This is a genomic window from Bacteroides sp. 11BF, assembly GCF_019633765.1.
In the GTDB taxonomy this organism is placed as follows: domain Bacteria; phylum Bacteroidota; class Bacteroidia; order Bacteroidales; family Bacteroidaceae; genus Bacteroides; species Bacteroides hominis.
In genome coordinates this window covers 1-57,671 of the sequence record NZ_JAFKPJ010000007.1, presented here as the reverse complement: position 1 = coordinate 57,671, position 57,671 = coordinate 1, and the positions used below count along the sequence as shown (strand labels likewise).

Here is a 57,671-nt window from a genome sequence, read left to right as displayed (position 1 = left end):
AAGCATTGAACCGTCATCCGAGAATGTATAGAAACGGTATACTCCTTTTTCGGGAATCCGTATCAACGTATGGAAGTCATAGGCAAAGTGATCTGCAACGGCAGCCTCTTTGATCGAAATATTCTTCATAACTCCTTCTTTTACTTTAGGACAAGAAGCGATGCCGGCAACCCGCTTACACTTTCCTTCATAATAGGTATATGCCACCCCTTGTTTGGGCGAAGATACACTCTTTACTGCCGGCAGGTAGTCCGCGGTCCGTTCTTCCTCCGAATTCAAGCCGGAAGGATAATAATAGGTCGCTTCACGTCCCGAAGGTGTAGTGATCCATGTATCAAACCTGAATTTGCCTTCGTACAGTTCGATGATGCGGGCTCCCCTCGTCAGTTCACCATAAGCATCCGCACCGGTTACACGTCCGTACCCAAGTACAATGCCTTTGTCAATTCCAAGGTAATCATTATCATGATCGTGACCCGCAAATATACCCATCACATCCTTCATATCAATAAATGAAGCGAACATGCCGGAATTGATATTCGCAGAAGCGACTTTACCTTCCCTGTTATTACCGAAAGTCTTTCCATCACCTGCTATCTCGTTGTATTCAAGCAAAGGGATATGGAAAAAAGCCAATGCAGGCACAGGGCTTCCATTGTTTTCTTTGGTAAAACGGGCGCTTTGCTCGCGATACCATGCTATCTGGTCAAAGTGAATCCAGTCGTAAGGACCGTAAAGCTTGTTCGGCTGATAGTCATTAGAATCCATACAATACAGCAATGCTTCTACTTTCTCTCTGTTTTTCGAGCCATAAACCGGTATCACACAATTGCCACATCCCATGATGCCTTCCGGTCCTTTTGCTCCCGCATAATAAGGAGACTCCAGAAGAAGATCATAGATATCGTCCTTTGCCATGTGTTCCGCATCGTGGTTTCCCATAGTAACGACAAAAGGAACCTTAGCTTCATCGAAGATACGAATCACGGACTTCCAACCATCAATGGCAGGATCTTCAGTTACTACATCTCCACTCAATATGGCAATATCAGGATGTTCCGCTTTCAAGACGGCACAGATGGTCGCTTCTGTTTCAGTACACGCCAGAGATCGGGGTGTCCAATGCAAATCCGTAAATTGGGCAATTTTAAACTTCCCATCTTTAAAAGAGAATTGTTTCTGCGCAAAAACCGCAGCCGGGACGCAACCCGACAACACGAATAAAAGAATAACTATTTTTTTCATGATTCTTTGATATTAGTATATTTCTACTTCATCTCCATACGGAAAAAGGGCAAATGATACAGTAAGCAACCAATAAGCCATTTTCATAATGCTTGGGATAAAAGGCCGGGATACTCCCGGATTATCTTAAGGATAAGTTCACCGAACAATGTATTCGTCCAGGCAAACCAAGAGCGCGTGAAATCAGCGGCATTCTCCGAGTTGAAGGATTCGTGCATAAAACCTGTTCCGCCATCCGTATCACGCAATTGTTTCAGGCAATTGCGTATTTCCTCAGGGTCATCCGTCGTAAAAGCTTTCATAATGATACTCATCGGCCAAATGTAGTTCAACCCCACATGGGGGCCTCCCACACCTTCACCGGCTTTACCTTTAAAAAAATAAGGATTGTTTTCACTCCATATCATTTTACGGGTATTCCGGTAGACGGCATCCTTAAACGAACAGTAACCCAAATAAGGAGCCGCCAGTAAACAAGGAACATTGGCATCGTCCATACAAAGGGCATTACCGAAACCATCCACTTCGAAAGCATATATCCGCCCGCATACAGGATGATTAAATGTTCCATATCTACGGATAGCGGCATCCACTTCATCCGCCAATGCGGTACATTCTTCCGCAAAGGGAAGATTATCATAAACCTCACGTTCTATCTCCGCCAACTGCCGTAATGACACCACCGCAAACATATTGGAAGGAATAAGGAAGCCGTATTGAGTAGCATCGTCCGAAGGGCGGAAAGAGGAAACGATCAAACCCACCGGTTTTACCGGCGCACCCCATCCGTTATTAATTTGTGAATCAGTCGGGCGGTCACAATCACGCGTAAAACTGTATGGCCCCAAACCTTGTTTGCGTTGTTGCTCTTTAAAGGTCTGCACTACCAGCTTCATGGTCTCGTGCCAATCCGCATCAAATGCGGAAATATCTTTCGTCAACAACCAGTAGTGATAAGCCAGACGTATGGGGTAACATAAAGAATCTATTTCCCATTTGCGCTCATGCAGTTCTTTCACCATATGTTGTGTATGGTCAGTCTCCCAATAACTGCCCAACGGACCGTCATTGAATGCATTGGCATAAGGATCAATCCGGATACATTCCGCCTGCCTGTTAATAAGCCCCGCTATTAAAAGTTGCAGTTCCTTGTCATCTTTCATCAATGGCAAATAAGGCCATACCTGCGCAGAAGAATCACGGAGCCACATAGCGTCAATATCACCTGTTATGACAAATGTATCCGCCCTGCCGTCCTTCATTTTATACCTGACGGTGGTATCGAGCGTATTAGGGAAACAATTCTCAAACATCCAACGCAACTTCTCATCTTTTATTTTTGGCCTGGTCTGCTCAATAGTTGCCTCTACCGCCTTCGATACAAAATGTCTTTTGCCCACAGGAGGACGCAGAGAAATGTACTTCTGAACCGGCACTTCGGAGGAGGCCAACGACAAAGGTGGGCACATAGCCATAGCAGCCAAAGCGAGTCCCCCTGTTTTCAGAAAATGACGCCGCGACATATTTCTTTTCATAGACAATCTTTTTTAATAGGTATGCTTACCAGGAGTTACATTCACCTTCTTTTCCTTGCCACCATAAAGCACCACCAACTCAAAACCGATATTCGTATCAACAGCGATACGTGGTTCATCATTTGCAGAACGACGTGCCTCAGCTTTCAGGTTTATGATTCCTTCCGAACCGAAAGGATAACGCTCTATTCCGTTAGTTTCAGTCAAATTCATATCCCAGATAATCTGCTGATTGACATAATCTCCCCGAATGCCGATAATAAACTCTATCAGTTCGGCAATAGGAGGAAGCCCAGTCCAGCCCACAAATTCTTTTCTCGCCATAAATCCGGGCTCCGCTTTCTCCGGAGAATAGTATTCCCAAAATGTCCCTGTATTTTTATATACCTCCAGAACCTCGGCATAATGATTCAAAGCAATCTCCCGGGCCAATTTATGATATCCCTTCTTTACAAGTCCCTGCATCACCATATAGTTGGTACCCGGCCATATGCCACCTTGCCAATAACGCCCGTTCTCTTTATATTTAGGATGATCTGCCGACAAAGAGGGAATACGAAATTTCCGGTTAAACGTTGCCGGATTATCTAATTCTTTCACCATACGGTCAAGCTGTTTATCATCCAACACATCAGTGAGCAATGTCCAATAGGCACCTATTCCTTTTGTTTTGCAGAGTGTACCATCAGCATATTGGTCATACAGGAAACCTGTCTTTTCATCCCAAAGATTATCATGGATATACTTCCCTAACATCTTGGCCTCATCTTCGAATTCCTCTATTTCCTGCCAACGTTCGAGATAGAATCCCATCTCAAGTAACAAGTTGGCCGTAAACAGTTGTTGGAGATTGGTGTCCAGCCAAATCATATGTCCATGACTGTAAATAGGACTGTAACCTTCGGGCACACGGGGCATATTATCCATACCGGTTCCCCATCCGCTTGACCAATAAGTTCCGTTACGCCACGTACGGTTGAGTTTCAACCACTTGTAATACGCACAAAGTACCGGGAATATCTTATGCAGGCGTTCCGTATCACCGAACTGGTAATAATAAACCATTTCACACCAAGGCATCAAGTTAGGACCAGTGCTGACCGGATCGTAACGCTCGAAGCAATCGGCTCCGTCGGCCTTTATTTCACGACAGATAAAACCATCGGGATGCTGCTTGGCATAGAAATTGTCCAATGTACGCTGGAAAGGGAAGAAGCGCGTACCATATCGTGCAAACATTAGGATGAAAGAAGAATCCCACATAAAGATATTACCGTTGTAAGCCGTATCCAGATAACTTGATACGAAACCTGAACCCTGTTGAGGAGCACGGATATTGCCAACAGCTATTTCCCATGCTCTCCAATACATTTCAAGTTCCTTTTCGTGTCCGGCCCAAATAGGATTAGGAAGAATCTGCCGGGCTTCTTCGAAACTCTTCGGTTCAACGGTTTCGGGTTTGGCTATGCGGTACTCGTTCTCGGCTACCAAAGGTTCTTTTACATACGTGTTTTTATAAGGCAAATGATATTTTTCATCATTGCCACAGCCCTGAGCTTTCAGCAACGGAATTGCCGTAAAGAAAAGGAAGCATGTAAACAAAATGTGTTTCAGCATGGGAAATATTGTTTTAGTTTAAAGATCAAGTAATTTCTTTATCTTGTCAAAGATAGCAGTATTCTCATAAATTCCGGTAAATTCCTGTGCTCCGGGGCCAAAAGCATATACCGGCACCATCACACCACTATGCCCGCCTGTAGAGAATTTACATACGATTTTACCCTCCTTTAAATCACCATCTACTAATGTAAGGCCACCAGTTTCATGGTCTGCAGTAACAACAACCAGTGTTTCACCATCCTTGGCCGCCCACTCATAAATAGCGCCGATAGTGCGGTCAAAGTCATGTGTCTCCTGCATCAGTAGATCAAGATCATTAAAATGCCCGTAATCATCCAATTGAGAACCTTCAATCATCATAAAGAAACCATTTTTATTCTGATTCAGCAAATCAATTCCTTTCAATGAAGCACGTGCAAGGAGGTCACCACGTTCAGCAGGAAGCGGGGTGTCTACCGGATAAGGAACTGCGAATACTTTACCGCTCTTTATACCTGCCAATTCATCCCAACTACGGGGAGTCCGGAAACCTTTTTCACGTAACTCCTTGAACAGATCACGTCCATCCTCGCGATTTTCAAAGAGTTTGGCACCACCACCAAATACATAGTCCGCATTACAATTCACATAATCTGTCACAATCTCACTCTCAGCATCGCGGTCTTTATTATGGCAACAGAAATCAGCAGGAGTAGCATCCCAAAGACGGCAGGTTACTGCAATTCCCGTAGATTTGCCTTTGGCAGCAGCAAAATCAACCAATGATTTCAAAGGATGTCCCAAAGTATCTACACCTACATAGTAATAGTTTGTTTTCTGTCCGGTAGCAATAGCTGTCCCCCCCGCTCCTGAATCAGTAATCAGTTTATCTGCACAGTAAGTTTTCGACAAACCTACAGCCTGACAGTTGTCTAAGAAGAGTTTACCACGGTTGGCTGTCCATGCAGAATATACATGCATAAGACTCATGCCGTCTCCGATCATCAGAATAACATTTTTTATCTTCTTTCCTTGAGAAGGAGTTATCTTGGTTACTTCATACGGTTGTTCCAATACATACGTTTGCTCCTTGTCTCTACGATTTTGCGCCGACACATTGACAGGCAATAATGCAACTGCCCAAACCATGAATACGAAGTTTCTCAATATATTTTTCATTGTTATCATTACTTTAACTAAATTGTCTCTTTCTTAAGTTTATACACTATTCAACCGTTACCAGTACAGGCGTATGGTCTGACAAAAACGCGTTGTTTTCCGTTTCAGCCAAAATACCATATCTCAAAACTTTAAGACCGTTGCGTACGAATATATAGTCAATCAACGGACGTTTGTTATAGGGAATCTTTCCGAAATCATGAAAGCTCCAGGAAGGCCCATAAACAATGGGAGATGCCTGGCGAGCATCCGTCAGATGTTCCGGATTGGCAGAGTCTGTGACGTGTTTGATCACATCTGATTCCGGTTCTGAATTGAAATCTCCGGTCACAATTACCGGTAATCCATCACTTAACTCATTCACTCTATCCAGCATAAGGCTTATACCTTCACGACGTGCCATCCCCCCCACATGATCCAGATGGGTATTCAAGGCAAAATATTCTTTACCGGAAACCTTATCTTGCAGTTTGACCCATGAAGCGATACGCTCACAAGCACCGTCCCAACCTTTTGAACCGGCTACCTCGGGTGTTTCGCTCAACCAGAAATATCCAGAATCAAGCACGTTGAAACGATCCTTCTTATACCAAAGTGCACTGTATTCCCCTTTCTCTTTACCGTCTTCACGGCCTACTCCAACCACGCCGTATTCCGGCAAACGCAGCTTCAAGTCTTCCAACTGATTATGAAGCACTTCTTGTGTACCCAATATATCCACGTCGTAGAAATGGATAGCATTTGCCACACGATCCTTTCTGTATCTCCAATTGTCCAGACTGTCTTCCGGATTATCATAGCGAATATTGAAAGACATGACGTTGACAGGCTCCGGTGCAGATGCCTGTTGTTTCACTTGGCCGCATGATGCAGCGAAAAATGGCAAAACTAATAAAATTATTTTTTCCATGGCATTATGTCATTAATTATTTTACAAACAAGGCTGAAGCAGGAATCGGTGCTAATTCCTTTGCAGAAGGAAGTTTCCAGAACCAGCTTAAATGCTCCCCTTCATAATCCTCAAAATAATAAAGTATATACGGATGGAATCCCTTTTCCAACGCAATACATCCTGTAGCAGGAATAGCGGCATGTGAACCATCGTTGTTCACCACCAGTTCATTGCCTATATACAAAACGCTACCATCATCCGAACGAGTCTGGAAAGTATAAACTCCATCTTCGGGAACATTAATCAGACCAGAGAATATATAACCGAAATGATCTTCCTGTTTTGCTTCCTTTATAGAGGGTTCCGGCAATACACCTGCCTCTAACAATGGAGTTTTTTCAATATCAGCCACTTTTTGATAAGTTCCTTCAAAATATTTATAGGATGTACCGTTCCGTGAAGGATGTACCGGAAGCGACGCTTTCAATTCAGCTTTAGTAGCTGTAATAGACAAAGTTCTACTCGGGCGGAACCCCTCTTTAAATCCTTTTGCTTTAATCTGTGTAGTCATATCTACTTTAAATGGTTTATCGTAGAGCAAAGACTTTTCTGTAGGTTCGGTCCCATCCAGAGTGTATCTAAGCTCCGCGCCCTCAGTCGTTGTGGCAAGAGCTACTGTCACCTTATCCATAAACAAGTTCAGATCTCTATCTACATAAGGAATGGAAACCACTTTTTCTTTGGTATAAGAATAAGGAGAAGCCTCTTCCGAAATACCTCTGCTTTTGTCCGGCTTATCTGATAGAGTAAAGCGAAGCTCTCCTCCTTCCATCAATTGAGCGTAAGTAATAAAGTTAGTATCTATCTGTTTTCCATTCAACTCTACTTTATGGATATAGATATTCTTCTTCGGATCATTGGCAAGCAAAGTCAATCTCTTTCCATTTGCCAACTTAAGCACCGCTTTCTCGAACAGAGGGGTGGTCAATGCAAATTCATTGCTTCCCGGACAAACGGAATAAATGCCCAGACCGGACAAGATATACCATGCGGACATCTGTCCACAATCTTCATTGCCGCTGATACCTCCCGGAGTAGGTTGGTACATCTCATCAAGTAAGCGGCGTGTCATTTCCTGTGTCTTCCAGGGCTGCCCTACATAATCATACAAATAGGCGATATGGTGACTGGGTTCATTACCATGAGCATACTGTCCTATCAACCCTGTGATATCCGCAAGATCACCATGCACATTTGGGTCTGCGATAAATATGGAATCGAGTGCAGTGATGAATTTTTCCTTGCCCCCAAACAATTGCACCATTCCGTTCACATCATAGGGTACGGAAAAGCGATACTGCCAGGCAGTAGCTTCCGTATAGGAACGTCCTACCTCGAATGGATTGAAAGAAGTCTCCCAATTGCCATCCATCCGCTTTCCACGGAAGAATTTGGTAGAACCATCAAACACATTGATATAGTTCTGGGAACGTTCAATATATTTCCGATAAACATCTTCTTTTCCCATTTCTTGAGCCATACGCGCTATGCACCAATCATCATAAGCAAATTCCAGCAAGCAAGATATAGATTCTTTCTTTATGTTCGAAGGGATAAATCCATATTTTATATAGTAATCCGCTCCTTTTTTATTCTTTTCAGAGGAAACCTTCATTGCATCCAATGCCTTTTCCGCATCAAATCCTCTAATCCCCTTCAAATAAGCGTCAGCAATAACAGATACCGAATGGTATCCTATCATTGTTCCCGTCTCTGCGGCAGAAAGTGGCCAAATAGGAAGTTCTCCGGAAGCATCGTAAATATTCAGATAAGAGTTCACCATATTATTGACCAATGCAGTATCAATCAACGTCATCAAAGGATTCCATGCACGGAAAGTGTCCCAAAGAGAGAAAGTGGAGTATTGCATTTTCCCTTTTGGCAATTGTCCTATCTGCATATTATGCCGCCGATATTCACCGTTGACATCACTCACTACATTAGGAACAACCATAGCATGATAAATGGCAGTATAGAAATTTTTCAAATCGTCTGTACCGCCTCCCTCGACAGTAATGGATGAAAGCGCTTGTTCCCAGTCATTCCGGGCGGCAGCACACACAGCATCAAAATTGAAGTCTTTCACTTCCTCCGCCAGATTTTTACGCGCATTGTCCACGCTTACCAATGACAATCCTACTTTGGCGATTATAGGTTCTCCGTCTTTGTCAGCGAATGTCAGAACCGCTTGCAAGTCAGTACCCACCTGTTTGGTTTCGGCGGAAACTATCTTTTTATCCTGTACAAACTCAACAGTTTGAAAAGGTTCTGAGAACTGGGCTGCAAAATAAACATATTGATTATCTGTCCAACCTCTGGTTCTACGCATTCCCACAATCTCATTAGATGTTGTCCGTTCCAATTCCGCTTCATAGATATATTCATTGTCAAGTAAATGAGCCAAATCGACAATAATAGTAACGGGTTTTCCGGAAGGGAATGTATAACGGTGCATGCCGGCATGAGTCGTTGCGGTCAATTCCGCTTTTATCCCTTCATCTTTCAATATCACCGAATAATAACCCGCCGACGCCCTTTCATCTTTGTGTGAGAAATTAGCCGGTCGGCAAATGCTTTCGGCGGTCAGATCCGGTTTTAGAGTTGTAGGACGAAACAAAATGTCACCCAAATCAAGACATCCGGTTCCGCTCAGATGCGTATGCGAGAAGCCTTTTAAAATTGTATCATCATAGTGATATCCTGCACAGGCATCCCAATTTCCCGCACGGGTATCAGGACTCAATTGTACCGCACCGAAAGGAACAGTCGCCCCCGGATACGTATGACCGTGAAAACCTGTACCAATGAAAGGATCTACATAGTCAACAGGAGAATGTTTACCGGACGTACAAGAACTACAAACAATAAATGCAATAGTTGCACATGTAAAAGTATTTAGTTTCATTAAATTACATGTTTGAAGATTTTACTCTATCGAAATCCTTTGCAAAGAAAAGCAAAAGGAGAAAGTTCAGCAAGGATTCATATACTTAGATACCAACCCTTGCCTTGCAGACTATACCAATGGCAATGATCTATTTATTAATTAATCTTTCGATTAAAAAGATTAATTAATAACCGTCGTTTTGTATTAATTTGCCGTTTGATTTAGTAATTTGTTCAGACGGATATGGAAATACCATCATATAATCCTGGTAAGGAGTCTTATTCAGATAGTCAGCATATGGCTCTATTGTAAAAGTTGACTCCGGATTAGAACGGTTTGCATACTTACGGATACGGGGATGGGCATTCAATTCTTTTGCAGCTAATTTTTTGATTACGGCATTTGATGAACGATGCCAACGTTTCAAATCAAACAAGTGGTCAGTATATTCAAAAGCCAACTCACAACGACGTTCATGATATAAATCTGCCATAGTAGGCATATCTGTTAACTCTTTCAAATTAGAGCGTCTGCGGATACGATTCAAATCTTCTTTCGCTTTACCAGGTTGGTTTGTCATTAAATAGGCTTCGGCACGGAACAGCAGCATTTCCGCAAAACGAATCAATGGGAAATTTACACGAGCAGTGGGGTAGTTGCCATTTGTATTTACGTATCCTTTAGTATCGGCATCCTTATGCTTGAACGGGTCCATATATTTATTAATCTGGAAACCGACATCCAAGTTTGTATCAGTATAGAATTTACGTTTCTCACCAAAAAACTCGAACTCTTGATTATATTCCAAAATAGAACGCACCAGACGATCATTACCAACACCGTCTTTTGCCATTTCTTCATAAATATCGTAAGAAGGCTTAATTTGGCCCCAGCCATTATATATGCCCCAAGCTTTATCTTCCAGAATCACTCCGGGGAATTCAACGCCACCGCCTGTAGAACCACCATTGGAAGGAATAGACCAAATATATTCCTTATTCCAAAAATCCGCAAACTCCGAAGAGAACACTTCTGCAAAAGTATCGGCCAAATCACGCCCATAGTCTGTTTCCAGAGAATTAACCATAGCAATTACATTATTCCATTGAATTTCATCCCACGTAGCCCAATAGGCATATACTTTAGCTTTATAGGCTACAGCGGCAGCTTTGTGAGCACGTCCTTTATCATCATCCGAATATTCTTCGAATTTCGGCAAATAAGAAATGGCATTATCCATATCCTCTATAATGAACTTATAATTGTCTATTACAGAAGCTTGCTGTGGAGGTATGGAATTATCATAATCGCCCTCGAAATCTTCGTAGCGCACAAAAGGTACACCTTGGTCTTTCGTTCCATAACGGTAAGCAATCCAAAAATGAGCCATGCCACGCATAAAGAAAGCTTCACCCAAACTCCGATGTTCTACATCGCTTAGTCCACCTTTTTTTTCTTTGGCAAGCAACTGCTTGATAATCCAGTTGGAACGAGCCATATTCTGATAGAATAAATCAAATCCACCACTGATAGGACTTTCATCACCGTTATAGTTAAAGGTGGCCAATGAGTTGAAGCCACGTGATTTAGCCCATACTATATCACAAGCAGCACCTTGTTCCCAAAACAACTCACGTCCAAAGCCTTTTTCCTGATGAATAGGAGCATAGAGCCCGTCAATGGCATCAATAGCTTGTTCATCATTCAAGAAATAGGATGTAGTGGCAGGATTGCCTTCCGGCTGCACATTTAAAAAGTCAGAGCAAGAACAAAAGGTTAGTGCCGATAACGCCAATAATGGTATATATTTTTTCATAACTGTTTTTATTAATAAGTTAGTTTAACACCAAAAGAAAATACTCTGGATACAGGATACTTCATAGCATCCCATCCTCCGCATTCCGGATCCATACCAGAATAATCAGTAATCGTAAAGAGGTTTTCACCACTAAAATAAACAGACATACGACTGTTGCGTTCCTTTAGATGTGACCATTTTTGAAGAACATCGGTCAAATCATAAGATAAAGTCAAATTCTTAAGACGCAAGTAAGAAGCACTTTCCAGATACCAGTCAGAAGCCGTAGAGAAATTGGAGTTCGGGTCATTCATCGAAAGTCTGGGAATATTAGAAGATGTATTAGTAGGGCTCCACGCATTCAAAATATCTTTTACGCGGTTGAAATTACCATCCGCATCACTCAGAATTACAGATTTAGCAGCGTAAAATGCCTGAGCCCCCCCTACTCCCTGGAACATAGCACTAAAAGAGAATTTCTTGTAAGTAGCGCCAAATGAAAATGAATACGTTGTTTTTGGAGTAGCGCTTCCACAATATTGGCGGTCCTTATCGTCAATCTTACCATCGTTATTATAGTCAATAAACTTCAAATCACCAGCTACGGCATTCGGTTGGATACGTTTTCCATTCTTATCCACATAAGCGGCCGCTTCCGCATCACTTTGAAAGATACCGTTAGTCTTAATCAAATAGTAAGAGTTCAAAGGTTCTCCCTCGGCAGTCTGGCGAGTATAAGGAATGTTACGGAATTTAGAATCACTATCTGTCCATACGCCAGGACTACCATCAGCATTCTTTACGCCAATATCCGAAACCCAATTCTTCAGATATGAAAAATTACCCGACACGAAGTAAGAAAAATCCTTATTAACGCGATCATTCCAGTTAGCCTGTACTTCAATACCACGGTTGCGAACTTCACCTTGATTAATTAACAACGGATTCAATCCAATAGAACTTGGCCAATTCATTGTTTGCTTCTGAATCAAGTTAAAGGTACGTTTATCAAAGTAATCAAACGACAATGCCAAACGATTTTTGAACAGTTCAACATCTAAACCTAAATCCCACTGTTCAGAAGTCTCCCATGTCAAGTTCCTATTCATTGCAGTGGAATTATATACAAAATTATTCCAGGTTGCATTATTTATCACACCATATTGAGCTTGTTCTTGCCAGTATGATGTTCCCAATAAGAGTGACTTGTAATTATAGTCAATAGAACCCAAATTACCTACACGCCCCCAAGAAGCGCGCAACTTCAACATACCGATGAAATCACTCTTTTTAAAGAACTTTTCATTAGAAATCTTCCAAGCTAAGGTAGCTGCGGGGAAATCACCAAAGTTATTCTCTTTCGGTAAACGACCGGCATAGTCACGACGCCAAGATGCCGTCACAAAATAACGATCATCATAAGAGTAAGCGAGACGAGCTACTAATGAAACGTTGGCATCAGGCCCTGTCAAATAATCTGTAGCAGAAGTAGTTCCTGCATATGCCAGATACTGCAGATACGGGCTTTCATCAGCAAAATTCTTACCATTTACTTTCAGTCCGCGTACATTATAATGGTCGGCTGTAGTAGAGAATAAGGCACCAACTGTATGGTTTCCGAAACTATTATCATAAGTTAGAGTATTCTCCGTTTTCCAAGCATCTGTACGGTAGTTGGTTACATCCAGGCTATTTGAATTATTAGGTTTACCCGGTTCATCTTGAATGGGACGGAAGTTCTTATAATTATTGGTTTTCAGATTATAGGTAAAACGGCTGGTAAACTTCAAGCCCTGTATTATATTGGCTATCTGCAAACTGGTAGTGCTCCACACATCGCTGGTTCTATTAAAACGGTTTTCAGCTCTCAGTAAACGTACCGGATTGACCGCATCACCATGAGCACCGGCGAAATTGCTTCCATATTTAGCTATGTATTCAGGATCCTCCGTAGTAGTGCCTCCCCAAGTACCATCCAACGGATTATAGACAGTAGCACTTGCCGGCATATAAATTGCAGATAAAACAGGACCTGTATAAGCGTCGTTTGTATCTTTTGAACGATTCTCAGTATTCTTCCATACCAGATCCTCACTAATAGATACCCACTTATTCAAATCAAACTTGCCATTATAACGAATTGCATAATTCTTATTATAAGTATTAATCAATACACCTTCATCGTTATCAAATGAAAAAGATAAGCGACTGGAATAGTTGTCGGTACCTACATTTAAAGCAATATTATGACGCTGATAGAAAGCTGTACGAAAAATCTCATCCATCCAGTTTGTACGGGTAGTACCGATCCATGGATTCTTTTCTATATTCCAACCGTCAGGTAAAGTCACATTCGCGTTGGCATAAGAGCGTTTACGCATCTCCAACTCTTCCTCGGCATTTAACGGTTCCGGCAAATTTGTAGCCTGGCGAATGCCGTAAGTGCCTTCATAGCTAAGAGTAGGAATACCCGCTTTAGCTTTTTTGGTAGTAACCAGGATAACGCCGCCCGCACCTGATTGCGCACCATAAATAGCAGCAGACGCGGCATCTTTCAATACGACAATAGATTCAATATCACTCATTGAAGCAATAGGAGCACCCGGAACGCCGTCAACTACCCAAAGTACGTTGTCACCATTTTGAGAACCTTGTCCACGAATAACAATAGAAGGAGTGGATGTAGGATCACCGCCATTAGATTGTACCGTAACACCCGCTAACTGACCTTGCAACAGACTTTCCGTAGAGCTAACCGGACGCACCGTCAAGTCATCCGTGTTACTCAATACACCCACAGCCGCTGACAAGTCTTGTTTCCGGGCATTCGCGCCATATCCCAAAACAACCACCTCGTCCAGAAGTCCGGTATCTTCTTTCAAAGTTACCATCAAATCTTTTCCCGTTACCGGAATTTCCTGACTCGTAAAACCGACAAAACTGATAATCAAAATATCATTCTTGGCAGCCGACAATGCAAACTTACCATCTATGTCTGTAATAACTCCATTAGAAGTTCCTTTCACGATAACATTGGCACCGATCACAGGTTCCCCCATCTGATCTTTTACTATTCCCCCCACAGAGATCTGCTGTGCGTAAGCACCTGCCGATAGGGACAGCCCTACTAATAATATCAGAATCATTCGATAGATTCTAAGATTTACTTGTTTCATGCATTCAAAATTTAAAGTTTATAATATAGAAAATTATAATTCTGTCACAAAGGTCTAAAAGCAGAATTACATAGACATTACAAAAAGATTATTTTTCTTGGACTCTTATATATAAGTAAAATATAATAAATATATTACTTATACTATTTTTAATTATATACGACACATATTAGTAAATATTATTTCTCAAACAAGGCAGAAGCTCCTAATAAAATAGCATCCTTAAAAGTTTCATTACATATTCATTTAAAGGTTTTGATATATACAAATTATTAATAGTCACTATCTATCATATTACTATTCACGCATTCTAATCTTCACTTTACGTAAATACGCAGAGTAACTAATGAAAAAACTTATTATCTGATTCTAACTAATAATGTCAGGAGAATAGCATCAATAGATGTTACTGCCAATGAGATATTCCACTAACTTTTGCCCTCCCGGATCTTCTGTAAAATCAATGAATACAATGCCGCAATTTCGTTTGCGCTTCTCCACCAGATAATTTACAACCGGTTCATTGACTTTATTCGCAAAAACCAGAGGTATTCCCGAAGGCAGTCCAGTAGCACTCACAAAAGATATTCCCCACCGGCGTGAAAAGCTTCGTTCTTCACATATCCTATCGAAATTACGAATACAAGCCACAATCTTTTTATCCGCTTCTTTGCCCGAGTTGTATTGGTATTCATCCTGAAGAAAAACAGTCGCTTCTTTGCCATCTTTATTACGAAGGGTCAACAGGCAAGTACTATTATCATCCCAACCGATGCAGGCAGCTCCCGGGTAATTATCCATCACACGATCCCTATGCAAAAAAAGTATCTTTCCACGGCAATTTTTCAATGTCAGTTCTGGGTGGAAATCTGCAACAAAATAACGCTGATATGCAGATGTATTCAAAGACGCAGATAATAAAGAAGCATAATCCTTTATCTCCCCTCCCTCTTTTTTCAACGACACAATCAAAGTCTCAGAAGGATGAACTTGCAAAAAACCGATGAAAGCGGGCAATACATCTTCTTCCCAGTATATATCCTGAAAAGCATGACCATGGAATACCCCTAATTTACCATTCTTTTCTTTCAAACGGATGTCAAAAGCACGAATCCCTTTCTGCAACTGAGTGGGGATATCTGCAGTTTGCGTCTTCAGCATACGTCCTCCCTTAATAGAGCCACTATCGTGCGTACCAGGAATGGATATCTTACAGATAGGAAGTGTGTCCTGAAGTACCTTCATCCACTCAGCTTTTTCCACACCGGAAACAAGATTTGCAGATTCATGCCCTGTCTGCATTACAAATCCGTTTCCATAACTTATATCGGCACGGGCAGTTGTAGGATTATTACTTCCCGCAAAAGCAGGAAAGAACAATGCCGATATAATCAAGGCTAATACACAAAAGAGTTGCAAGTATTTCCGTCCCATAGCAAATAATTCTAAGAGTTTGATATGCGCAAAAATAAAGGATTCAGATTCCTTTTTTATCCTTAATTACGCATTTAGTTCTTCATTTTGCGCAAATATGCAACAATTCTTTCAAAATATTATTTACTGATACCAATCTACAAGATAGAGAACTGAGATTTAACAATTATCATTTTGTATTTCCAAATGCTGGTAAAATCAGTTTTTACAGCCCTAATATAAATATATATAGAAAAAAGCCCGAGAATCTCTATCAGACAAAATCATAAGGAAAGCAAATCAAACTAAAATACAAACAAAAGATTGAATATAGGATCTTTACGGAACACAACAATTGAAAAATATCAGAAACAACAATCATTTTCACATATACAAAAGAATCAGAAACAAACAGCATATAGAGGAAATCAGGCATTTTCAGCCACCTTTTTCATCCCTTAACAGCAACTATCGGAAACAAAATGACTTGATTCTGAAAGGAAGTTAACTTCATATCAGCACGGAATTAACTTTCTGCCAACAAAAAGCTAACTCTTTACAATTACGATATTAACTTTCTATAGACTAAGAAATTAATATCGTATTACTTGCCCATCATAAATTTGTTTTTATTCTGCATATATATGAGTTTATCGCCTTTTATCCTCCCAAAAAAGAACACGAAACGTGTCAGGAAAAAGAGGAATATCCAAACAAATAGAAAGTTTTTGATATATTTGCCCACACATTTTGAATTCGTATAGATTTTGTGTTATTAATATTCGCAGACTCAGCAAAACACAGGTCATTTTTATCTCTAATTCACAACTGAGCAAGCATACCGAATTACTGGCAATAAAGAAAAAGCCAATATCACCATATCCTTAATACCTCTGCGTCTTCTGCGATAAACGCTCAAACCACCAGATTATGAACAGTGTAAAGAGCGTTGCCAATGCCGTGCAAACCAGCGAACCTTCAAAACCAAATGCTCCTCCGTTGATCAGATTATTTGCGGGCAGGCGAAGTGAAAACAAGGTTTCACAGAAACGATTGCCACTGACTTCAAATCCAAGCATGGGTCCTTGAATCCAGTTCCAAAAGAAATGAAGCGAAATTGGAAACCAAAGGTTACGGGTATAAAGATAGGCAGCTCCCAGTAATAATCCTCCCAACACCAGATTAAGCATAGGCAAAAAAGCCACATTGGGATTCATCAGATGGAGCAACGCAAACAAAAAGGAAGAGATGAAAAGAGAAATAAATTTATTGAGTCGCGTACGCAATAAGCGCCCCAGAATATATCCGCGCATCATAGTTTCTTCGACAATGGCAACCATAGCGAAAAACAGCCCGCTCAAGAGCAGATCGCTCCAATGAAAATGAACACCGACAACCTCAATCTGACCGGTCAGCAAACAAACAGCAAAGCCAATGGCATAGATAAGCACTGCCATCAAAAAGCCGTACAAGATGTCTTTACCACGTCCTTTCAGACTGAATCCTAAATCGGAGAAGGGACGATGATCCAGAAATTGCATCATCAGGAAGGTAACAACAAACACGCTCAGCAACATAGCTCCCTCCCCAATAAAGAAAGTCCCCATTCTCCACTCTTTTAATACAGGGATAGAACTCAGAATAATCCCAAACAGAGGTATAAGAATATAGAAACCCACCAGAAATAATGCAATACTTGCAAATGCCGGAATTCCTCCCGAAGAGTGAATCGGACTGCTCTCTTTTTCTTGTTGTTCCATTTTGTTAATTTATTAGTTGAAGGACAAAAATAACTATATTTTCCTAAAACTCTCAACGAGATAAAGTATGATTCGCTATATTTGTCTAAACATTTATCATAAATATGAAAATAAAACATCTATTTATAGGAATAGTCCTTGCTGCCAATCTATTTGCAGCTACGGCACAAGAAGTTAAGAAAACATATTTCGTCAGCAAACCGGGAACTCTTATTTCGATGATGACGGAAGAAGAAGCAAACCAGGTGACTCACCTCACTCTGACAGGAAAGATCAACGCAGTGGATTTCAAGCATCTGCGCGATGAATTCAAAAATCTGCAAGTGCTCGATATAGCGAATGCAAGTATCAGTATGTATTCGGGAAAAGAAGGTACGTATCCGGATAAATTCTATATTTACATGCCAAACTTTGTTCCGGCCTATGCTTTCTGCAAGATGGAAAACGGCATTGCCAAAGGGAAATCGACCCTAAAGAAAGTGGTTCTTTCGGAAAAAATCAAGAACATTGAAGATACAGCTTTTATGGGATGCGAGAACCTGAACATCTGCCAGATCAAAAAGAAAACTCCTCCCAACCTGCTGCCGGGAGCCTTGGCTGACAGCATCACTGCAATCTTCGTACCGCTGGGAGCAAGTGATGAATACCGGCTGAAAAATCGTTGGGATAACTTTGCGTTCATTGAAGGCGAACCATTGGAAGCTAAAATAGAGGTAGGTGCTTTGAGCACGCTGGAAAGTGAAATACAAAAAGCAGGGCTACAACCGAAAGAGATCAACTTCCTGACCATCGAAGGTAAACTGGATGCAGCCGATTTTAAACTGATACGGGATTATATGCCGAATCTGGTTGCCGTAGACATCGAAAAGACCAATGCGACAGCTATCCCGGACTTCACTTTCTCACAAAAAAAATACCTGCTCCGCATTCGTTTACCTCATGGACTGAAAAGCATTGGACAGCGAGCTTTCAGCAATTGCGGACGTCTGTGTGGAACCGTGGAATTGCCGGAAAGCATTACAGCCATCGAATATGGTGCTTTCATGGGATGTGACAGGCTACGCTACGTAGTTGCCAAAGGAGATAAAATCACAACCATAGGAGACAATTTATTCGGGGAAGGGAAAAATAAGTTGATTTATAAACGATAAAAAACGGGAGCATATCAAAAAACTCACCACAGAGGACACTGAGGAACACAGAAGGAATTTTAACGACACGAATAATCTGTGGAAATCAGTGCAATCTGTGGTGAGAGGACCTTTGACACAACTTCACTCCTTCTTGTTCATCGCTTTTTTATCCAATAGGCTATACCCAAAAGAATAAGCAAGCCGGTGAGGATAAAGGCCCAGATGTTGGGTACGCGCGACTCGGCAGTCAAAAGATATTCGCCTGCCAAAAGACGATAGGCATCTACTTTCCAGACCCAATGACCATCCTCCCTAAAGGTTGTATTTGCCGAAAGCATTTGTCCGGGCATATTGAGTTCATATTGAATCACCACTCCAAATAACTCAACGGAACGTGTTTCCTCATCAAATTTTTTATCCACTTCCTGCTGTTTTTCTTTATAGAGAAGCGAAAAGCAATCAGTGTGAAAGTGAGTATCGAGTAATTGACAAACGAGTGCCGGAGAGAAGTCCGGATCATCATTCTGAGGCCGATATGCCTGATACAATGAATCCTTAGCCGCATTCAGACGTGAAAGATAGTCGCCCTGCTTCAGGTCAGCTATAAAAGGCCGCATCACTTCAATACTTAATTCATAGAGACTACGGTTGTACCATTGAACAAATTGTCCTTCCAAACGATCGAGTACTTCTTTCATCTCCAATCCGTTCATTCCCCGATACGCAGTGTCGTCGCCCTGAAACCAAAGTTTCTGTTCCGACTCGTTCAGATAGTTTTTCAGAGGTACAGGCCCTTTTTCTGTCAGTTCGGGATAAACACCGTTATAGGTATAATACGTATAGAACCAACGGAAATGTTTGGTCAGTGTTTCCCGCGGAGTCACCAAAGGACGAAACATCGGATTTTTAGGCCGGACCTGCTCCGAAAATAAGTCGACAGAAGCCTGCTCCCTGCTGGCACACACGTTTATCTTTTCCTTCTCTCCAAAATAATTATGCATCCGGACAGAATCAAAACGCGTCACCGTCCAACCGGAATCCAATGAGAACATAAAAGGATTTTGTGCCCAATTTCCGGCCATGAATGCAGAATCGCCAAAGGCATAAACTTCCCTACGAGCCGATCCATCAGGAAAAACCTGGGTTTTCACTTGATAATAGGTGGTGCAGGACACCATTGAAACGGCAAGCAACAATATCGGTAAAAGATTTTTTGTTTTCATACGCATCTATTTTTTAAAGATCACTCACTCTTCATTATCTGTTTATACTGAGTATAAAGCCGTTCTCGTTTAAGCATTTCCCTTTTCCGATTACGGGATGCGGTAAAGAAAAGCTCCTGCTTCTCTCCTATCGTCAAACCTCTATGCTCCCGACTGTCTGTGAAAGTATTCGATTGATAGGGCTCCGGTATGATGATTACTTCAGACGAGGGAAATGAATCAACAGACATCGTTTCTGCTACCCATATCGCCAAGAGCAAAGTTGCAGCAATGCCCGAACACCAGGCAACAAGATTCGGTCTGCGCTTGGCCGGACTTCTGAAAGAAGCCGCCTTGACAGCACGCATAATATCTTCGGTTAATACCTCCGGATTTTCCAGAATGGGGGGGGTCTTTTTTAACTGTCCCAACCACCTTTCATAATTAATTTCTTCCTTTTTCATCTTTCTTTATTTATTTCATTCAACTTCTTACGGATACTCTTCCGGGCGAGATAGAGGTTTGTTTTGATCTGGATCGATGTGAGTCCGGTAATAATCTCGATCTCTTTGATTTCCAACTCTTCTATATCGCGCAATGTAAATACCAGCTTCTGCTTAGGAGTCAGTTGTTGCATAAAGTACAGGATATATGCTTTCAACTCCCGGTTGACTAACACTGCTTCGACGTTATCATTGGAAAGAATGGGCAACTCGGAAAACGCAATATCGGAAAGCGCTCCGGCCGGCGAGTGTTGTAAAACCCGCAAACGATCATAACAAATATTACACGCAACCCTGTAAAGCCAGGTCGCAAAGCGAAATTCAGGACGGTATTTGTCCAACGAAAGCCAGACACGCAGGAAAGTCTCCTGTACCATATCCCGCGCTTCCTCTTCATTACACAACAAGCGGAATGCCAGGCGAAAAACAAAAGTCTGATACTCTGCCACAAGCAAAGCAAATGCACTTGCATCTTGCTTCCTGCTCCTTTCTACTAATGCCTGTATTTCCTTTTGTTCCATAAGCCACGGTATATGTGTTTATATATGATACGTAATAAATGGAGAAAGGTAAAATAACGATGAATGATAAACTATGAACGATAAACAACAGTAAACGATAAATAAAGTGAATACGAACAAAAAAACGATGAACAGGTGCCCATTCATGCGCAACCTGTTCATCGTTAATCGTTCATCGTTCAAAACCGTACATCATTACTTGTACATCTTGGCTCTCAGCTCTTTGATGTGATCGGAAGTAATGTATTCGTCGTATTCCATCATCTTATCGATAATACCGTTCGGAGTCAGCTCAATCACACGATTGGCAACGGTCTGAATAAATTCGTGGTCATGTGAAGAGAAAAGGATATTGCCTTTATAAGTTTTCAGGTTGTTGTTGAATGCCTGAATAGACTCCAAGTCGAGATGATTGGTCGGAGTATCGAGAATCAGACAGTTGGCATTGCGCAACTGCATACGGGCAATCATACAACGCATTTTCTCACCTCCCGAAAGTACACTCACTTTCTTCAGTACTTCTTCACCGGAGAAAAGCATACGTCCCAGGAAACCTTTCATATAAACTTCATTACCCTCGCCATATTGGCTCAACCAGTCGACCAGATTCAAATCAGTATTGAAATATTCGGTATTATCCAAAGGAAGATAAGCAGTTGTAATTGTTACCCCCCAGTTGAAATGTCCTGCATCAGGCTTCATATGACCGTTGATTATCTCAAAGAAAGCAGTCATCGCACGCGGATTACGGGAAATGAACACAATCTTGTCACCTTTCTCCACATTGAAGTTCACGTCGTTGAACAATACAACCCCTTCTTCGGTCTTCTTGCTCAAACCGGAAACTTCCAATATCTGATTGCCCGGCTCACGCTCCGGAGTAAAGATAATACCCGGATATTTACGGGAGGACGGTTTGATTTCTTCAACATTCAACTTTTCGAGCATTTTCTTACGACTGGTAGTCTGCTTACTCTTGGCAACATTGGCACTGAAACGGCGGATAAATTCTTCCAGTTCTTTCTTTTTCTCCTCAGCTTTGGCCTTCTGGTTCTGCTGCTGACGGAGGGCCAATTGACTGGATTCATACCAGAAACTGTAGTTACCGGCAAAAAGATTAATTTTTCCGTAATCGATATCGACCGTATGTGTACAGACAGAATCGAGAAAGTGACGGTCGTGACTTACAACCAACACGGTATGTTCGAAATTAGAGAGATACTCTTCCAACCAGGTAACAGTCTCCATATCCAGGTCATTGGTAGGCTCGTCAAGCAACAGGTTATCCGGATTTCCGTATAATGCCTGTGCCAGCATCACACGCACTTTTTCCTTACCGCTCAATTCACCCATCAATGTATAATGTTTATCTTCTTTCACACCCAAACCGCTCAGCAACATAGCTGCGTCACTTTCAGCATTCCATCCGTCAAGTTCGGCAAACTTCTCTTCCAGTTCGGAAACCTTCAGACCGTCTTCATCGGTAAAATCTTCTTTGGCATAAAGAACTTCGCGTTGCTTCATAATATCCCACAACACGGTGTGACCCATCATTACGGTATCCATTACCGTATAAGCGTCCCACTTAAAGTGGTCCTGGCTCAATACCGAAAGGCGTTCGCCCGGACCTAACGTAATGTTTCCGGTAGTCGGGTCGAGGTCACCGTATATCGTACGAAGAAAAGTTGACTTGCCGGCGCCATTGGCACCGATAATACCATAACAATTTCCACTTGTAAATTTCAGATTTACATCATTAAACAATACTCTTTTACCAAACTGTACCGAAACGTTTGAAACTGTAATCATTCTATTATTATTCCTTAAATTATTTATTATCAAATAATGCGGTGACAAAGGTAGACATTTTTAGTGAATAACGAACTATCAGTAATGTGTCAATCTGACATAAAAGTATTACCTTTGCTGCGTTTTTTGGCAAAACAAACAAACTGGCAAAGTTTTTGCTGCAAAGCCAATACATTAAAATGCCGTATTGACATGAAACTAAATCCGTTTAACAAGAATAAAAACAGAATAGATATGGACCCAAAAGAAAAAAAAACCAAGAAAGAAGAAGAGTTGACAGTAGACGATATTCAAGATACCGTTGAAGGACAGTCGCAAAACGAAGAAACCACTGAGGAAAGCACACCGCTGACCGCAGAGGAGAAACTGGAAAAAGAACTGGAAGAAGCCCATAGCCAGATCGAAGATCAGAAGGACAAATACCTCCGTCTTTCGGCTGAATTCGATAACTACCGTAAACGGACCATCAAAGAAAAAGCAGAGTTGATTCTGAACGGTGGTGAGAAGAGCATCAAAAGTATTCTACCGGTAATCGACGACATGGAACGTGCACTGACAACTATGGAAACGGCTACGGACGTAACTGCCGTAAAAGAGGGTGTTGAGTTGATATATAATAAGTTCCTGTCTATTCTGTCGCAGGATGGAGTAAAGGTTATCGAAACTAAAGACCAACCGTTGGATACGGATTATCACGAAGCCATCGCTGTGATCCCTGCTCCGACAGAAGAACAGAAAGGTAAAATATTGGATTGTGTACAGACCGGATATACCCTTAACGGCAAAGTAATCCGCCATGCAAAAGTAGTTGTGGGTGAATAACCGGAACACGACAAACTTGCTAATATAATTAAAATCAACGAAACTAAAATATGGCAGAAAAAAGAGATTATTACGAAGTGCTGGAAGTCACGAAAGAGGCAACAGTCGAAGAAATAAAGAAAGCATACCGGAAAAAAGCCATCCAATATCACCCGGACAAAAATCCGGGTGATAAGGAAGCAGAAGAAAAGTTTAAAGAAGCAGCCGAAGCGTATGACGTACTGAGTAATCCGGATAAACGTGCCCGCTACGACCAGTTTGGTCATGCAGGAATGAGTGGAGCAGCTGGAAACGGCGGACCGTTCGGAGGATTCGGTGGCGGAATGTCCATGGACGACATCTTCTCTATGTTCGGTGATATTTTCGGCGGCCATAGCGGCGGCGGATTCGGTGGTGGTTTCGGAGGCTTCGGCGGATTTGGAGGCGGAGGTTCTCAACAGAGAAAATTCCGTGGCTCAGACCTCCGGGTGAAAGTGAAGCTGAATTTGAAAGAGATCTCTACAGGAGTTGAAAAGAAATTCAAACTAAAAAAATATGTACCTTGTTCGCACTGTCACGGAACAGGGGCAGAAGGTAATGGCGGTTCTGAAACTTGTCCGACCTGTAAAGGTAGCGGTTCGGTAATCCGTAACCAGCAAACCATCTTAGGAACCATGCAGACACGTACTACGTGTCCTACTTGTAATGGCGAGGGAAAAATCATTAAAGACAAGTGTAAGGTTTGTGGTGGAGAAGGTATCGAATACGGTGAGGAAGTAGTAACAGTAAAAATTCCCGCCGGAGTAGCAGAAGGCATGCAACTCTCTATGGGCGGCAAAGGAAATGCCGGAAAACATAACGGTATCCCGGGCGACCTATTGATTTTGGTGGAAGAAGAGCCACATCCGGAGCTGATTCGTGATGAAAACGATCTGGTATACAACTTATTGCTGAGTTTCCCTACAGCAGCTATCGGAGGTGCGGTAGAAATTCCAACCATCGACGGAAAAGTGAAGGTAAAAATCGAAGCAGGTACACAACCGGGAAAAGTGCTCCGACTCCGCGGTAAAGGGTTGCCAAGCGTAAACGGTTACGGCACAGGAGACCTGCTGGTTAACGTAAGCGTATATGTGCCGGAGACACTGAGTAAAGACGAAAAAAGTACTTTGGAAAAGCTGGAAGAATCGAAGAACTTCAAGCCAAGTACTTCAATTAAAGAAAAGATATTCAAGAAGTTCAGAAGTCTTTTCGACTAAGAAGTTTCACCACCGATCACACTGATTTACACAGAGAATATCTCATAAAATTTGCCCGGGTATACATCGAAAGATGTAAGCCCGGGCAAATTTATATAAAACAGAATATTCTATTTATCAGAGACTAATTGCAGCACTTGCTCCGCCTGTACAGATACGACCGGAGAGAAAGCCGGACTTGCCATATACTTTTTCAAGCTATACAATAATTGGCGCGCTTCGACACGCTTATCCATGTTTTGCCAGAAATCAATGCCCGATACCAACAATTTTCCATTACCTACTTTTACCTCGAATAGCAAGGCGAGAGGACGATTTGTAAACCAATCGTCGATGACACGCACTATCGGAGCTATTTCAGGAGAAAGTTCGGCCACTTTAATGGCACCGGAATGGCTCATGGCATCCCACCATTGATAATCACTGTAATATTCTGTGGGGAATTGACTCAAAGCCGGATGTTTCGGATTACACAAAATACCCAATGTATGAGGAGCTTGTCCTCCTGTCCAAGCAGTATTCCAGAAAATACTGGAAAATCCAACCTGAATATCACCTCCCATTTGACGGGTCAGTGTCCCTTTCTTTAAAGATAACAATACAGAAGCACCTCCTTCAAGAGCCTTTAGGGTAGTGGTATCCAAACAGTCGACCATCCGGATACTCTCTTCTCCCTCTACTTTGAGTGGCAGAGCGGGATAAACCCAAACATTCCAACTGTTCTTCCACTCACCGACTGCCACCTCCAACACCAAACGCCGGGGAGTTTCCATCTGAGCTAAAGAAGCGGAAATATCTCCTAATGGGAAGTTATTGCCTATGGGAAGTAAATCTACTTTCCACTGTCCGGACTGCAGTACATTCCCTGCCGTATCGGACAAAGTCCATCCGGCTGCCACATTCTTTAGTGGAGTTTCGCCATAATGAGCCACTTCTACCCGGGCGTTCAACAGTTCGTCATTTTTATAAATAAGTTTAGGCAAACGTGCCAAAGGGACGGTTGGAGCACAGAAACGGCGGTACTCTTCGGGAGAAATATAACCTTTTTCTTCCCAGAAAGCATCCAGCACACCGACCAATGCTGTACCTTGTCCCGGAAAGTCATTGAGTCCCAGTAACTGGAATCCACCGAAATTCCTGGTACGTAAAGCAGCCTCAACATCTGCTTTATAGCAGAGTGCCTGTAATTTGCCGGACGCAAGCAAGAAACTGTCTGCAAGATGTATCATACCATTATTTTGCAGAATATCCCTGAAAATTTCCATATTTGCAGGACGCATGACACCGTCATATTTGCTGATCTCTTTAAAATTAGGATAAACACACCATTGCCCGATTTCGTGACTTACAACAGGTTGGCTGAAGCGACTGACATATTCCGACCAATCATAATCGGTACGGGGAGGTTCTGCGTTGATAATACTCCGAAGTCCCTGTCCCCATCCCTGAATGCGGGGAGCAGGATCACTTAAAAAATCATTGACCGCCAACATGGGCCATCCTGCACCGCTACAATACAAGCGGCGATTATCCCGATCCTTCCATGTTGTGACAAAGTTGGCCAGATAAGTACTACTCCCCACACCTGCCGGTTCATTGCCATACATCATCATACAAAACGAAGGATGATTGCCAAACGTGTTGACAATCCGTTCACTTTCGTCCCAAATGAACCGATCGAGCGGACGACCGTCACCAATCGTCGTAGACTGATTGGCCCAAGAGGAACATTCTATTTCCAGATAAAGTCCCATTTCATCAGCTGCACAAAATGCAGCCTCAGGAGGACACCATGAATGAAAACGAACATGGTTCAGCCCATGTGCCTGAAAAGCTGTGAATATTCTTCTCCAAGTTTCTTTGTCAGTGGGCGGATAGCCTGTTTTAGGAAAAGCGGCACAATCCAACGCACCACGCAAAAAGACAGGACGGTTGTTAATCGTGATACAACCATTGACTACTTTAAAATCACGCATACCAAAAGACTCTTCACTAAAATCAGTGGTCTTTTGCTCCTTATCAGTCAGACTTACTTTCAATCGATATAAATTCGGATGAAATTCATCCCACAAACGGATATCATCTCCCAAAGCCAGAACAGCCTCCACTTCATTAGTCCCCGGCTGAAGATTGACCTCCTTTTGCAAAAGTTTGCCATCAGCCTCCAAAGCGAGCAAAGCTGTCACTTCATTCTTCTTACGGTTACGGAGGAATGTTTTCACACGAATGTTTTTAGCTGATATATCCGGGAAAATAGTCGTACGTGCAATGTTCACCTGAGGACGCACCTGAAGAAACATATCCCCGATAACCCCGTTCCAATTGCCCTGAGTATGATCGGAAATACTGTGGGAATTTTCACCCGGATCGATATCCTTTACACGATTATCGATACGTAAAGTTAATGTGTGTTTTCCGGGAGTCAGGACATCCGATAAGTCGTACTGATGTGGAGCACCCAATGCATTCTGCATACCGACCTCTTTATCATCTACCCACAAACGAGTTTCCCAATGACAACGTTCCAGAAATAAACTGATATCCTGTTGCCCCCAGCCTTCCGGAACAGTCACCTCTTTTTTATACCAGGCTGCCCCCTTGTAATACTTCACAGGCTGCAACCAAAAGGGGATTTTAACATGACCCGGTTCACGATAACGGGCATAGGCATCACTCCGGAAATAGGCTGAATCAACGATACCTCCGGTCCACGGAGTATTGGCAGTAATGTCTTCTCCCAAGCCATTGGAAGCCATGGATCCGGGTAACAGGACCGTACTGTCCCAATGAGTAGAATCGGTCGTAAACTGCCAACTACCCGACAAGTCGATCCTAGTAACCTGCTGCGAACAGGAAGCCAATAAAAACGAGAAAAGTGTTAGTGTTTTGATCTTCATTATTTCATATTATCTATAAGGTTGAAAACAATGTTACTTCACTGATTTTGTATCAATACGCAAAAGTAGCAAGAACGATTTACCTTATAAATAGATATTTCTAATATAATGATGGATTATTTTATGATTTAAAATAATCATCTCCACATAATATTTTGCAAATTCAATATCCCGGATTCTGTGTCAGATTGGGATTCATCAAACGGATTTTCTCCGGAATAGGAAATACTGTGGTATAGCCACTTTCCTCACCCGGAAGCCGGGGCCTGCTTGTATAAGCACGGGTATATTGGCGAAAACGAACCAAATCTTGCCTGCGCCAACCCTCCCAGGCAAACTCTAATTGACGTTCCGAAAGCAAACTTTCTAATGTAGCTGTCCGGAAAGGAGCATTCACACGGGCGCGAACAAGATTCAGTTCTACATCTCCATTTTCTCCGTTACGGACTTTGGCCTCACTCTTCATTAATAAAACATCGGCATAACGATAGAGTACAATATCATTTTCCATTAGTTTACCATCTTTTGTGGCGGTTTCATCAATCTCATACTTTTTCATCCGTGCGCCTGCGGTCTTTTCATAGGAGGTATTAGAGATATCGACATCCACCTTCCAAGGAAAATACTCCAGCAAAGTACCGTCATCGAGTGTGATGACCTTTCCCTTCAAATCGTAAACAACACCTGCAAAATAACATTTATCAAAACGGGGATCGACAGTTTGGGTATCATACCCAAAGGTTCGAAGTACTTCCACAGTAGCACTTGAACCATTCTCTCCTCCCAATCCGTAGGCCTTGGCATGATTATAGTGACGGGAACGGAAAAGATATTGCATCTGGTTAGTATATAAAGTCTTACTCATTGGAATGGTAAAAATATTCTCGGCAGAAGATTCATTGTAAACAGCAAAGTTTGCTTCATAGTTATCTTCCAGACGATATCCCGCCGCAGTAATGGAATCACAATATGCCTCCACCGTTTGCCAGGCATTGAGCCGGTTGCCATCTACTTCAAAATAGATGTCTCCTCCATCGGGATATTGTGTATCGGTCCAGTTATCATCCGCATATATCTCAGCATTCAAGACAAGTTTGGCAAGCAAGAAATGGACCACGGGACGGGTAATCCGCCCATAATAATTGCCGGAACGATTGCTATATGTTTGCGCCAATAAAGGGGCAGACTCCTGTAACTCCTTCACAATAAAATCAAAAACTTCTTTACGACTGTTTTGTTTCACCTCTTTCAAAGGTATAGCAGATGATAGAATTAGAGGAACACGTCCGAACAAATCCATTAAATGATAGTAATACAAAGCACGGAAAGCACGAACCTCTGCCCGGTAAGCAGGAAGTTCCGTGTCGTGATGAGTCTCCTGATAAGTATCGATTCGTTCAAGTGACTGATTGCAAAGACCTATAACCTTATATAAATATTCCCACGTAGCCTGAATAGCATCATTATCGACTCCCCAACGATGAAGAAAAAGTCCCTGCCAGAATCCTCCATCATACCAGTCACCTCCACGGGTAGGCATAATAGCCTCATCGGTGGTAAAGGTATTCAGATCGTAAATTCCCCTGCCGGTGCCCTGCAACCCCTGACTATCACTATAACCTCCTATGTTATTGTATAAGGAAGCCACTGCATTATAATACAAATCGGTGAGACTCTTGTAAGCATCCTCTTCGGGAATCTTATCTTTAGGATTTTCATTCAGAAAGTCATCACATGAAAACAGCAGACTAAACATCAGGATACAGACAAAGGAATATATATAGTGCCTTTTCATAATTAATCCTCCAAATTAAAAGTTAATACTCAAACCAAGCGTATAGGTACGTGCTAAAGGATATCCCCGTTTGTCATCCACTCCCAAAGTAGAATTAACGGTAGAGCTGTTGATCATAGGTGACAGACCGGAATATCCGGTAATAGTAGCCAGATTATTGACAGTCAGTGCGAGACGGAGGGACTGGACGTATTTTTTCCACTTCGACACCGGAACATTCCAGCCTATCGTAACATAATCGAAGTTTACATAATCACCTCTCTCCAGCCAATAGTCCGTAGCAGTCTGGTCTTTGATATTACGTCCGGGAGCTTTCTTCATTACATTGTAATCAGGAAAAATATTCATATTCATGTAGGTCAGTGAAGTACCGTTATAGATTTTATGACCGAATGCCCCATTTATCTGTACTGAGAGATCGAAACGTTTATAGCGAAAACTGATATTGGAGCCAAGTAAAGTCTTGGGTACCGCCTGACCTGCCACATAGCGGTCTTCTCCATCTTCAAGGCTCACCCCTCCACCGTTCAAATCGGCAATGTCATACGTATACCCACCATTGCCATCGGAAATAAGCCCTTTGCAATGAGGCAGGTAGAATACCCCTAAGGGTTGTCCTATCATCTGATACACAATATGATTATATCCACCATGAAATCCGGCTCCGTCCAGACTTGCCAGGCTTTTATACTCAGGTGCCGAAATATTCTCTCCACCATACATTCCACTTAATGAAAGCAATTTATTTTGCTGGAAAGTGACATTAACATTAATGTTCAATTCCATGTCGCGGGTCTTCAAAGGAGTGATGCCGACAGCAATCTCCGTACCGCAGTTGCGCATGGAACCTATATTTGCCAAAAGAGTGTTATAGGTAAAAGGCGGCACACTGACATTATAAAGATAAAGCATATCAGAGGTCTTGGAATTATAGTAGTTCAAAGAAAAGAGTAACCGGTTGCCAAACATACCAAGATCTGCACCTGCATTAAAAGTACGCTTTACTTCCCATTTCAAATCGGGATTGGTATTACGCATATTACCCAAAGTAACCACCTGTGAACTCCCAACAGGAACAACTCCGTTAGGCTTTACCAGATTAAGCGTTGTATAAGAGTCGATGCCACTCTGATTGCCGGCCAGCCCGTAACCGATACGGAATTTCAGATTATCCACCAATGAAATACGTTTCATAAACTTCTCTTCACTGACAACCCAGGCAGCCGACACGGATGGAAAAAAGCCCCATTTATGATTGGCACCAAACTTGGAAGAAGCATCGGTACGAGCATTCACCGTAAGGATATACCGGTCGTCAAACGTATAATTGAAGCGACCGAGAAAAGATGCCAACCGCGGCTGTTCAAAATAAGAGTTCGTTCCTTCCCAAAGGCGAATGGCACCTGCCTGAAGGTTGTTATAACCAAACTGATCGGAATTGAAATTGGTCACAGTGGTGTAAAAACCGCTATAAGTCTCTTTTTGAAGTTCTGCCAGAGCCAGTACATCAAAATAATGTTTATTCCAGTTCTTTTTATAGGTCAACATCAGATTGCCAAGCAGTGATTCCATTTTCCGGGTACCTTTATATGCTTGTCCGTGTGCCCATACAGATGTAGGCAGATACTGGGAATTTTCAACAATATTATAAGTATAAGAACCAAAAAGAATCAGTTTAAGTTCGCGCAGTAAATTAAAGGTTAGCCGAGCATGAGTACTGATATGTGAAGTCGCATCATGATCTTTCACTTCCATCCAGGCCAAAGGGTTAGTGATCTGGCTGGCATTGGTAATCTGATCCCAGGAACTGGTTTCCGGATTACGGTGATTGGGATATGTAGGATTAAAAGTTGCAGCCGAATAGAATGTTTTTTGAAGGTCAAACAAATTATGGTTCTTTTGGATAGAGCCAAACATACCCAGCTCGCACACCAAAAAATCATCAAAAACATGCTGGGTCATGTTCATATTCGAAGTGAAGTTCTTCATATCCTCGTTCAATATAATGCCCTGACGATCCATAAAGCCCAACGAAACACGATAGCTTGAAGCATCCGTCCCACCATAAAATGCAACATGATGATTCTGTTGCAGACCTGTTTGCTCTATCTCCTTCAAAAAATTGGTTTCATTCCCTTTATCAAGTATTGAAATGCCCTGTTGCTGCGCCAGATTACGAAACTCACTGCCGGAAAGCATCTCCAGATTTTTGTATACGGAGGATATGCCGAAACTACCGTTATAGCTGACTCTGGTTTTGCCCCGAATTCCCTTCTTGGTAGTGATCTCGATAACACCTGAAGCACCACGGGAACCATATTGTGCTGTCTCCGAAGCATCTTTCAAGATAGTAAAGCTTTCTATATCGGTAGGATATATAGAAGTCAACATACTGAGATCACCAAACACACCGTCAACAATAATCAGAGGGTCATTACCACTAGTCAGTGAAGTGGTTCCCCGCAAACGTACGGCATCCAAAGCAGCCGGGCCATTGGTTCCTTTTTCTATAGTGAGTCCGGGAACACGTCCACGGATAGCCTCCAAGGGATTGGTAATCTGATCTTTATTCATTCCTAACTCCGTAATTTTTTCCACCGAACCGGAAATATTCTTTTTATTCCCGGTAGCGTATCCTACAGTAATAAGAGAATCTGCCAGCCAAACAGGCTTATCCTGTGCTCGCAAAACAGAGCTGGTAAACATCAAAAATAAAGCTAAGACGAATGTTGGTATGTGAATGATCCGGTGTTGTTTCATACTATCATCATTTAAGGTTTGCATATAAAATATAACAAAAAAAGAGGGTATCTGGTTGCCCGGATCCCCTCTTTTCTTATCTTTATCTGAACAGATTATTTACTCTCGATCACCAATGTACCTTTTTTCAGGCCCTTCCCGGTAGCCTCGAGCGTAATCTTTCCTGCTTTCTCGGTAGATTGCACAATAGCTGTCATCATGCCACTGAACACTTTCATCTTCGGAGTCTGGAATGACTCGAGTGAAGCCGGATTACCATTGGCTCCTGCGCAATAAGTACCTGCCCCTTTCACCTTGAAGCTGATTTCATTGTCAGCCAACGGGCAAAGATTACCATCTTTATCAACCACCTTAACCGTTACAAACGAGAGGTCCTTACCATTAGCATCGATCACACTGCGGTCTGCCACCAACTCAATATGATCGGGTTTGCCGGCAGTATGAATTTCTTTTTCCGCAACGGCCTTACCATCCTTGTCATAAGCGACTACTTTCACGGTACCCGGTTCATACTTCGTATCCATCCACATCAGACGATAACGCTGCTGACGTTTGAAATTGGCAATAGAAGCAGAATCACCACTATTATGTACCGTAACCGAAAGGTCTTTTGTGCGTTTACCCTGGCTTTTACCATTGATAAACAACTCGGCCGAAGGATAATTGGTATATACAAATACAGGGGTCACTTCACCTTCACGTCCTTCCCAATTCCAGTGAGGCAGGATGTGCAAGGTTTCCGCATCTTTATTCCAGTGGCTGCGGTAGAGGTAATAACGATCTTTCGGAAGTCCGGCAAGGTCGATAATCCCAAACAATGAAGAGTGACTGGGCCAATCAGTATAATACGGAGTAGGCTCACCTAAATAATCGAATCCGGTCCATACAAATTCACCAATGCAATAAGGCAGATCTTCATGCTGGATAAAATCGTCTTCAGGAAGATTGGACCAACCACAGTGTTCTACATCATACGATGAAGACTGGTGGTCGTCATATTTCTGCATGGCACGACGTACCACCGGGAACTTGTAAACCCCACGTGAACTGACAGTAGAAGCAGTTTCGCTACCCAAAATAATCTGTTGCGGAAGTTTCTTGTAATTTTCCTGATATTTGTGAGGGCGGTAATTGAAACCGGCTACATCCATCACGGCAGCCATGTTGTTATTAACCACAGCATCAGGCGCATCCATACCCTGAGTAACGGGACGTGTAGGGTCTTCACGATGGCAGATGTCTTGCAGGAAACGTGAAAGCTTCGGTCCACGATCGCCGTTCCACTGATCCGGCACTTCATTACCGATACACCACATAACCACACTTGGATTGTTACGATACTGATGAATCAGATTCACCAGATCTTTTTCTGCCCATTCATCAAAAACTTTATGATAACCGTTCTGCACTTTGGCCGCTTTCCATTCATCGAATGATTCCGCCATAATCATCATACCCATCTCATCACAAGCCTTAATCAACTCAGGAGCGGGCATATTGTGTGAAGTACGGATGGCGTTACACCCCATATCCTTTAGGATACGGATCTGACGGCGAATACCGGCTTCATTGGCGATACCTCCCAACGGACCGAGGTCATGATGATTGCAAACACCCTTGAACATGGTTTTCTTTCCATTGAGGAAAAAGCCTTTGTTCGGAATGATCTCAATGGAACGGATACCGAACGGAGTAGTATATTCATCCTTCAAAGTGTTGCCTTCGTACACTTTTGAAACCGCATTGTAAAGGTTAGGAGTATCGGGAGTCCACAAAGCCGGAGCAGTAACAACAAAATCCTGTTCAAAAACATTGCCGTCGAACTGACTGCCCTGCTTTTCATTAGTTGCCACAACCTTACCATTCTTATCCTTCAATTCGGTGACAATACGGTATCCTTCAAATGTTTTGCCTGCAGGTATATCGAGTTTTGTCTTCAGATTGACCTTAGCAAATTCGTCCTTCACTACCGGAGTGGTCAACTGAGTACCCCAAGTAGGAATATGAGCGTCTTCATTCACTACCAGATGTACATTGCGATACAATCCCGCACCGGGGTACCAGCGTGAAGATTCGTTTTCGTTTTCAAGACGAACAGCCAGTGTATTCTTTTCACCCGGCTTCAAATAAGGGGTGGCATCCACATAAAAACTATTGTAACCGTAAGGCCAGTAACCGGCCTCTTGTCCGTTGATATAGACATGAGCATGGCTCATAGCACCATCAAAAACCAAAGTAGCCTTCTTACCTTTACTGAATGAAGGAGCCTCAAAATCGAGACGATACCATCCTACACCTACAAAAGGAAGCCCACCGGTACGTCCGGCATGCTCCATCGCCTCTTTTTGTCCATCTTGCGAAATAGCCACATTCTGCTTATCGTTATTAATGCTGAATGGCCCGTAAATAGCCCAATCATGGGGTACCGTTACCGACTGCCACTTTGCATCATCATAAGTGGAATTACTGAAGTCCTTACTGTCTTCACGGGTAAACTTCCACCCTTTTTCAAAGGTTTGTTCCGTACGGACCTGTGCACATACCAACAGTGGCACAGCGAGCATCGAAGCAAATGCAATTTTGATTTTCTTGTTCATGATTGATCTGTTTTTATTTTAATATAAATTCCATCGTTCCGGCATGTACCAACTCATCATGGCTGATACGATAGCCTGCATGTTTCTTTCCATTCAACTTCACCTCTTTGATCAAATCGGCATCATTTCCGGGACGTACTGCCGTAATAACCAATTCTTTTTCTTTGTAATACTTCGGGTCAAGCCGAATAGTCACTTTGTCGAAAGTAGGTGTAGTCAACATATAATCGGGCATTCCCGGACAGTCAGGATAAAGACCTATCATACTGAAAATGGCCCATGCCGACATAGTTCCGGTGTCATCATTACCGGGAATACCATTAGGCTGGTCAGTGAAATATTCAGCAAGCAACCGTTTCACCTGTTTCTGAGTACGCCACTCTTCTCCCTTGAAGTAGCTGAACAAATAAGGATAGGCAATATCCGGTTCATTAGCCGGATCGTATAGCCCCTCATCAAAGACTTTCTGCAATTTATCCACAAACTTCTTCTTACCTCCCATCAGACGGGTTAAACCTGCAATGTCATGGGGAACATAAAAAGTGTAGTTCCAGGAATTGCCTTCATGAAAACCGGGACTGGGAGCAAAATTGGCACCCTCCATCGGGTCGAACGGAGAGTAAAATGTTCCATCGGGTAAAATAGGACGCAATGTACCAAACTCTTTACTGTAATAATGTTTATAACCCAATGAACGGTCATAGAACAATTTTGCATCTTCTTTCTTTCCTAAAGCCTGAGCAAAACGAGACAAGGCATAATCGGCAATATAATATTCAAGTGCATGCGAAACAGAATTGTCATACTGCTCTGTCAAAGGTACATATCCTTTAGCAATGTAATCATCGATATCGGGACGCATCAGATTATCTTTACCCGGAGTCGTAGCGGACTTATACATGGCTTCATAAGCTGCCTGTACATCGAAGTCACGTAAGCCTTTCATCCAGGTATCTACGATAACGGGAATACTCGGATCACCCTCCATAGTAAGCGTTTCACGGCCGTAAAGTTCCCATTTGGGCAGCCAGCCGTGTTCTTTATACATATCGACCATCGTGCGAACCATATCCAGTTGGCGATCAGGGAAAAGCAGGGTCATCAGCTGATGTACATTACGATAGGTATCCCAAAGAGAAAACACGGTATAACGATTTCCCTTCGTTGTAAGGATCTCACTGCTTTCCATAGCCGGATATTGTCCGTTCACATCCTGCAAAATATTCGGATGGATCAGCAAGTGATACATAGCGGTATAGAATACTGTCTTCTGCTCTTTCGTACCACCTTCAACGAGGATACGCGAAAGATCGTCCTCCCACATGGAACGTGCTTCGGCACGAATCTGATCAAATCCTTTACCTGCCTGTTCCTTATCCAGATTAAGACGGGCATTGGCTATGCTGACAAAGGACACTCCCATGCTTACCTCGATGGTTTCGCCTTCTTCGGTATCGAAAGTAAACCATGTACCAATGTCATCGCCACTCATCTCCTTGGTATAAGCAGTATACAATTTATTCTTGCCGGACGTATTGTCCCATTGGGCTTCTACTGTCATCGGACGCATCTTTTTCCAATAGCCACGGGCACGAGGGACTTTATTGATACGCATTACAAAATAAATGGGAAACACAGCTTGCGGATTGTAGCAAAAAGTACCCAGCAGTTTAGTCCCCTCTATCTCACGCTCATTGACAAAACGGACGGTAGCTCCCGTTTCATTAGTCAACCCTTCGCCAAGATTCAGCAAAATATTACTTTCTCCTTTAGGAAAAGTGAAACGAGTGATTCCGGTACGTAAGGTGGCTGAAACCTCATTCTTGATTCCGTATTTAGTCAGGATATTCGAGTAATAACCAGGCGTGGCCTTTTCGTCTTTATAAGCACTTCCGTACTGTAAATAATCGACGTTCAGCTTTCCGGTTGTAGGCATCAACAGTAGAGAGCCCAACTCCGGACATCCCACTCCACTCAGATTGACGTGTGAAAATCCGGTAAAATAAGCATTGGTATGTTCATAAGGAGTAGACCACCATTGGCTGTCTTTATCTATTTTATTACCAACGGATTTTCCTCCCATCACATTGAAAGGGACAACTGACATCATGCCTTGCGGACAGATGGCTCCGGGATTCGTTGTTCCGTAATTCGTTGTTCCGATAAACGGGTTCACATAATCCACCGGACTCTCTTGCGCAGAAGCTACTGCTATGGACAGCCAAACGGCTGCAAGTGATACTAAATAAGGTAGTTTCTTCATTCTTTCAATACTCTATATTTATCTAATTTATACGTTTGGTTTTACCAGACCTGCGGAAAGAGTTACTTTACAACGATTTCGTCTGTAAACACCCATCCCCCGAATTCCTCTCCGGCACGAGCCTGGTAACGGACATAACGTCCTTTGGCATTTCCGTTCCATGCATAATTCTTAAATACTACAGCGTCCGATTTAACCACTTCATGCGTCTGACGGCTCAATTCAGTGAAGTTTTCTCCATCTTCCGAGACAGAAATTATCACTTCGACAGGCAGAAATACTTCAGGACCCACTACCTGCATAAAATCAGCACCAATCAAATGCAGATCTGTCGATTCTCCCATATCGATAGTTACATCCAAACGATCGCGGGAAATAAATCCCTGCCACGCCCCGTCACTATAGGTCCAACTCCCACGGATTCCATCAGTCAGGGTTTTATCACCTTGTGCCGGATAAGACGAATTGTAGGGAGCATTATATTTTACGGTCTTGCCCAATGCAAGATGCTGAACCGGTTGCGATGCTTCCGGCCGATTGCCGATCTCCTTTTTCAAATCGAACGGATGATATCCTTTGGATTGTAAATATCCTACAGCCTTTAAAGCACGGGGACGAAAATCGGTCCATGATTTCCGTTCAGGTGCAGACCACGCGACCTCTGCCAGCGCAAGAATACGAGGGTAAATCATAAATTCACAATGCTCGTCCGTCTGAATATATTCTGCCCAAAGATTGGCTTGAACACCATAAATCAATTTTGCTTCATCGGGTGTAAGCGAAGCGGGAATCGGATTGTAAGAGTATACTTTTTCCAATGGCAGATATCCTCCGATGGCTTCGGGCTGAGAATAAGGAGCATCCTGATAACTATCTATATAACAGTGCGAACCGGGAGTCATTATTGCCTGATGACCCGATTTTACGGCAGCAATTCCACCTTGTTCACCACGCCATGACATTACAGTGGCATTAGGTGCCAATCCACCTTGCAGAATTTCATCCCATCCTAGTAACTTGCGGCCATGGGCATTGAGGAATACCTCCACACGATGAATCAGATAACTCTGTAACTCATCTACATTATCCAGTTGCTCATCCTTCATGCGTTTTTGGCATTTAGGGCAGGTTTTCCAAGCAGCTTTTCCGGCCTCATCACCTCCAACATGAATGTATTGGGAAGGGAAAAGCTCCATAACTTCCGTCAACACATCTTCAAGGAAAGTAAAAGTTTCCTCATTTCCTACACAAAAATCGGCATTCTTATAAGGTTCACCTGAGCAAGATAACTCCGGATAGGCAGTCAGAACCTCTTCCGAATGGGCAGGCATCTCTATCTCAGGAATAATAGTAATATGACGTTCACGGGCATAATTGACCAATTCACGAATATCATCCTGCGTATAATAACCTCCGGAAGCACCGGGAGCATCAAAACGACAATATTTCCGCCCACCTTCATTCCACCATCTTTTCCAGTTGGCTTCCGGACGCCAGGCAGCAAGTTCCGTCAATAAAGGATATTTCTTAATCTCGATACGCCAACCGGCAGCATCGGTAAGATGCAAATGCAGGCGATTAAGTTTATAATAAGCTAATGCATCTATCTGCTTTTTCACAAACTCTTTAGAACGAAAATGGCGGGAAACGTCAAGCATCAGCCCACGGTATTCGAAACGTGGCGAATCCTGAATCGTTGTAGCCTGAACTGACCAGGCACCCTCCATTGCAGGTTGAGCCATTTGCAAAAGAGTCTGGACGCCATAGAATAATCCGGCACCGGAAGTAGCCTGCACTGTTATTTTATGCGGAGTTACCTCCAGCGTATAGCTCTCGGGAGAAGATAACTGAGGATTAGCCTTCGTTATCATAAGAGAGACCACGTTCTCTTTCGTTTGCTTTTTACCGTTTTTAAAATGGATAGGTAATGCCTCCAGATAATCCATCAACATTTTCTTCTCTTCACCTTTCAGGTTGGTATACAGCTTAGTGTCACCGGTAAATAGAAAAGTACCGCTACCTTGCTCCATCCGGAGAGGAATAGGAATGACAGACTGCGCTTTCACACCAGCTGTTGCTATCATCAAACCGGCTGCAAGCAAGAAAGTACAAATTTTCATTGTAGGTTTTATCATGATATGATTGGTTTTAGTTTTTTGTTTTCAATGTACAAATATAAGTAAAATGTCAGATTATCTGCAATCAGTCAATCATTATCTTAACTATTTCCGGGGTACGGATTCCCGGCTTCAGCTCACCATTGATATTAAAGAAGGTCTGTCCCTGCCCTGTCAATGCAGCACCGGCACGGGCAACATCTTCACTCCGAACAGCCTCTTCCCACTTATCCCGGCGTGTATTATAAATCAAAATCCGGTCATTAAAACGATACCATCCTGCCGGATGCAACATATACTTTTTTGCTTCCAACTTTAGACTGTCTACAACAGTTTGTTTGCCATTGGCTACGGCTGTCTTCATCATTTCCTCGCGCTGAAGAGCAGAAAAGAAAATATCTTTGTTGACTCCACCGGTACAAAGTATCAGACTGTCCGTCAGTGCTATACCGGCTCCACCACCCAAAGCGACGGGCACAGAATCATTGCCAACCGGAACAGATACCGACTGCCATTGTTGCAAAGATGGAGAATAGCAATATCCGTCAGTAGAAAGGGTTGCAGACCGTCCATCGGATGCACCGGCAAAACCTCCCCATAAATATAGAAGGGTTTCCCCCTCTTTACGTTGTCCTACACATACCGGTTGTACACGGGGAGAACCCGGAAAATCGGGAAGCCTCTGCCATCCGGTCTCCGGGTTACTCAGACTGAGGCAATAAAGTGCATTCGAAGGTTTACCATCCACATTGCCTCCGGCTACGAAAAGTGTATAATCCACTACTGAACCGCTCATATTATCCATTGTACAAGGCAAAGAAGGCAGTGTGTCTACAATCACAGTCTGTTTATCGTCAGTCAAAGAAAGGCGGTAAACAGCAGATAAGGATCCATTTTCGTTCGATCCACCCACACAAATGACCCCTTGAGGAGTCGAAACCGAAACTCCATAAGCAGCAGCAACAGGCAGCTGACCGACCTGTCTCCATATGAAAACTGAGTCTGCAGAAGCGTCAGCGGCATAAATACCTTGGTAGAATTTCTTCTTTCCTCCTTCGGCTGCCGGCGTTTCCGGAAAATTACATCCGCCGGCAATCAATAACTCTCCCTGATAGATGCCGGCATAACATGCCGATACACCCAAAGAAAAACCGGGTTCTCCTTCGGGGAATCCGGTCATTTTCTGCACGCTAATCCCTTCTTCATTAGGCGCAACTTGCCGGGAGCTGCACGAAGCAACCATCCCGGCAAGTAAACATCCAATGATAGAAAGAAAACGAATCGTTTTAGTTTCTGTCATTTCTATTTTTTCAATTCAACGTAATTTCATCTACAAATAAGAAACCCGGGTTACCTTTACCACCATGCCATGCCGGAATGGAGTGTTCCGATGTAGCAACCACTTTCACATAACGGGTTTTTACCGGATCGAAAGTTAATTGATGCTCGTAAAGACCGTTACGATCTGTCTCTTTCATCTCGGGATATGCTTCAGAAGCAACTTTAGTAAAAGTCTTATCATCATCTGAAACCTCAATTGAGAAAGAACGTGCATCGAATACCCAGTCACCCTTCTCAACACAAGTTGTAATAGCCACACTTGAAATTTCGGTAGGTTGCTGCAAGTCAATTGTTACATCCATATCATTCTTATAGAATGCGATCCAACGGCCGGTTTTGTAGTTACCATTTCCCTTCAGTCCGTCTACCAATGTAGAAACACCACCAAATTCATATTGCTTGTTTACAGGCTGATTAGCTTTAATAGGCTTTGAAGTAGATTTACTGAAAGCAATCTTTTCAGTCAGCATCTTGCTGTTTCCGGTAGGACGAACAGCAACCGCCTTTAAAGTACAACTTTCCTTAATCGTAAGAATACTGTCACATACGGGAGAAGCTGCCGTAGGCTCAGTTCCATCTAATGTATAATGGATGGGAGCACCGTCAATAGTAGTCATCACTACATCTACTGCTCCTGTAGCCGAATTAGCAACAAACTCGGATTTCACATCAAATACATGTTTGGCATAATTATATCCTTCAGCCTCATAAATGCTAATCAACTGCGGTAAACGACTCAGGAAGTTATCATAATTCTTCTTCTCAGGATTAGACCACTGGATTTCTGACAAAGCAGCCCAACGCGGCAATACCATGTATTGAGCCTGTGCAAAAGTAGGAATGTATTCAGTCCAAAGGTTAGCCTGCACACCAATAATATGTTTCTGTTCGTCCGGTGTCAATGAAGAGGGCATCGGCTCGTAACCATATACTCTTTCCAAAGGCACATAACCACCAATAGCCAAAGGTTCGTTTTCAGTATCTTTAGTCTGATAGTAGTCAAAGTAAAGATAAGTGTTCGGAGTCATGATAACATCATGTTTCTGCTTGGCAGCCTCAATACCGCCACCTTCACCACGCCATGACATCACGGTTGCATTCGGAGCGAGTCCGCCTTCCAGAATTTCATCCCAGCCGATAATCTGACGTCCGTGCTCGTTCAGGAACTTTTCTGCATGGTTGATAACAAAACTCTGCAAATATTCTTCTTTTGAGTGCTTAGCATCGCTCTTGATTCCCAAAGCTTTGATACGAGCCTGACATTTCGGACATTTCGCCCACTCGGTTTTCGGACATTCGTCACCACCAACATGAATATATTCAGATGGGAAGATTTCCATAACTTCTGTCAGTACATCATCAATAAAGGTCAGTACACTGTCGTTACCTGCACACAATACCTGATCGGATACTCCCCATATCTTCCAAACTTCATACGGGCCGCCAGTACATCCCAGATGCGGATAAGCAGCCAATGCTCCCTGCATATGTCCCGGAAGGTCAATTTCCGGAATAACAGTGATATAACGATCGGCAGCATAAGCTACGATTTCTTTTGCTTCTTCCTGAGTGTAGAAACCACCATAAGGTTTCCCATCATATTCTCCTGAATTACGTCCGATTACAGTTTCCGATCTCTTTGAACCGATTTCTGTCAACTTAGGATATTTCTTGATCTCAAGTCTCCAACCCTGGTCCTCTGTCAAATGCCAATGCAAACGGTTCATGTTATGCAAAGCCATCATATCGATATATGTCTTTACTTCATCTACTGTGAAGAAATGACGTCCCACATCAAAATGGGCACCACGATAGCTGAAACGAGGATAGTCGTTGATTTCTACAGCCGGCAATGAAGGAGTTGTACCAATGGCAACCGGAATAGACTTGCGTAACGTCTGGATACCATAGAATACACCGGCTTCAGTGGGAGCAGCAATGGTTACACCATCTGCATTCACACTCAACTGATAAGCTTCAGGGTTCTCTGATTCCATACCCAATTTAAGCAGAATAGCACCTTTACCTTCAGTTCCAGCTTCAACTGCATAATCCTTACCTGTAGCTTTCTTCAGATAATTCGCCAGGAATTGGGCATTACGTTGCATCTTTTCATTTCCTTCCGGATAGATGATTTTCACACTACCATTCAATGTAAATGGTTGGCTTTGAGCAGTAGTAATTTCCTGAGGTAAAGGAATTACCTGGTAATTAGCTGTAGTCTCTTTGTCGTTACACGAAGAAATAAATCCCGTGAGCGCCAGTAAACCGGCAATTTTAAAAAGATTTCTCATACAAATTATTTAATAGGTGTTAGTTATAGGTATCTCGTACATGTTTCACTGTAATATTTAGCTGTTCTCCTTTCTTAATATCCGGAGACGTAATCGTTATCTTCTTGTTTTCCCCCGGCAACAGATCAAAGAAATTATCACTGAAACGGGCGCCCTGAACAGGAATCTGGATAAATACATCTTTAGCCAGCTTAGAAGACGATAAGGTCACTTCACACTTACCATCGGATTGCTTTACTTTCATAGAAACATTTGTTTGGGGCAACTCCAAATCCTTAGTCTTATTAAAGAAATAAACCTCTTCAGCTATTTTCTTACCGGTTTTATCTTTCAAAGCAAGTAGTAAGAAACTGTTTTTACGATGTTCCGATGTCACCCACTCACTCAACGGTTTACGAAAGACACAAGAAGAAACATTCGCCGGAACCTCGACTGCCCTGACAACTTCCTTATCTAATGTCTTGCCATTAAAGTCAATCACTTTCATTTCAAGTGTAAGTTGACTCTGTTTTTCCAACAAATCAGATATCAGATAAACACTCAAACTATCACCTTCTTGTATCGCATTGACCAGCAGTGGTGCAAAAGCACGCCTTGCCTGATAGTGCAGTGCCTTCCAATTGCCATAATAGTCTATACTTGACCAGGAAACGACAGGCCAACTATCATTAAGCTGCCAGTACAATGTCCCCATACAATAAGGCCGGTTGCGACGATGTGCTTCCATACCATGGCGCATACCATGCCCCTGAAGTACAAGTCCGATATATACAAAGTCTTCAAACTTCTCAGGAACAACATAATCACGCTCCATATAAGTTCGTATCAAATCGTTACCGATACTGCTTTTCTGGTGTCCGTTCATTACCTCCGATTCAATCTGATAATCTTTCGGAGACGCAAAAGTAGCAATCGTCTTCATTTCAGGGAACGACTGGAAACCGAATTCGCTCATGAAACGAGGCAAATCGGTATCTAATGACTCAAAAGGCTTTTTGCCATACCACACACCCCAGTTATGACTATCGCCCGTGCCCCAGGACTCCGGACGTCCCCAATTTGCGAAATAGGGAGAAGTATGTTTGTAGAAACGCCCTTCATCAAGTTCTTTCACCTTTGCAGGCAGCAATCCCCGGAATAACTTATCATATCCCCGGAACATGTTTTCATATACTTCCGGAGTATAATTCTTTTGCCATCCCCAGTATTTTAATCCTTCCAGAATTTCATTATTCCCACACCACATGGCGAGTGAAGCGTGGTTTCGCAGACGTTTGATATTATATTCCGCCTCCTCTTCCACTCGCTTCAAGAAAGTAGGGTCACTTGGATAGGAAGTACATGCAAACATAAAATCCTGCCAGACAAGAATACCAGTTTCATCTGCCAGATCATAGAAACGATCGTCTTCATAAGTTCCCCCACCCCATATACGAACCATATTCATATTAGCCTCTTTCATATCCTGAAACAGAGTCCTATAACGTTCGGTAGTTATATTGGGGAGCAACGCATCATCAGGAATATAGTTTGCCCCTTTTGCGAACATCGGGATGCCATTCACCTCAAAATAAAAAGATTCTCCATCTTTGTCTTTTTCGTTCACTACGCGTATCGTACGAAGGCCGATTCGATGCTGTCGTGCGGCGACCGTTTTGCCATCACACACCACCTGCACTGAGAAATCATATAAATGAGGTTTCCCCCACCCATTGGGCATCCAACGCACGGGGTTCTGAATATCCAATGGAATTTGGACTTGATTTAAACCCGGTTTTAATGTTACATTTTCCTTTATCTGCACTTCCTCTCCTCCTTCCAATGAATAAGAGATCAAAACCTCAGCAGGCTTTTCTTTCTCAGAAATACTATTAATTTCCAATTCATTAGAGAGTTTTGCAACCTGATCTGTCAGACTAAGCTGCTTCACATGAAAATCTGCAATAGTAGCAACATCATAAAAACGAAGAGTAACAGGACGCCAGATACCGCTTGTAACCATACGGATTCCCCAATCCCATCCATAACTATAAGGAGCTTTTCTGGTAAATACACTAAGACGTTTTTCGTGGTGATCATTATCTGCCGGATAATTAAATCCATTGGAGGACCACTGTGGAAGGGTTTGTTTTATCGGAGAATGAAAATAAACATGCAGCAGATTCTCCCCTTTACGTAATACTTGTTTTACGGGAACTGCATAGCCCACAAACATATTATCTGATTTCAGAATCAGAGAACCGTTCAAATAAACATCCGCATAAGTATCCAGTCCCTCAAAGGAAAGCTGGGCGGCATCTCTCTTCAACTGCTCTTCTGTAACGACAAAACTGGTTTTATATTCCCAATCCTCATTTTCCACCCACTGAATCTTCTTTTCATTGGTACCATAGAACGGATCGGGTAGCAATTTATGATGAATCAAATCCTGATGAACAGTGCCCGGGACAGTAGCTGGTAGCCATTTTTCTGTCCCCACCTGTGAGAATGACCAATCGTCATTCAACATTAACACATCCGAAGTGTCTCTGTTTTGCCCATAAGCTAAACCGCAACAACATACAAGTCCATACAATAATTTTTTCATCATAAACTGCTCTCTTTTTCAAGTTTATCTTCCCCAGTCCGTACGGAACGTAGATGCCGGTAAACCATCACCATTGACCAGATTGGCCCGGGTGAAAGGCTGCCAGCCGTAACGTACACGAAGAGGATTCTTCACTTCTTTACTATATACTTTTATTTGATTTCCTACAACTTCGGCTGTAGCCGGATAATAAACATCCTCTGTTTCAGCCACTTCGAATGTCCGTAACGGTTTCCCATCCGATGAATGCATACCTTCAGCACAATCAAATGACACGTAAGCAGCACCATCACGGAACTCTACATTGCGGAACATCGGCCCCGAAGGCGTTACATTCTTCTTTCCATAAGTCTGATTCAAAGCCCAATGTGCCAAACGCTCCCCAATAGGCTGTTTGTGTTTGGGGTGTACATCAAGCGAATCACCCAGGTCACTCGATACTGCCATACCTGTATTAGGAATCTCATACATCATTCTGCGCTGGCTATCACGGAACCATGGCCATGACGGACGGTTGATGCTTGACAACTGCACATAATAAAATGGCAAATCTTTATTTTCCCAGTTTTTACGCCAGCTTTCAACCAATAGTTTAAACAATTTCTCGTGTGCCTCACGATTATGTGCATTCGATTCACCCTGATACCAAATAATACCTTTAATAGGATATTGTTCTAAAGGACGGATACCGGCCTCATACAGGTAACAAGGTTCATAAGGATGACGTTGCTGTTTGCTATCCGCCTTTTTCACATTAAGAGCGGCACGACCGCGTACCCAGTCTTGGATAAAGTCATTTTGAGTCCAGTTACGTAATATAGCCGGAAATTTATATTCCAATGTATTACGGTCTACCCATGCTTCGGTAGGCGAACCGCCGATTGCGTTACAAATCAATCCGACAGGTACCTTTAGACTGTCCTGCAGCATTTTACCAAAATAGTAAGCTACCGCAGAGAAAGAACCGGCAGTAGCAGGCGAACAAACTGTCCATTCGGTATCTTTATAATATTGCAGATGATTTAATGAATCCAATACGGACTCATCCCATTCAACAGCATCTGTACGCCAGCGCGCCTTCATATCGAACAAACGAATCTGATCATTGGCGGCTTGCGGAATATCCCTTTTAGCAGTTTTACTCCAACCAAGGTAGAACTCCATGTTGGATTGTCCGGAACAAAGCCATACCTCTCCGGCCAATACATTATTGAAAGTTTGTTTCTGCTTTCCGGCAGAAACAGCCAAAGTATATGGGCCGCCGGCCTTCAAAGGCTGGAGAGTGATTGCCCAATCACCATTGGAAGCAGCTTTCACAGACTGTTTCTGTTTAGCTATTGCTACAGTCACTTTTTCTCCTGCGTTTGCTTTGCCACGAATAGTCAGAGACTGCCCATGTTGAAGCACCATATTATCAGTATACAGTTCAGATAAGTGTAATCCACCGAAATCTCCCGTAATCGCAGAATATACCGTTTTCGCAAGAATGCCGGCACCCTCTACATTAGGATGTACAGCATCCGGAAGAAGATACGGATACGGATAAAGCGGCGCATGGAAATCCATCAACTGAACCCCGGCATATTTAGCTATTGTCTCGATACTTTGCTGAATTTCTCCATGCCAATCACGGGTACCCGACTCAAAACGAGGATGACGATCGGCAATCGGTGTCAGTCGGGCAATAATAATATGACATTTAGGATTAACAACACGGAAAGAATCAATCAATGCCAGATAATCTTTCACAAAATAATCACGATAGTTCGGCCAGTCACGAGGATCCGTATCATTGATTCCCAAGTGAATAACAACAATATCACCGGCAAATGCAAGCGCTTTTTTAAATTCTTCTTGCTGCATGTAAGGGCGGTGTCCTTTATTTAATAAAGTAGCCCCTGATTTTCCGAAATTTCCAACTTCATAAGTATCGCCCAAAAGTTGTTGCAACTGTGAAGGATAAGAATCCGTTGCCGGATTTGGAAGAGTATACCCATACGTAATACTATTCCCCACGCAAGCAACTTTTATCCGCTTCTGTGCGGACAAAACTGCGCAAATCATCAAAAATAGAGATAAGAATAGTATCTTTTTCATTTCTTGTTTATATAAGGTTTAACAATATCCACCCATTTAAGGTAGCCTTTACCCAGTAAGTGTAAACCATCATTTGTATACTCAATATTCATCTTGCCGGTCCTCTCGTCAACAAAATGAGAATAGAGATCAATATAGGTCACGTGTTCTCTGTCAGCCAGCCGAAGCAGCCCTTCATTAATCTTTTTCACCTCTTGCCAACGTGATGTATGTCCACCAAACATCTTATAATGATCGGTTACCGGAAGTACACTTTGCAAATATAGCTTTGTTTTTGGAGATTCTTGTTTAATTTTTTGAGTAATCATACCAATACGATGAACAATTGTATCTGCAGAAGTGCCCCGGTTCACATCATTAATCCCGATTAACAGGAAGATTTTAGCCGGTTTTCCTTTCAGAATCGCGTCCAGACGATCATAAACTCCCATGCAGATGTCTCCACTGATTCCCCGGTTTTTGACATGCTTGTTTTCAAATAACTCACTCCATTCTCCCCCATTAGTAATACTATTCCCAAGGAAGATGATATCTTTTGAAGTCACAGGCAACTCCTCAAACAGAGTTGCACGTTGATAATAGAACGTAGAATATTTGCGTTCCTGTGCGTTGCCCGCCATTGAGGCGAGCAACAACATCATTAATAAAATTTTCTTCATTCGTTTTTATTTTTTCTCGATCACTTCGTTTTGTCAGGCGAGTAAATAAGCCCGTCCAGGGCATTTTCTCCATCAGGAGTCACAAAAACCGTAGTAAACATCCATTTGAGTAAGCGTACTTCAGGTATATTAAATTTGCCAACAGGTAATTTCAGGAAAACCTTATTCCAGCCCTTATTCAAATGTACAAGGATAGGTGGGCGTGCCACACAGTTTTCATTGCCAAGCGCAACCTCATTGCTTTTCGTACGATGGGTGGCCGACCATACGGGAGGTTGTATTTCTTCATCATTAATCCAGATGCGGCTTCCTTTATAATCCCATTTTCCCTGTAATGGGGCTAAATCCATTTCCGAACGGCTATAGTTCTGAAATTCAGCCCACAGCCCTACTTCCTGATCTTTAGGAGAATAAACCCACGTATAAGCATAAGCCGTATGGTTTTCCTGTGGGGTCTTATAAAAGGTAGGTACCATACTTCCCCATACATGCCGAAGATAAATACCTGCACCAATAGCAGGACGCACTCCATACTCTTTTCCTTCATAAGAATAGGAATTTTTCAACTCTTGTTCCGGAGGGAACACCTTGTTCAAATCTCCTCCATTAGGAAAAGCATCGGTTATATTCCATTTCACATTAGTCTGTTTCACATAAGCAAACGGATATCCTTTAAACGTATGTTCTTTATGCCAAAGCATACGTCCTTCAAAATCTGCAAATTCTTGAAATACTTTTGAGTCTTCGGAAGGCAAGATAGTACCATTCTTATCAAAATACTCCGTACCTCCTCCTCTCCATGCACGTTCAGCTATAGCCAGCATATTAGGATAGAAGTTATTTTCAAGTATAATATTACGTTCGTTAGCTATGTAGCGATCATTCCAGATAGCAAGAATCGTACCCGCAATATCCTCGCTTCCTTGTTCAACATTATAAATGCGACTATTATACAATGCAATTATATCACCGAAAGTATCAAAATGATTAAGATAGTGAAACTTAGAATCAATTGCCGGAATGCCTTTCTGAGCTTTCCCACGATAACTCCACAAATGTGTCATATCTATTTCACCCGGTTTATAATGCCATCCGGGATTCCAGGAGATCACCTTTTTCCCTTTGGCACGAACATGCGCAACCATTTCCGGAACAAATTTCGGATTGGTAAACTGAACTTCATCGGTACCAATATGAAGATAAGGTACATCAAAAGTCTCACAAACTTCATCTACCAGTAGTTTAAGGATCTTCATACCTTCCAGACTCTGCATATCGTGACGGAATGTACGGACAAAAGCAGCACTATGCCCCGGCATATCAAATTCCGGAATCAGAAGCACATTGTGTGCTTTACAAAAAGCAACTAAATCTTTCGCTTCTTCCAATGTATAGTACTTACCCGGCATACGAGTCGTATTCACACTGTCATTCAGCATCGGAAAAATCTTACTTTCCAGCCTCCACGATTGATTTTCAGTCAGGTGCCAATGAAAAACATTAATTTTAAAACGTGAAAGAACAGCAATTTCACGTTTCAATTCTTCAATTGACATATACGTACGCCCTACATCCTGCATAAAGCCACGTATTCGGAAAGCAGGCCAGTCAACAATTGAACAACCGTTGAATGTTGCCTTTTTCTTTCGCACATCCTGTAACTGGGCCAAAGTTTGCATAGCCCAATACACACCATGCTCCGTCACAGCCTCAACCGTAACTTTACCATTATTTACCACCAGGCGATAAGCTTCGTCTGCATTCAAAGGCACCTCCTCTAATGAAGGTACCAGTTTCACTTCAATACTTGCACGAGCTTTGTCGTCAACCACTCCACCCCTTTCAATGACAAAAGCTTCCCACTCTTGCCGAAGCACCGGAGTAGAAAGCTTTGTTCTGCCCAGTACAAAACTGGAACTTAAAGGAGTAAACTTTTGCGGCTCCGGAAGCAGGTGATATTCACCTGCCCGGACCGTAGAAATTGTGCATAAGTAAATAATGAAACTGATTAAGAAAATTTGTTTATTTCTCATCGGTGTTTATTTAGTTTATGGGGGAAATTTCTCATTTAATAATGTCTTTCAACTTCACTGCCTGGAATGTCATATGTGCCACACTGCTTTCATAAAGAATACCAACCGTTTCTTTATCAATCATAGTAAGACAAGAATAACCCCAGTTATTGCCTTCATCCAATAAAAGTTGGTGTTCGGGTGACCAAGTCACACCACCATCCAGACTGATTTTAATAGTAGTATTATAACGTCCTTTCGTCGTATTAGGATTAGAGAATATCAATAAATCCTTGCCCAAAACATTATCTTTGGCTTTCACGCTTATCAAACTAGCCATGCAAACCGATTCCGGCAATGCCTTGCGAGAAGATTCATGTTCTGTCCATGTTTTACCCAAGTCTTTTGTAATAGCCACAGCACGACTTCCACCACGATTATCACGCATATTCAACATCAATACTCCGGGCTCGACCTCGGCAACCTGAGCCTCTGTAGTATTCGTGCGTGCATAATTGTGCATTTTCCAGTTTTTACCACCATCTTTGCTATACATGATACCTGCATTGGGTACACGTGTCGAATCAATAAACTGAGTAGGGAATACCAAAGTACCGTCACTCATAGTGATGCCCCGACCCGGACCTTGCAACAGAAAATACCAAGACGGATCTTTTACCTGTTCTGTGATATTAATAGGTGCAGACCACGTTTTACCGTCATCCGTACTTTTGGCAAGAACAAGTTGCGCAGTATGATTCATATCCATACCCGGATGTGAACTCCACCATGCACGTTGGTTACCCATACCATGTGTCCAGGCAGCAACCACCCAAACATTATTTGTTTTTGTATCAACAAGGATAGAAGGGTCTCCTACTCCATTCTGACCGGCAGGCAGACCACCGAACTCCCCAAATGCCAAAGGCAAACGCATTTTCTCCCAGGTTTTTCCACCATCTGTACTGCGGCTTAAACCAACATCAACATGTTCTTGCAAGTCCACGCTACTATTATACCGTACATCATAAACTCCCAGCAGTGTACCTTTATTAGTAGTCACCAATCCCGGGATACGGAATGCGGCAGAATTATCATCCCCGGCATGACGTACTCCTACCCCCATGCGGTGTTCAATTCCTTCTTGCGAAACAACGTCCAACAGAGCCTTCTTACCATCCAGAGTGACCGAAGCAATATCGGCAGTCACCTTACTGGTAAGGGATGTACCCGGCTTCATTTGCAGGCTAATCCAGAAATAGTTGATTCCCGGAAACAGTTTTTGGTTCCCTTTCAAAACAACTTGATTGCCAGGATTACTCACTTCCGATTTTTTTATTGAGTAAGAAGGATTGGCGGCAAGCGTTTTTCCCGGAGTGTTACTGGAGATGTATCCCACAGGAGCAAAACGTTTCTTATCTCTGTCCTGCAATGCTTCTGTACCACCATAATAAAGTTTTATAGACTGAATTTCAGACAGATCCACTCCTTTACCAAAATTCAACACTACATCATTAAGAGTCTGGCTCTCTTTAGCATCCAAACGAAGATAGAACAAGACATTATCTTGTCTCTCTATCAAAATAGGAATACGGGTCTCACGAACAAAAATTGTATCTGCGGCTCGAACTACCGGTATAGCACACAGAAAACAGAAAAGCGAAAATAGAATTACAGCTTTTTTCATGGTATCGACTAATTAATATTTATGTTATCGGGAGCAAAGATAGTATTTTTTATTATACAACGGCTATATTAATTAAATATTTTATTATATATCAACCTATTAATAAACTACACACAAGTTAAGGGATTGTTTTTAATTCTATTTGCCATAAAAGCCTGTCTAAATTTCCTTCGTCTGTTTTTTCACAGAACACAGACACTCCCAAAAGGATAGAAAGAGACTAAGAGATCAATTATAAAACGACAAATCCCTCTTTCAAAGTGCTAAAGGACCGAAAACAAACTTATCTAAAATGGTAATCAAACTTCATCCTGGCTACCAAGATGAACTTGGCTTGTACGAAGAAAACATTTCTCTAAAGATCAAGATATATTTTACTCTGAATCTTTCGGATTCTGAGTTTTAACTTTGTGATGAGCATATCTGAAGTCAGAATAAAAAAGAGAGAGACGTTATCTTCAATAACACCCCTCTCCTCTACTTTATTTTAATAATCTATTGAAAACCGAATTATTCTTCAGCAACCTCTCCAATCTTAGTTGGCCAATAAGGATTCTGGTATAATACAGACGTTTCTACTTTTTCATCCGGAGACAGCAATTCCATCTCGCGAACCGGCACAGGGTTGAGATAATGAGCTTTCTGCCAGGTATAACCGTCGTATACGTCATTATTGGCTTTCAAAATGGCATAAGGACGCAAATACTTAAAGGTACGTGAAGAGATATTGGAACCTTCTTCACCAGAATCTTTAAATGTAATCTCAGCACCATTCTCATCTTTGTTAGCCGACTTATACATTTCATCCCAGAAATTACATCCTTCAGGCATATAGTTTTTCGTCAGCAAGTGATCCATCGAACGCCAACGAACCAAATCATCCCAACGCATACCTTCACCAATAAATTCACAACGACGCTCACGACGTATATTTAATAAGGTAGCATCTATAACCTGGGCACCTGAATACTTACCCCAATCTGTTTCCTGATTCAAATCAGTCGCATTGATAGTTTTTGTAAAATCAGGATCCAATCCGGCACGCTCACGAATAGCTCTCCAATACTGAGCCGCTTTGCCTGCCACATTACCATTCTTCATATAATAAGCTTCCAGATAATTCAGATAAGCCTCAACACCACGGTAAATAATACATCCTGTAGTTGATTCAGCCTTTCCCCAAACATTCTGTGCCATATCAAAGCTGGCATATTTACGAATGCGATATCCTGTCTGGTCTCTCATCTCTTCACGGTTAGACACCGGGTGTGGAGCAAACATTTTCACCGTACCCGCTTCTTCGGTTGAATATACAGGCACAAAATTACTTTCACCAAACATAAACAACTGAAGACGATTATCACGATTTGCTTTCACATTATCCAATGTAGCATCACCTTTGTAAGGAGCCGCACTGCTTGCCGCATACCAAGGTAAACCATCCTGCATCAAGAAACTTTCAACATAGCTTTTCAACAAACCATGATTAGAACCGGATGCAATCCATGCCGGAGCACCATGCATGATAGAGAAGCTACCGGTTTTTGCATATTGACGCCAGAAAAGCACTTCATCATAGCCACTCAAATCAACAGTAGCATACATCTCAAAATAAGGATTCCATCCGGATGTAATAGAAGGATTAGCCGGATCCTCAACTTTCGTATTGGGTGTCAAAGTGATTTTATCTGCCACTTCTTCCGCAGCCTTCATAGCCTCTGTCAAGAAGAAATCAACTTCTGCTTCCACATCCAACGAAAAATTAGGATGCACTTTCTTTCCCGGCCAGTTGTCATCTCCCGGTACCCTTCCTGTACCTTTATGGTACCTTTCGAAAGAAGCTTCATACAATGCTACCCGTGATTTAATCAACAAAGCCGTCTCACGATTCAAACGAGTATTATTCTTAAATCCCTGACTATACATCATACTGGCAGCGTCATCCAAATCTTTCAAGATAAAACGGGCAACCAGATTACGAGGCTGACGAACACCTTTCTCCATCAGTACCGCTTTATCGTCAGGAAGAACTTCCGTTATGATCGGAAAATCACCATAATTACGCAACAGATTATAATACACAAGCGCACGCATCAAATGCATTTCTCCAATATAATGACGAATATCAGCATCCGCTCCGGCAACTTCACCCGCTTCATATTTAGGCACAGCATTTTCAAAGAAGTAATTGCAATAACGGATATTACTAAAACTCCAGTTGCCATCACTGGAAGGAACTTTCCAAAGTCCTTTTACATAACGGCTACTACGCCCTCCGGCTACCATATTATCTGTTCCGCCATCATTATTGGCTATACCTGCCCCATAACCGCCATGCGAAGAAAAATAGTTTTGATACTTCGCTATGGAATAAGCAGCGAAATGGTCTACTGTCTGAAAATAGACTTCCGGCGTGACAGAAGAAAGCGGTTCTCTGTCAAGAAAGTCATTACAGGATGTGAGTGTCAATGCCCCTCCTGCAATAAAACATGCTTGTATAAACAGATTTTTTATTTTAAGTTTCATAATACTTCAATTTAAAAATTAATGTTAACACCGACAGATATTACTCTTTGCAAAGGATACAGTTTACCGGATCCTGTTCCGGCCAAACTTCCGGTAGCCTCCGGATCGAAAATCTTAGAAAGACTGGTGATTGTAGCCAGGTTATCTCCTGAAAGATATACACGTACAGAAGATATTCCGGCTTTTTCTGTCCACACCCGAGGCAATGTATAACCCAACTGAACATTTTTCAAGCGCAGATACGCACCATTCTGCAAATAACGTGTCTGGACTTGGGTATTACGGCCACCACTAAAGTTTACACGTGGATAATACGCATCTAAATTAGCACCTAACGGGTCACCTTCCGGACGGAAGAAATCCCAATGTTCAGTAAATCCGGTAGATTGCCATTCATTTCCTTGTCCGTTGGCTCCCCAGAAATAACATCCGTCCAACCACAGGTCACGTTTTCCGACTCCCTGCATGAAAATACTGAAATCGAATCCTTTCCACGCAGCATCCAACGTAATACCATATTTAAAGCGAGGGGTTGAATTACCGATAATGCGATAGTCACCGGTATCTCCTAACTTATTAGTACCATTGCTTATTTTTCCGTCACCATCCAAATCGGCATACATGATGTCACCGGCTCCCCAATTGGTTCCTAAAGAAGACTGATCAACTTTTGCCAAATGGGCATCCATCTCTTCCTGTGTTTTTGCAATGCCAATTGTTGTCAATCCCCAAATATCATTCAAGTGTCTGCCTTTATAGTACGAACCTACATCATATGAGTCATTCGGATAACGCAAAATTTTCTGTTGGTCATCAGAAAGCACTAATTTAGCTCCATAAGAAACTTCACCAATCCGGTCTCTCCAATTCAACTCCAACTCAAAACCATATGATTTCATATCTGAGTTATTGATTTTAGGAACTGAAGTTCCCAACAGACTTGAAAGTTCAGGAGCCGGACCAATCATATCATAAGTATAACGTACGAAATAGTCGAATGAACCTGACAAACGGTTATTAAAGAAAGACCAATCCAAACCGACATCCCAAGTCTCTACTGTTTCCCATGTTTTCTTAGAGCTGACAATGCCCGGATTTGTAGCATAGTTAGGACGTTCGCCATTTACTAACCAACCATAATTAGACCCTACAGGCATAGTCTGATAAAATGGATACCAAGCATCATTGGTATTCGTATTACCCAACTGTCCCCATGAAGCTCTCAACTTTAAACTTCCCATATTGATCTTTTCAGCAAAGCTTTCCATAAATGGTTCGCGGGCGATATTCCAACCGGCAGAAAACGAAGGGAAGAAGCCCCAACGTTCTTTTCCGACAAAGCGGGAAGAACCATCATATCGGCCATTAGCCTCAAACATATAGCGATCTTTATAACTCCAGTTGACACGTGCAAAGAAACCGGCTACAGAGTTGTCGGCATAACCACCATAAGCCTGTGGGTCATCAGTTGCCGTATTAATAGTCGGTACCCCCGGAGTAATCAATGTGTTTTTCTCAGCCGTAATGTTTCTGGTTTTATATAACTCTGCATTAAAACCAGCCATCACTTTAAAATAATGTCCGTTATCGAACTGTTTGAAATAGTCCGAATAAATATTTGTAGTATAATAATTTTCCTTCCAACTATATTCATTCACGCGAGAAGAACCTGCCGCATAAGAACCATATCCCATATCCCACACTGTATAATAGGGATCTCCATCTACATTGTAGGCATAAACAGGTAATACTTCCCAATGCTGATATTGAGTAGTGGTACGTACACTACCTTCAAGATTGATTTTCCAGTTTTTAATAGGCTCGAAAACCAGTTGCAACTGATTCGTATAAAAATCTTTCTGGCTATTCTGCTTTCCTCCATTTTCCATCTGTTCCACTTCACCTTCGTCCATAGGGAATCCGTTAGGATCATAAGCCGGATGCACAGGCCATTTACGAGCTAAGTTATGGAAAAAGTTTCCTGTCAAGTAAGTAGGACGTTCAAAATCTTCACGGGTCCATTTAGTAGAATACGTCACCTTGAACCAATCAGTGACAGCCGTTGTGATTTTACCATTCAGTGTGTAACGTTGAAACTTATCTGATCCATGACGCATTAAACCTTTCTGATCCAGAAAACTTCCACTAATCAAGTATTGGGTTTTGTCCGTACCACCATTAATACTAAGGTTATGTTCCTGAGATGGTGCCCAATGATCATAAAATTCTTCAAACCAATCCGTGTTTCCATTCGCATTAGCCCATTTTTGCCAAATACCTGCTCCATTATCAACTGTAGTAGCTTTCAGCGTTCCTTCTTGATAGGCTTTGATGCGCTCCATTACAGCAGGTGCAAAAATATCACCGCCACCTTTATTGGCAGAAGCACGATTGAAGTACTGAGCAAAAGTGTAAGAATCCATAATGTCCGGAATGCCAATAGCATCAGAAAAACGTGCGCTACCGCTATATGACACATTTGTCTTACCGCTCTTACCACTCTTTGTAGTTACAAGAATCACACCGAACGAAGCTCTTGCACCATAGATAGAAGCCGATGCAGCATCTTTTAATACCGAAACAGATTCGATATCGTTAGGATTGACAGTATTCAGATCACCCTCAATGCCATCAATCAAAACCAATGGAGAAGAACCCGATCCATCACCGATCGTTCCGGCTCCACGAATATTCATGTTCAATGTTCCATCCAGAGAACCACCGTTATTGCCAACAGTAAGATTCAAACCGGGAACAACCCCCTGTAACGCTTGTGAAGCATTTGCTACCGGCCGTGCTTCCAATGCATCAGCACTAACCATACCTACAGCTCCCGTAACGTTCACCTTCTTTTGTGAACCATAACCTACTACAACAACCTCATCCAGAACTTCCGAATCTTCTTTCAGCACAATATTATAAGTGCTTTCAGAACCAACTTTAATAGTTTGTTGTTTATAGCCAATATAACTCACCAAGAATTGTGAATTAGGCGCCACTTTTAACGAGAACTTACCATTTAAATCAGTAATTACTCCATTAGTGGTTCCCACTTCTACAACACTTGCCCCAATAACGGGATCTCCGGTAACATCTGTTACCACCCCCGAAATCGCCTTTACCTGTGCCATCACGTTAAACGATAGCAAACAGCCCAACAAAATAAAAAGGACTTTTTTCATAAATTGATTTTTAGTTAATAAAAAAGGAAAATTATCTCTTCTAAATCTCTTAAATATAAACACCTGAAAATGAGTACAGTCCTATCGG

Annotated in this window: 32 protein-coding genes (1 of these 32 running past the window's edge); 3 read left to right on the top strand and 29 right to left on the bottom strand. The window is 42.4% G+C overall.

What is annotated here, in order from left to right:
• The 10 genes from JZY04_RS08995 to JZY04_RS08950 form a co-directional block, all read right to left on the bottom strand.
• Positions 1-1,245: the 5' portion of a PA14 domain-containing protein gene (locus JZY04_RS08995; protein ID WP_122141870.1), read on the bottom strand. The gene continues 207 nt to the left of window position 1, outside the view; only the first 1,245 of its 1,452 coding nucleotides appear in the window; its start codon is at positions 1,243-1,245; the stop codon falls past the left edge of the window.
• Positions 1,246-1,328: 83 nt separating this feature from the next.
• A complete protein-coding gene (locus JZY04_RS08990; RefSeq protein WP_122141869.1) occupies positions 1,329-2,780 on the bottom strand; it encodes a glycoside hydrolase family 125 protein in 1,452 nt (483 codons plus the stop codon).
• A gap of 12 nt (positions 2,781-2,792) precedes the next feature.
• Positions 2,793-4,397 (bottom strand): trehalase family glycosidase, encoded by a 1,605-nt coding sequence (locus JZY04_RS08985; RefSeq protein WP_014298647.1) that lies wholly within the window; start codon positions 4,395-4,397, stop codon positions 2,793-2,795.
• A gap of 18 nt (positions 4,398-4,415) precedes the next feature.
• Positions 4,416-5,558 carry an alkaline phosphatase gene (locus JZY04_RS08980; protein WP_181996284.1) on the bottom strand — a complete coding sequence of 381 codons (1,143 nt, stop codon included), beginning with the start codon at positions 5,556-5,558 and terminating at the stop codon, positions 4,416-4,418.
• 46 nt (positions 5,559-5,604) lie between these two features.
• The gene (locus tag JZY04_RS08975; protein WP_122141867.1) at positions 5,605-6,468 is read right to left on the bottom strand and encodes an endonuclease/exonuclease/phosphatase family protein; all 864 of its coding nucleotides are present in this window, start codon (positions 6,466-6,468) and stop codon (positions 5,605-5,607) included.
• Positions 6,469-6,484: 16 nt separating this feature from the next.
• Complete coding sequence (locus JZY04_RS08970; protein ID WP_122141866.1) at positions 6,485-9,415, bottom strand: GH92 family glycosyl hydrolase; 2,931 nt, start codon at positions 9,413-9,415, stop codon at positions 6,485-6,487.
• A 166-nt stretch (positions 9,416-9,581) separates the two neighbouring features.
• The gene (locus JZY04_RS08965) at positions 9,582-11,213 is read right to left on the bottom strand and encodes a RagB/SusD family nutrient uptake outer membrane protein (protein ID WP_122141865.1); all 1,632 of its coding nucleotides are present in this window, start codon (positions 11,211-11,213) and stop codon (positions 9,582-9,584) included.
• Positions 11,214-11,224: 11 nt separating this feature from the next.
• Positions 11,225-14,371 carry a TonB-dependent receptor gene (locus JZY04_RS08960; protein ID WP_122141864.1) on the bottom strand — a complete coding sequence of 1,049 codons (3,147 nt, stop codon included), beginning with the start codon at positions 14,369-14,371 and terminating at the stop codon, positions 11,225-11,227.
• 396 nt (positions 14,372-14,767) lie between these two features.
• Complete coding sequence (locus JZY04_RS08955) at positions 14,768-15,805, bottom strand: phosphatidylinositol-specific phospholipase C (protein WP_122141863.1); 1,038 nt, start codon at positions 15,803-15,805, stop codon at positions 14,768-14,770.
• Between the two features lie 863 nt (positions 15,806-16,668).
• Positions 16,669-17,544 carry a CPBP family intramembrane glutamic endopeptidase gene (locus JZY04_RS08950; protein ID WP_122141862.1) on the bottom strand — a complete coding sequence of 292 codons (876 nt, stop codon included), beginning with the start codon at positions 17,542-17,544 and terminating at the stop codon, positions 16,669-16,671.
• Positions 17,545-17,648: 104 nt separating this feature from the next.
• Here JZY04_RS08950 and JZY04_RS08945 point away from each other — a divergent pair, with 104 nt between their 5' ends.
• Complete coding sequence (locus JZY04_RS08945) at positions 17,649-18,695, top strand: leucine-rich repeat protein (protein ID WP_122141861.1); 1,047 nt, start codon at positions 17,649-17,651, stop codon at positions 18,693-18,695.
• A 137-nt stretch (positions 18,696-18,832) separates the two neighbouring features.
• Here the strand turns inward: JZY04_RS08945 and JZY04_RS08940 are convergent, their stop codons facing one another.
• From JZY04_RS08940 to JZY04_RS08925, 4 genes are all read right to left on the bottom strand, one after another.
• The gene (locus tag JZY04_RS08940) at positions 18,833-19,900 is read right to left on the bottom strand and encodes a hypothetical protein (protein ID WP_122142016.1); all 1,068 of its coding nucleotides are present in this window, start codon (positions 19,898-19,900) and stop codon (positions 18,833-18,835) included.
• Between the two features lie 20 nt (positions 19,901-19,920).
• A complete protein-coding gene (locus tag JZY04_RS08935) occupies positions 19,921-20,343 on the bottom strand; it encodes a hypothetical protein (protein WP_122141860.1) in 423 nt (140 codons plus the stop codon).
• Positions 20,340-20,903, bottom strand: a complete 564-nt coding sequence (locus JZY04_RS08930) for an RNA polymerase sigma factor (protein ID WP_122141859.1) — start codon at positions 20,901-20,903, stop codon at positions 20,340-20,342. Before JZY04_RS08930 ends, JZY04_RS08935 begins: the two co-directional genes overlap by 4 nt.
• 195 nt (positions 20,904-21,098) lie before the next feature.
• Positions 21,099-22,712, bottom strand: a complete 1,614-nt coding sequence (locus JZY04_RS08925; protein ID WP_122141858.1) for an ABC-F family ATP-binding cassette domain-containing protein — start codon at positions 22,710-22,712, stop codon at positions 21,099-21,101.
• Between the two features lie 234 nt (positions 22,713-22,946).
• Between JZY04_RS08925 and JZY04_RS08920 the strand changes: the two genes are divergently transcribed.
• Positions 22,947-23,534 (top strand): nucleotide exchange factor GrpE, encoded by a 588-nt coding sequence (locus tag JZY04_RS08920; protein ID WP_122142015.1) that lies wholly within the window; start codon positions 22,947-22,949, stop codon positions 23,532-23,534.
• Between the two features lie 50 nt (positions 23,535-23,584).
• Positions 23,585-24,769: a molecular chaperone DnaJ gene (gene dnaJ / locus JZY04_RS08915; RefSeq protein ID WP_005776531.1), complete on the top strand. Its 1,185-nt coding sequence runs from the start codon at positions 23,585-23,587 to the stop codon at positions 24,767-24,769.
• A gap of 110 nt (positions 24,770-24,879) precedes the next feature.
• Here dnaJ and JZY04_RS08910 read toward each other — a convergent pair whose 3' ends face one another.
• The 15 genes from JZY04_RS08910 to JZY04_RS08840 all read right to left on the bottom strand — a co-directional run bounded on the left by JZY04_RS08910 (position 24,880) and on the right by JZY04_RS08840 (position 57,583).
• Positions 24,880-27,666, bottom strand: coding sequence for a sugar-binding domain-containing protein (locus tag JZY04_RS08910; protein WP_122141857.1), 2,787 nt, complete (start codon positions 27,664-27,666; stop codon positions 24,880-24,882).
• A 163-nt stretch (positions 27,667-27,829) separates the two neighbouring features.
• Positions 27,830-29,461: a RagB/SusD family nutrient uptake outer membrane protein gene (locus JZY04_RS08905; protein WP_122141856.1), complete on the bottom strand. Its 1,632-nt coding sequence runs from the start codon at positions 29,459-29,461 to the stop codon at positions 27,830-27,832.
• A 15-nt stretch (positions 29,462-29,476) separates the two neighbouring features.
• On the bottom strand, positions 29,477-32,221 hold the full coding sequence (locus JZY04_RS08900) for a SusC/RagA family TonB-linked outer membrane protein (RefSeq protein ID WP_122141855.1): 2,745 nt from the start codon (positions 32,219-32,221) through the stop codon (positions 29,477-29,479).
• 95 nt (positions 32,222-32,316) lie between these two features.
• Positions 32,317-34,818, bottom strand: coding sequence for a beta-galactosidase GalB (gene galB, locus JZY04_RS08895; RefSeq protein WP_122141854.1), 2,502 nt, complete (start codon positions 34,816-34,818; stop codon positions 32,317-32,319).
• Between the two features lie 13 nt (positions 34,819-34,831).
• Entirely contained in the window at positions 34,832-37,081 is a 2,250-nt protein-coding gene (locus tag JZY04_RS08890) for a GH92 family glycosyl hydrolase (RefSeq protein ID WP_122141853.1), read from the bottom strand.
• 62 nt (positions 37,082-37,143) lie between these two features.
• Positions 37,144-39,216 (bottom strand): family 20 glycosylhydrolase, encoded by a 2,073-nt coding sequence (locus JZY04_RS08885; RefSeq protein WP_122141852.1) that lies wholly within the window; start codon positions 39,214-39,216, stop codon positions 37,144-37,146.
• 67 nt (positions 39,217-39,283) lie between these two features.
• Entirely contained in the window at positions 39,284-40,498 is a 1,215-nt protein-coding gene (locus JZY04_RS08880) for a cyclically-permuted mutarotase family protein (protein WP_122141851.1), read from the bottom strand.
• Positions 40,499-40,508: 10 nt separating this feature from the next.
• A complete protein-coding gene (locus JZY04_RS08875) occupies positions 40,509-42,833 on the bottom strand; it encodes a family 20 glycosylhydrolase (protein ID WP_101602989.1) in 2,325 nt (774 codons plus the stop codon).
• A 19-nt stretch (positions 42,834-42,852) separates the two neighbouring features.
• Positions 42,853-45,423, bottom strand: coding sequence for a glycoside hydrolase family 2 protein (locus JZY04_RS08870; protein WP_122141850.1), 2,571 nt, complete (start codon positions 45,421-45,423; stop codon positions 42,853-42,855).
• Positions 45,424-45,444: 21 nt separating this feature from the next.
• On the bottom strand, positions 45,445-47,517 hold the full coding sequence (locus JZY04_RS08865; protein ID WP_122141849.1) for a GDSL-type esterase/lipase family protein: 2,073 nt from the start codon (positions 47,515-47,517) through the stop codon (positions 45,445-45,447).
• Positions 47,514-48,176 carry an SGNH/GDSL hydrolase family protein gene (locus JZY04_RS08860; RefSeq protein WP_122141848.1) on the bottom strand — a complete coding sequence of 221 codons (663 nt, stop codon included), beginning with the start codon at positions 48,174-48,176 and terminating at the stop codon, positions 47,514-47,516. The genes JZY04_RS08865 and JZY04_RS08860 overlap by 4 nt, the downstream gene beginning before the upstream one ends.
• Before the next feature lie 20 nt (positions 48,177-48,196).
• Entirely contained in the window at positions 48,197-50,209 is a 2,013-nt protein-coding gene (locus JZY04_RS08855) for a family 20 glycosylhydrolase (RefSeq protein WP_122141847.1), read from the bottom strand.
• Between the two features lie 31 nt (positions 50,210-50,240).
• Positions 50,241-51,875, bottom strand: a complete 1,635-nt coding sequence (locus JZY04_RS08850; protein WP_005776517.1) for a sialidase family protein — start codon at positions 51,873-51,875, stop codon at positions 50,241-50,243.
• Positions 51,876-52,385: 510 nt separating this feature from the next.
• Positions 52,386-54,401: a RagB/SusD family nutrient uptake outer membrane protein gene (locus tag JZY04_RS08845; RefSeq protein ID WP_032530383.1), complete on the bottom strand. Its 2,016-nt coding sequence runs from the start codon at positions 54,399-54,401 to the stop codon at positions 52,386-52,388.
• An 11-nt stretch (positions 54,402-54,412) separates the two neighbouring features.
• Complete coding sequence (locus tag JZY04_RS08840) at positions 54,413-57,583, bottom strand: TonB-dependent receptor (protein ID WP_032539447.1); 3,171 nt, start codon at positions 57,581-57,583, stop codon at positions 54,413-54,415.
• Positions 57,584-57,671 lie beyond the last annotated feature (88 nt).

Bases quoted from the DNA above. Each gene is read 5' to 3' on its own strand.
- JZY04_RS08990 (WP_122141869.1), bottom strand. From the start codon at position 2,780: ATGAAAAGAAATATGTCGCGGCGTCATTTTCTGAAAACAGGGGGACTC.
- JZY04_RS08985 (WP_014298647.1), bottom strand. From the start codon at position 4,397: ATGCTGAAACACATTTTGTTTACATGCTTCCTTTTCTTTACGGCAATT.
- JZY04_RS08980 (WP_181996284.1), bottom strand. From the start codon at position 5,558: ATGAAAAATATATTGAGAAACTTCGTATTCATGGTTTGGGCAGTTGCA.
- JZY04_RS08975 (WP_122141867.1), bottom strand. From the start codon at position 6,468: ATGGAAAAAATAATTTTATTAGTTTTGCCATTTTTCGCTGCATCATGC.
- JZY04_RS08970 (WP_122141866.1), bottom strand. From the start codon at position 9,415: ATGAAACTAAATACTTTTACATGTGCAACTATTGCATTTATTGTTTGT.
- JZY04_RS08965 (WP_122141865.1), bottom strand. From the start codon at position 11,213: ATGAAAAAATATATACCATTATTGGCGTTATCGGCACTAACCTTTTGT.
- JZY04_RS08960 (WP_122141864.1), bottom strand. From the start codon at position 14,371: ATGAAACAAGTAAATCTTAGAATCTATCGAATGATTCTGATATTATTA.
- JZY04_RS08955 (WP_122141863.1), bottom strand. From the start codon at position 15,805: ATGGGACGGAAATACTTGCAACTCTTTTGTGTATTAGCCTTGATTATA.
- JZY04_RS08950 (WP_122141862.1), bottom strand. From the start codon at position 17,544: ATGGAACAACAAGAAAAAGAGAGCAGTCCGATTCACTCTTCGGGAGGA.
- JZY04_RS08945 (WP_122141861.1), top strand. From the start codon at position 17,649: ATGAAAATAAAACATCTATTTATAGGAATAGTCCTTGCTGCCAATCTA.
- JZY04_RS08940 (WP_122142016.1), bottom strand. From the start codon at position 19,900: ATGAAAACAAAAAATCTTTTACCGATATTGTTGCTTGCCGTTTCAATG.
- JZY04_RS08935 (WP_122141860.1), bottom strand. From the start codon at position 20,343: ATGAAAAAGGAAGAAATTAATTATGAAAGGTGGTTGGGACAGTTAAAA.
- JZY04_RS08930 (WP_122141859.1), bottom strand. From the start codon at position 20,903: ATGGAACAAAAGGAAATACAGGCATTAGTAGAAAGGAGCAGGAAGCAA.
- JZY04_RS08925 (WP_122141858.1), bottom strand. From the start codon at position 22,712: ATGATTACAGTTTCAAACGTTTCGGTACAGTTTGGTAAAAGAGTATTG.
- JZY04_RS08920 (WP_122142015.1), top strand. From the start codon at position 22,947: ATGGACCCAAAAGAAAAAAAAACCAAGAAAGAAGAAGAGTTGACAGTA.
- dnaJ (WP_005776531.1), top strand. From the start codon at position 23,585: ATGGCAGAAAAAAGAGATTATTACGAAGTGCTGGAAGTCACGAAAGAG.
- JZY04_RS08910 (WP_122141857.1), bottom strand. From the start codon at position 27,666: ATGAAGATCAAAACACTAACACTTTTCTCGTTTTTATTGGCTTCCTGT.
- JZY04_RS08905 (WP_122141856.1), bottom strand. From the start codon at position 29,461: ATGAAAAGGCACTATATATATTCCTTTGTCTGTATCCTGATGTTTAGT.
- JZY04_RS08900 (WP_122141855.1), bottom strand. From the start codon at position 32,221: ATGAAACAACACCGGATCATTCACATACCAACATTCGTCTTAGCTTTA.
- galB (WP_122141854.1), bottom strand. From the start codon at position 34,818: ATGAACAAGAAAATCAAAATTGCATTTGCTTCGATGCTCGCTGTGCCA.
- JZY04_RS08890 (WP_122141853.1), bottom strand. From the start codon at position 37,081: ATGAAGAAACTACCTTATTTAGTATCACTTGCAGCCGTTTGGCTGTCC.
- JZY04_RS08885 (WP_122141852.1), bottom strand. From the start codon at position 39,216: ATGATAAAACCTACAATGAAAATTTGTACTTTCTTGCTTGCAGCCGGT.
- JZY04_RS08880 (WP_122141851.1), bottom strand. From the start codon at position 40,498: ATGACAGAAACTAAAACGATTCGTTTTCTTTCTATCATTGGATGTTTA.
- JZY04_RS08875 (WP_101602989.1), bottom strand. From the start codon at position 42,833: ATGAGAAATCTTTTTAAAATTGCCGGTTTACTGGCGCTCACGGGATTT.
- JZY04_RS08870 (WP_122141850.1), bottom strand. From the start codon at position 45,423: ATGATGAAAAAATTATTGTATGGACTTGTATGTTGTTGCGGTTTAGCT.
- JZY04_RS08865 (WP_122141849.1), bottom strand. From the start codon at position 47,517: ATGAAAAAGATACTATTCTTATCTCTATTTTTGATGATTTGCGCAGTT.
- JZY04_RS08860 (WP_122141848.1), bottom strand. From the start codon at position 48,176: ATGAAGAAAATTTTATTAATGATGTTGTTGCTCGCCTCAATGGCGGGC.
- JZY04_RS08855 (WP_122141847.1), bottom strand. From the start codon at position 50,209: ATGAGAAATAAACAAATTTTCTTAATCAGTTTCATTATTTACTTATGC.
- JZY04_RS08850 (WP_005776517.1), bottom strand. From the start codon at position 51,875: ATGAAAAAAGCTGTAATTCTATTTTCGCTTTTCTGTTTTCTGTGTGCT.
- JZY04_RS08845 (WP_032530383.1), bottom strand. From the start codon at position 54,401: ATGAAACTTAAAATAAAAAATCTGTTTATACAAGCATGTTTTATTGCA.
- JZY04_RS08840 (WP_032539447.1), bottom strand. From the start codon at position 57,583: ATGAAAAAAGTCCTTTTTATTTTGTTGGGCTGTTTGCTATCGTTTAAC.